The sequence below is a fragment of the Citrobacter sp. Marseille-Q5395 genome, from assembly GCF_947057495.1.
Lineage (GTDB): Bacteria > Pseudomonadota > Gammaproteobacteria > Enterobacterales > Enterobacteriaceae > Citrobacter > Citrobacter murliniae.
The window spans coordinates 57672-115342 of the sequence record NZ_CAMSEL010000019.1 but is presented as its reverse complement, the minus strand read 5'-3'; the positions used below and the strand labels follow the sequence as shown (position 1 = coordinate 115342).

The 57671-nt window shown below is 51.8% G+C and carries 57 protein-coding genes (2 of these 57 cut by a window edge); 17 read left to right on the top strand and 40 right to left on the bottom strand.

Going from position 1 to position 57671, the window contains the following annotated elements; translation table 11 throughout:
* The 5 genes in view from arnA to arnF are tightly spaced (each overlapping or abutting the next) and all read left to right on the top strand, a layout consistent with a single transcriptional unit that may run on beyond the window.
* Positions 1 to 1158, top strand: the 3' portion of a protein-coding gene (gene arnA / locus OH663_RS20160) for a bifunctional UDP-4-amino-4-deoxy-L-arabinose formyltransferase/UDP-glucuronic acid oxidase ArnA (protein WP_200010185.1). The gene continues 825 nt to the left of window position 1, outside the view; the window shows 1158 of its 1983 coding nt (coding positions 826-1983); its start codon lies beyond the left edge, outside the window; its stop codon occupies positions 1156 to 1158.
* Positions 1155 to 2054: a 4-deoxy-4-formamido-L-arabinose-phosphoundecaprenol deformylase gene (arnD, locus tag OH663_RS20155; protein WP_200010186.1), complete on the top strand. Its 900-nt coding sequence runs from the start codon at positions 1155 to 1157 to the stop codon at positions 2052 to 2054. Before arnA ends, arnD begins: the two co-directional genes overlap by 4 nt.
* Positions 2051 to 3709: a lipid IV(A) 4-amino-4-deoxy-L-arabinosyltransferase gene (gene arnT, locus OH663_RS20150; protein WP_200010188.1), complete on the top strand. Its 1659-nt coding sequence runs from the start codon at positions 2051 to 2053 to the stop codon at positions 3707 to 3709. Before arnD ends, arnT begins: the two co-directional genes overlap by 4 nt.
* Positions 3706 to 4041 carry a 4-amino-4-deoxy-L-arabinose-phosphoundecaprenol flippase subunit ArnE gene (gene arnE, locus OH663_RS20145; protein WP_200010190.1) on the top strand — a complete coding sequence of 112 codons (336 nt, stop codon included), beginning with the start codon at positions 3706 to 3708 and terminating at the stop codon, positions 4039 to 4041. The genes arnT and arnE overlap by 4 nt, the downstream gene beginning before the upstream one ends.
* Positions 4041 to 4427 carry a 4-amino-4-deoxy-L-arabinose-phosphoundecaprenol flippase subunit ArnF gene (arnF, locus tag OH663_RS20140; RefSeq protein WP_200010192.1) on the top strand — a complete coding sequence of 129 codons (387 nt, stop codon included), beginning with the start codon at positions 4041 to 4043 and terminating at the stop codon, positions 4425 to 4427. The genes arnE and arnF overlap by 1 nt, the downstream gene beginning before the upstream one ends.
* 2 nt (positions 4428 to 4429) lie before the next feature.
* On the opposite strand, the gene pmrD is transcribed toward arnF, so the two are convergent.
* The 9 genes from pmrD to OH663_RS20095 form a co-directional block, all read right to left on the bottom strand.
* Positions 4430 to 4693 carry a signal transduction protein PmrD gene (pmrD, locus tag OH663_RS20135; protein WP_048220993.1) on the bottom strand — a complete coding sequence of 88 codons (264 nt, stop codon included), beginning with the start codon at positions 4691 to 4693 and terminating at the stop codon, positions 4430 to 4432.
* A gap of 106 nt (positions 4694 to 4799) precedes the next feature.
* A complete protein-coding gene (menE, locus tag OH663_RS20130; protein ID WP_200010194.1) occupies positions 4800 to 6167 on the bottom strand; it encodes an o-succinylbenzoate--CoA ligase in 1368 nt (455 codons plus the stop codon).
* Complete coding sequence (menC, locus tag OH663_RS20125) at positions 6164 to 7126, bottom strand: o-succinylbenzoate synthase (protein WP_200010196.1); 963 nt, start codon at positions 7124 to 7126, stop codon at positions 6164 to 6166. Before menC ends, menE begins: the two co-directional genes overlap by 4 nt.
* Positions 7126 to 7983: a 1,4-dihydroxy-2-naphthoyl-CoA synthase gene (menB, locus tag OH663_RS20120; RefSeq protein WP_045445537.1), complete on the bottom strand. Its 858-nt coding sequence runs from the start codon at positions 7981 to 7983 to the stop codon at positions 7126 to 7128. Before menB ends, menC begins: the two co-directional genes overlap by 1 nt.
* Before the next feature lie 14 nt (positions 7984 to 7997).
* On the bottom strand, positions 7998 to 8756 hold the full coding sequence (gene menH, locus OH663_RS20115; protein WP_045445541.1) for a 2-succinyl-6-hydroxy-2,4-cyclohexadiene-1-carboxylate synthase: 759 nt from the start codon (positions 8754 to 8756) through the stop codon (positions 7998 to 8000).
* On the bottom strand, positions 8753 to 10423 hold the full coding sequence (menD, locus tag OH663_RS20110) for a 2-succinyl-5-enolpyruvyl-6-hydroxy-3-cyclohexene-1-carboxylic-acid synthase (protein WP_200010203.1): 1671 nt from the start codon (positions 10421 to 10423) through the stop codon (positions 8753 to 8755). Before menD ends, menH begins: the two co-directional genes overlap by 4 nt.
* 87 nt (positions 10424 to 10510) lie before the next feature.
* Entirely contained in the window at positions 10511 to 11809 is a 1299-nt protein-coding gene (gene menF / locus OH663_RS20105; protein WP_200010205.1) for an isochorismate synthase MenF, read from the bottom strand.
* Positions 11810 to 11913: 104 nt separating this feature from the next.
* Positions 11914 to 12219 (bottom strand): stress response protein ElaB, encoded by a 306-nt coding sequence (gene elaB / locus OH663_RS20100; protein ID WP_045445550.1) that lies wholly within the window; start codon positions 12217 to 12219, stop codon positions 11914 to 11916.
* A 53-nt stretch (positions 12220 to 12272) separates the two neighbouring features.
* On the bottom strand, positions 12273 to 12725 hold the full coding sequence (locus tag OH663_RS20095; RefSeq protein WP_045445553.1) for a GNAT family N-acetyltransferase: 453 nt from the start codon (positions 12723 to 12725) through the stop codon (positions 12273 to 12275).
* A 68-nt stretch (positions 12726 to 12793) separates the two neighbouring features.
* Here OH663_RS20095 and rbn point away from each other — a divergent pair, with 68 nt between their 5' ends.
* Complete coding sequence (gene rbn, locus OH663_RS20090) at positions 12794 to 13711, top strand: ribonuclease BN (RefSeq protein WP_200010207.1); 918 nt, start codon at positions 12794 to 12796, stop codon at positions 13709 to 13711.
* Between the two features lie 63 nt (positions 13712 to 13774).
* A complete protein-coding gene (locus OH663_RS20085; RefSeq protein WP_045445556.1) occupies positions 13775 to 14779 on the top strand; it encodes a chemotaxis protein in 1005 nt (334 codons plus the stop codon).
* 55 nt (positions 14780 to 14834) lie between these two features.
* On the opposite strand, the gene nuoN is transcribed toward OH663_RS20085, so the two are convergent.
* From nuoN to lrhA, 14 genes are all read right to left on the bottom strand, one after another.
* Entirely contained in the window at positions 14835 to 16292 is a 1458-nt protein-coding gene (gene nuoN, locus OH663_RS20080) for an NADH-quinone oxidoreductase subunit NuoN (protein WP_045445559.1), read from the bottom strand.
* A gap of 6 nt (positions 16293 to 16298) precedes the next feature.
* Complete coding sequence (gene nuoM, locus OH663_RS20075) at positions 16299 to 17828, bottom strand: NADH-quinone oxidoreductase subunit M (RefSeq protein WP_045445562.1); 1530 nt, start codon at positions 17826 to 17828, stop codon at positions 16299 to 16301.
* A 123-nt stretch (positions 17829 to 17951) separates the two neighbouring features.
* A complete protein-coding gene (gene nuoL / locus OH663_RS20070; RefSeq protein ID WP_045445564.1) occupies positions 17952 to 19793 on the bottom strand; it encodes an NADH-quinone oxidoreductase subunit L in 1842 nt (613 codons plus the stop codon).
* Positions 19790 to 20092 carry an NADH-quinone oxidoreductase subunit NuoK gene (gene nuoK / locus OH663_RS20065; RefSeq protein ID WP_000612644.1) on the bottom strand — a complete coding sequence of 101 codons (303 nt, stop codon included), beginning with the start codon at positions 20090 to 20092 and terminating at the stop codon, positions 19790 to 19792. Before nuoK ends, nuoL begins: the two co-directional genes overlap by 4 nt.
* The gene (gene nuoJ, locus OH663_RS20060; RefSeq protein WP_045445570.1) at positions 20089 to 20643 is read right to left on the bottom strand and encodes an NADH-quinone oxidoreductase subunit J; all 555 of its coding nucleotides are present in this window, start codon (positions 20641 to 20643) and stop codon (positions 20089 to 20091) included. Before nuoJ ends, nuoK begins: the two co-directional genes overlap by 4 nt.
* Before the next feature lie 11 nt (positions 20644 to 20654).
* The gene (gene nuoI / locus OH663_RS20055) at positions 20655 to 21197 is read right to left on the bottom strand and encodes an NADH-quinone oxidoreductase subunit NuoI (protein WP_005129470.1); all 543 of its coding nucleotides are present in this window, start codon (positions 21195 to 21197) and stop codon (positions 20655 to 20657) included.
* 14 nt (positions 21198 to 21211) lie between these two features.
* Positions 21212 to 22189: an NADH-quinone oxidoreductase subunit NuoH gene (nuoH, locus tag OH663_RS20050; protein ID WP_003028063.1), complete on the bottom strand. Its 978-nt coding sequence runs from the start codon at positions 22187 to 22189 to the stop codon at positions 21212 to 21214.
* Positions 22186 to 24912, bottom strand: coding sequence for an NADH-quinone oxidoreductase subunit NuoG (gene nuoG / locus OH663_RS20045; RefSeq protein ID WP_200010209.1), 2727 nt, complete (start codon positions 24910 to 24912; stop codon positions 22186 to 22188). Before nuoG ends, nuoH begins: the two co-directional genes overlap by 4 nt.
* Before the next feature lie 204 nt (positions 24913 to 25116).
* Entirely contained in the window at positions 25117 to 26454 is a 1338-nt protein-coding gene (gene nuoF, locus OH663_RS20040; protein ID WP_003839356.1) for an NADH-quinone oxidoreductase subunit NuoF, read from the bottom strand.
* Entirely contained in the window at positions 26451 to 26951 is a 501-nt protein-coding gene (gene nuoE, locus OH663_RS20035) for an NADH-quinone oxidoreductase subunit NuoE (RefSeq protein WP_003028069.1), read from the bottom strand. Before nuoE ends, nuoF begins: the two co-directional genes overlap by 4 nt.
* 2 nt (positions 26952 to 26953) lie before the next feature.
* Positions 26954 to 28756, bottom strand: a complete 1803-nt coding sequence (gene nuoC / locus OH663_RS20030; RefSeq protein ID WP_075261760.1) for an NADH-quinone oxidoreductase subunit C/D — start codon at positions 28754 to 28756, stop codon at positions 26954 to 26956.
* Positions 28757 to 28841: 85 nt separating this feature from the next.
* Positions 28842 to 29504 carry an NADH-quinone oxidoreductase subunit NuoB gene (gene nuoB, locus OH663_RS20025; RefSeq protein WP_003028075.1) on the bottom strand — a complete coding sequence of 221 codons (663 nt, stop codon included), beginning with the start codon at positions 29502 to 29504 and terminating at the stop codon, positions 28842 to 28844.
* A 15-nt stretch (positions 29505 to 29519) separates the two neighbouring features.
* Complete coding sequence (nuoA, locus tag OH663_RS20020) at positions 29520 to 29963, bottom strand: NADH-quinone oxidoreductase subunit NuoA (RefSeq protein WP_003028077.1); 444 nt, start codon at positions 29961 to 29963, stop codon at positions 29520 to 29522.
* A gap of 626 nt (positions 29964 to 30589) precedes the next feature.
* Positions 30590 to 31528: a transcriptional regulator LrhA gene (gene lrhA, locus OH663_RS20015; RefSeq protein ID WP_045445582.1), complete on the bottom strand. Its 939-nt coding sequence runs from the start codon at positions 31526 to 31528 to the stop codon at positions 30590 to 30592.
* A gap of 927 nt (positions 31529 to 32455) precedes the next feature.
* Here lrhA and alaA point away from each other — a divergent pair.
* Together alaA and yfbR are read left to right on the top strand one after the other, a co-directional pair.
* A complete protein-coding gene (gene alaA / locus OH663_RS20010; RefSeq protein ID WP_003028082.1) occupies positions 32456 to 33673 on the top strand; it encodes an alanine transaminase AlaA in 1218 nt (405 codons plus the stop codon).
* 84 nt (positions 33674 to 33757) lie between these two features.
* On the top strand, positions 33758 to 34357 hold the full coding sequence (gene yfbR / locus OH663_RS20005; protein WP_045445585.1) for a 5'-deoxynucleotidase: 600 nt from the start codon (positions 33758 to 33760) through the stop codon (positions 34355 to 34357).
* A gap of 89 nt (positions 34358 to 34446) precedes the next feature.
* Here the strand turns inward: yfbR and OH663_RS20000 are convergent, their stop codons facing one another.
* The 4 genes from OH663_RS20000 to yfbV form a co-directional block, all read right to left on the bottom strand.
* Positions 34447 to 36279 (bottom strand): SLC13 family permease, encoded by a 1833-nt coding sequence (locus tag OH663_RS20000; protein ID WP_045445588.1) that lies wholly within the window; start codon positions 36277 to 36279, stop codon positions 34447 to 34449.
* A 77-nt stretch (positions 36280 to 36356) separates the two neighbouring features.
* The gene (locus OH663_RS19995) at positions 36357 to 37034 is read right to left on the bottom strand and encodes a sugar phosphatase (RefSeq protein WP_075261759.1); all 678 of its coding nucleotides are present in this window, start codon (positions 37032 to 37034) and stop codon (positions 36357 to 36359) included.
* Positions 37027 to 37521, bottom strand: coding sequence for a YfbU family protein (locus OH663_RS19990; RefSeq protein ID WP_045445594.1), 495 nt, complete (start codon positions 37519 to 37521; stop codon positions 37027 to 37029). The genes OH663_RS19995 and OH663_RS19990 overlap by 8 nt, the downstream gene beginning before the upstream one ends.
* 82 nt (positions 37522 to 37603) lie before the next feature.
* Entirely contained in the window at positions 37604 to 38059 is a 456-nt protein-coding gene (gene yfbV, locus OH663_RS19985; protein WP_045445597.1) for a terminus macrodomain insulation protein YfbV, read from the bottom strand.
* A 339-nt stretch (positions 38060 to 38398) separates the two neighbouring features.
* Here yfbV and ackA point away from each other — a divergent pair, with 339 nt between their 5' ends.
* The 3 genes from ackA to yfcC all read left to right on the top strand — a co-directional run bounded on the left by ackA (position 38399) and on the right by yfcC (position 43559).
* Positions 38399 to 39601: an acetate kinase gene (gene ackA, locus OH663_RS19980; protein ID WP_045445600.1), complete on the top strand. Its 1203-nt coding sequence runs from the start codon at positions 38399 to 38401 to the stop codon at positions 39599 to 39601.
* 76 nt (positions 39602 to 39677) lie between these two features.
* A complete protein-coding gene (gene pta, locus OH663_RS19975) occupies positions 39678 to 41822 on the top strand; it encodes a phosphate acetyltransferase (protein ID WP_045445603.1) in 2145 nt (714 codons plus the stop codon).
* Between the two features lie 216 nt (positions 41823 to 42038).
* Positions 42039 to 43559 carry a putative basic amino acid antiporter YfcC gene (gene yfcC / locus OH663_RS19970; RefSeq protein ID WP_045445605.1) on the top strand — a complete coding sequence of 507 codons (1521 nt, stop codon included), beginning with the start codon at positions 42039 to 42041 and terminating at the stop codon, positions 43557 to 43559.
* Positions 43560 to 43597: 38 nt separating this feature from the next.
* Here yfcC and OH663_RS19965 read toward each other — a convergent pair whose 3' ends face one another.
* The 5 genes from OH663_RS19965 to OH663_RS19945 form a co-directional block, all read right to left on the bottom strand.
* Positions 43598 to 44551 (bottom strand): transketolase family protein, encoded by a 954-nt coding sequence (locus OH663_RS19965; protein ID WP_045445608.1) that lies wholly within the window; start codon positions 44549 to 44551, stop codon positions 43598 to 43600.
* Entirely contained in the window at positions 44544 to 45374 is an 831-nt protein-coding gene (locus OH663_RS19960; protein ID WP_045445611.1) for a transketolase, read from the bottom strand. Before OH663_RS19960 ends, OH663_RS19965 begins: the two co-directional genes overlap by 8 nt.
* Positions 45371 to 46762 carry a PTS ascorbate transporter subunit IIC gene (locus OH663_RS19955; RefSeq protein WP_048220983.1) on the bottom strand — a complete coding sequence of 464 codons (1392 nt, stop codon included), beginning with the start codon at positions 46760 to 46762 and terminating at the stop codon, positions 45371 to 45373. Before OH663_RS19955 ends, OH663_RS19960 begins: the two co-directional genes overlap by 4 nt.
* Before the next feature lie 72 nt (positions 46763 to 46834).
* Positions 46835 to 47107, bottom strand: a complete 273-nt coding sequence (locus tag OH663_RS19950) for a PTS sugar transporter subunit IIB (RefSeq protein ID WP_045445618.1) — start codon at positions 47105 to 47107, stop codon at positions 46835 to 46837.
* 77 nt (positions 47108 to 47184) lie between these two features.
* Entirely contained in the window at positions 47185 to 47628 is a 444-nt protein-coding gene (locus OH663_RS19945) for a PTS sugar transporter subunit IIA (protein ID WP_045445621.1), read from the bottom strand.
* 249 nt (positions 47629 to 47877) lie between these two features.
* Here OH663_RS19945 and OH663_RS19940 point away from each other — a divergent pair, with 249 nt between their 5' ends.
* Positions 47878 to 48897, top strand: a complete 1020-nt coding sequence (locus OH663_RS19940) for a LacI family DNA-binding transcriptional regulator (protein WP_045445624.1) — start codon at positions 47878 to 47880, stop codon at positions 48895 to 48897.
* Between the two features lie 4 nt (positions 48898 to 48901).
* On the opposite strand, the gene yfcD is transcribed toward OH663_RS19940, so the two are convergent.
* Genes yfcD through yfcF form a run of 3 tightly spaced genes read right to left on the bottom strand, consistent with a single transcriptional unit; the run spans position 48902 to position 50782 of the window.
* Complete coding sequence (yfcD, locus tag OH663_RS19935; RefSeq protein WP_045445627.1) at positions 48902 to 49474, bottom strand: NUDIX hydrolase YfcD; 573 nt, start codon at positions 49472 to 49474, stop codon at positions 48902 to 48904.
* A gap of 56 nt (positions 49475 to 49530) precedes the next feature.
* The gene (yfcE, locus tag OH663_RS19930) at positions 49531 to 50082 is read right to left on the bottom strand and encodes a phosphodiesterase (RefSeq protein WP_045445630.1); all 552 of its coding nucleotides are present in this window, start codon (positions 50080 to 50082) and stop codon (positions 49531 to 49533) included.
* 55 nt (positions 50083 to 50137) lie between these two features.
* The gene (yfcF, locus tag OH663_RS19925) at positions 50138 to 50782 is read right to left on the bottom strand and encodes a glutathione transferase (protein ID WP_048220981.1); all 645 of its coding nucleotides are present in this window, start codon (positions 50780 to 50782) and stop codon (positions 50138 to 50140) included.
* 130 nt (positions 50783 to 50912) lie between these two features.
* On the opposite strand from yfcF, the gene yfcG reads away from it, so the two are divergent.
* The 4 genes from yfcG (at position 50913) to OH663_RS19905 (ending at position 53479) form a co-directional block, all read left to right on the top strand.
* On the top strand, positions 50913 to 51539 hold the full coding sequence (gene yfcG, locus OH663_RS19920; RefSeq protein ID WP_045445636.1) for a GSH-dependent disulfide bond oxidoreductase: 627 nt from the start codon (positions 50913 to 50915) through the stop codon (positions 51537 to 51539).
* A gap of 64 nt (positions 51540 to 51603) precedes the next feature.
* A complete protein-coding gene (folX, locus tag OH663_RS19915) occupies positions 51604 to 51966 on the top strand; it encodes a dihydroneopterin triphosphate 2'-epimerase (RefSeq protein WP_045445639.1) in 363 nt (120 codons plus the stop codon).
* 19 nt (positions 51967 to 51985) lie between these two features.
* Positions 51986 to 52879, top strand: a complete 894-nt coding sequence (locus OH663_RS19910) for a TIGR01777 family oxidoreductase (RefSeq protein WP_048220979.1) — start codon at positions 51986 to 51988, stop codon at positions 52877 to 52879.
* 84 nt (positions 52880 to 52963) lie between these two features.
* On the top strand, positions 52964 to 53479 hold the full coding sequence (locus OH663_RS19905; RefSeq protein ID WP_200010375.1) for a GNAT family N-acetyltransferase: 516 nt from the start codon (positions 52964 to 52966) through the stop codon (positions 53477 to 53479).
* Positions 53480 to 53525: 46 nt separating this feature from the next.
* Here the strand turns inward: OH663_RS19905 and hisP are convergent, their stop codons facing one another.
* From hisP to argT, 5 genes are all read right to left on the bottom strand, one after another.
* Positions 53526 to 54299, bottom strand: a complete 774-nt coding sequence (gene hisP, locus OH663_RS19900) for a histidine ABC transporter ATP-binding protein HisP (protein ID WP_003028114.1) — start codon at positions 54297 to 54299, stop codon at positions 53526 to 53528.
* Positions 54300 to 54312: 13 nt separating this feature from the next.
* Complete coding sequence (hisM, locus tag OH663_RS19895) at positions 54313 to 55020, bottom strand: histidine ABC transporter permease HisM (protein WP_045445661.1); 708 nt, start codon at positions 55018 to 55020, stop codon at positions 54313 to 54315.
* Positions 55017 to 55703, bottom strand: coding sequence for a histidine ABC transporter permease HisQ (locus tag OH663_RS19890; protein ID WP_045445664.1), 687 nt, complete (start codon positions 55701 to 55703; stop codon positions 55017 to 55019). The genes hisM and OH663_RS19890 overlap by 4 nt, the downstream gene beginning before the upstream one ends.
* Before the next feature lie 187 nt (positions 55704 to 55890).
* Complete coding sequence (gene hisJ, locus OH663_RS19885; protein ID WP_045445667.1) at positions 55891 to 56673, bottom strand: histidine ABC transporter substrate-binding protein HisJ; 783 nt, start codon at positions 56671 to 56673, stop codon at positions 55891 to 55893.
* 246 nt (positions 56674 to 56919) lie between these two features.
* A protein-coding gene (argT, locus tag OH663_RS19880; protein WP_045445670.1) for a lysine/arginine/ornithine ABC transporter substrate-binding protein ArgT crosses the window boundary here: on the bottom strand, positions 56920 to 57671 show its 3' portion. The gene runs 31 nt beyond the window's last position; the window shows 752 of its 783 coding nt (coding positions 32-783); the start codon falls outside the window, past its right edge; its stop codon occupies positions 56920 to 56922.

The window sequence follows — 57671 nt, the reverse complement described above, 5'->3', positions numbered from 1 at the left end:
ATCATCACCGGGCAAGCTGGCGATGGTATCACTATGCAGGGATCGCAGTTGGCGCAAGTGCTGGGTCTGGTTGCGGGGTCTCATCTGAACAGCCAGCCGCTTTCCACCCGCAAACGTCGTACTCGTGTTTTGATCCTCGGCGTTAATGGTTTCATTGGTAATCATCTGACAGAACGCCTGCTGCGCGAAGATAACTATGAAGTCTATGGGCTCGATATTGGCAGCGATGCGATTGGGCGTTTTCTGCAACACCCGCGGTTCCATTTTGTGGAAGGCGATATCAGTATTCATTCCGAATGGATTGAATATCATGTGAAAAAATGCGACGTCGTGCTGCCGCTGGTGGCGATTGCCACGCCGATTGAATACACCCGTAATCCGCTGCGCGTCTTTGAACTTGATTTTGAAGAGAACCTGAGGATCATTCGCTACTGCGTGAAATATCAAAAGCGCATCATTTTCCCCTCCACCTCAGAAGTTTACGGGATGTGTAGCGATAAGGTCTTTGATGAAGACAGCTCAAACCTTACCGTTGGCCCGGTCAATAAACCACGCTGGATCTACTCAGTGTCCAAACAGCTTCTGGATCGCGTCATTTGGGCGTATGGCGAAAAAGAGGGATTACGCTTCACGCTGTTCCGTCCGTTTAACTGGATGGGACCACGTCTGGACAGCCTCAACGCTGCACGTATCGGTAGCTCACGCGCCATTACTCAGCTGATCCTGAATCTGGTGGAAGGGTCACCGATTAAGCTGATTGAAGGCGGTAAACAGAAGCGCTGCTTTACTGATATTCGCGATGGTATCGAAGCTCTGTTCCGTATCATTGAAAACGACGGCGGACGCTGCGACGGCGAGATTATCAATATTGGTAATCCGGATAATGAAGCCAGTATTCAGGAACTGGCGGAAATGCTGCTGGCCTGCTTCGAAAGACATCCGTTGCGCCAACACTTTCCACCATTTGCCGGTTTTCGTGACGTCGAAAGCAGCAGCTACTATGGTAAAGGTTATCAGGACGTTGAACACCGGAAACCCAATATTCGCAATGCCAAGCGCTGCCTGAACTGGGAGCCCTCCATCGAAATGCTGGAGACTGTGGAAGAAACCCTGGATTTCTTCTTGCGCAGTGTGGATATCACGGAACAGAGATCATGAAACAGGTAGGCTTGCGTATTGATGTCGATACCTTCAGGGGGACGCGCGAAGGCGTACCCCGCCTGCTGGAGACATTGAACCGACATAACGTTCGGGCAAGTTTTTTCTTCAGCGTTGGGCCTGACAACATGGGACGCCATCTCTGGCGTCTGGTAAAGCCGCAGTTTCTATGGAAGATGCTGCGCTCAAACGCTGCCTCCCTCTACGGATGGGATATTTTGCTGGCAGGTACCGCGTGGCCTGGAAAAGAGATCGGCCAGGCCAATGCGGCAATTATTCAGCAAACGGCTCTGGTTCACGAAACCGGGTTACATGCCTGGGATCACCACGCCTGGCAAGCTCGCAGCGGGAACTGGAATGACAAACAGCTAATCGATGATATTTCCCAGGGTATCACCGCTCTCGAAGCCATTACCGGACAGCCTGTCACCTGTTCTGCCGTTGCCGGCTGGCGTGCCGATGCACGCGTTGTCCACGCAAAAGAAGCGTTCAAGCTGCGTTATAACAGCGACTGTCGGGGAACATCGTTATTCCGCCCGGTGCTTGAGACAGGCAAAACAGGCACGCCGCAAATTCCCGTTACCTTACCGACATGGGATGAAGTGGTTGGCGGGGAAGTGCAAGCTGTCGATTTCAATTCCTGGATCCTCTCCCACATGCTGATGAACAGAGGAACATCTGTGTACACAATTCATGCGGAAGTCGAAGGTATCGCCTTTCATCAGGATTTTAACACTCTACTGATTCGCGCAATTGATGCGGGGATTACGTTTTGTCCACTTGGCGATCTGCTGCCGGACGACATTAACACGTTGCCATCAGGACAAATCATACGTGGCAAAATACCCGGCAGAGAGGGATGGCTCGGCTGCCAGCAACCAGTGAGCGCGACATGATGAGATCCATACGCAACATAATGGCATTTATCGCCTTTATTGCGCTGTATTACGTTTTACCCATCAATAGCCGCATGCTCTGGCAGCCTGACGAGACGCGCTATGCTGAAATCAGTCGGGAAATGCTGAACGCGGGCGACTGGATAGTCCCGCACTTTTTAGGGCTACGCTATTTTGAAAAACCCATTGCCGGATACTGGCTAAACAGCATCGGGCAATGGCTCTTTGGTGCCACCAACTTTGGCGTCAGGGCAGGTGCAATTTTTGCTACACTGCTGACCGCACTGCTGGTAGCCGGATTTGCAATGCGGTTATGGCAGGATAAACGCACAGCCTTACTCTCTTCAGTCATTTTCTTAACGTTTTTCTCCGTTTACAGCATCGGAACCTACGCGGTTCTTGATCCTATCATCGCACTCTGGCTGATGGCGGGCATGTTCTGTTTTTGGGAAGGCATGCAGGCCACCAGTAAAAAACGCAAAATCATCGCTTTTTTACTGCTAGGGTTAACCTGCGGTATGGGAGTAATGACCAAAGGTTTTCTCGCACTCGCCGTCCCGGTACTCAGCGTACTGCCATGGGTCTGGGTGCAAAAACGCTGGAAAACATTTTTTATCTACGGCTGGCTGGCAATTTTAGGCTGTATAGCGATTGTTCTGCCGTGGGCGATGGCCATTGCACAACGCGAACCTGACTTCTGGCATTACTTTTTCTGGGTCGAACATATTCAACGGTTTGCGCAGGCGGATGCCCAGCATAAAGCGCCGTTCTGGTATTACCTGCCTGTGTTTATCGCAGGCTGCCTGCCCTGGCTTGGCCTGCTGCCTGGCGCACTGCGTACGGGCTGGCGTGAACGTGATTTTCCGTGCAGTGCCTTGTACCTGCTGAGCTGGATAATCATGCCGATACTGTTTTTCAGTATCGCCAAAGGAAAATTGCCGACCTATATTCTTTCCTGCTTCGCACCGCTTGCGATCCTCACTGCGCGTTTCGGCCTGCAGGCAGCACAAAAGGGTTCCATTGCCTTACGCGTTAATGGCTGGATTAACATCCTGTTTGGCGTGCTCGGCATTGTCGCAACTTTTATCGCTTCCACGTTGGGGCCGTTAAAGTCGCCTGTCTGGACGCATATTGAAACCTATAAGGTTTTTTGTGTGTGGGGCATTTTTATTAGCTGGACTTTTTTTGGCTGGTATACGCTGAACAGTACCGAGAAAAACTGGAAATTCGCAGCGCTTTGTCCACTGGGACTGGCGCTGTTGTTTGGCTTTTCAATACCCGATCGGGTCATGGAATCTAAGCAGCCTCAGTTTTTTGTTGAGATGACCAAAGAGTCGCTGGAGTCGAGTCGTTATATTCTCTCCGATAACGTAGGTGTCGCTGCGGGCCTGGCCTGGAGTCTGAAACGCGACGACATCATCATGTACGGACAAGCGGGCGAGTTAAAATACGGACTCAACTACCCGGATGCCAGAGGCCGCTTTGTCAGCCGGGATGACTTTGCAAACTGGTTAGCACAACATCGTCAGGAAGGAAACATTACCCTCGTGTTGTCAATTTCGAAAGGTGAAGATATTAATCAACTTGCCATTCCGCCTGCTGACTATATCGATAATCAGGGACGCCTGGTTTTGATTCAGTATCGACCAAAATGATCTGGATAATCCTGGTTCTTGCCAGCCTGCTCAGCGTCTGCGGACAACTATGCCAGAAGCAGGCCACTCGCCCGGTACCCGTCCACGCGCGAAAACGTCATATTATGCGGTGGGTTGTCCTGGCTCTGGCCTGTCTGGGTCTGGCTATGCTGCTCTGGATGGTAGTATTGCAGAACATTCCCGTCGGCATCGCCTATCCGATGCTGAGTCTCAACTTTGTATGGGTCACACTGGCTGCATGGAAAATCTGGCGCGAACCTGTCACAAGGCGTCACTGGCTGGGGGTTGGGCTGCTCATCACCGGCATCTTTATTCTTGGGAGCGCGGTGTAATGGGCATATTTTGGGGTTTGTGCAGCGTTTTCATTACTTCTGCCGCTCAACTAAGTCTGGGTTATGCGATGGATAGTCTGCCGCCGATACAATATCCGCAGGCGTTTATATCCGCTTTATTGTCCACCAGCATCGGGGCGCTAGCCCTGTATGCCGGTCTGTTGGGGTATTTACTGTCAGTTATCTGCTGGCATAAAGCCCTGCACCAGCTGGCTCTGAGCAAAGCATATGCCCTGCTCAGCCTCAGCTATGTGCTGGTATGGGTAGCATCGATGATTTTACCCGGCTGGCAGGGGACTTTCTCATTGAAGACGTTTGCTGGAGTGTTGTGCATCATGGCAGGGCTGATGATGATTTTTCTGCCTTCTCCCGGACAGGCTTCCTGAGGTTATTTGCCCTCAGACAGATGCAACAGACGCTGCCAGTCGTCACAGTGGTATTGTCTGGCATCTATTATTTTAATCACCCGTGATGTATCAAGATTAATACAATACAAAGCATCTTTCAGCGGTGAAAGAAGATCGCCGACATTAACCCGCTCAGAGGTTTGCGCCTCAGCCAGCATCTTCAGTGAGCCGCCGCTATCGCAAATTACGATATAAATTTTCCCTGTCTTTTTGAGACAGCAAGACTTCTTCACATGCCATTCCATAGCGCACCTGTTTGTTAATAAATATCATAACAAGTTACGCTTTAGCAGATAAACAAAACAACAATGGGTATGGAATGGCAAAATGAGATGTAAAATGAATGCGGCCTTAATCTTTATCGTTGGCACGAACCCAGTCAAGCAACGCACGGCGAGAAACTTTAATACCACCGGTTTTCAGCTCTGGCGGTAATGTCAGCCAACGCACCGGCTGCTGAAAACGCGCCAACTTATCGTTAATCCATTCGGCAAGGTCAATTTTTCCAGCGTCAGCGTCATATTCAACGACTGCTACCGGGCGATGCCCAAACTCTCTGTCTTCTACCGGAACAATAAAGGCTTGCAGAACCTGCGGATGCGACGTAATCACGCGCTCCACCTCTTCTGGCTGGATACCTTCCCCACCGCTAAAGAACAGATTATCCAGGCGGCCGACAATGGTTAACTTACCGTCATTTAATACCCCACGGTCGCGGGTGGCAAACCAGCCTTCAGCATTAACCAGTGGGTTAAGTTTCCCGTTACGCCAGTACCCTTGTGCCATACTGGCGGCTCGCAGCCAGACTTCATCATTAACAATTCTGACTTCTCTGCCCGGCAAAGGGGAGCCTACATCGCCCAGACCATCCGCTTCTTTTGCGCAAACCGTAGAGGCAAATTCCGTCAGCCCGTAACCGCACCAACAACGAATCCCGTGCTCGCGCGCCTGTTCAGTCAGTTCAACGGGGATTGCCGCACCTCCCAGCAATACGGCTTTCAGCGTTACCGGTGTTTTATTCACCAGCAAACGCCAGAGCTGTGTGGGCACGAGCGAAGCATGGGTACAGCCAATCAACATCTGTTCCAGCGGCTGCTTGTCACGCACGGTTATTCGCGCGCCCGCAAACAGCCAGCGCCACAGAATACCCTGACCAGATACATGAAATAACGGCAGTGAGAGCAGCCAGTCATCTTTTGTACCAAACGGGATAAGCGACAGCACGCCCTGTGCGCTAGCCAGATGAGCCTCGCAGGTATGGACAGCCGCCTTAGGTAACCCGGTTGAACCGGAGGTTAACGTCATCGAGCTCAAACGCTGGGGCAGCCAGGCGACAGCATACTCGCCAGACTGTTCGCGCATTCGCAGTGGCGTCAGCGCTGAAAATGTATCGTCGCCTTCCAGATTCAGCGCAAAATACAGCGTTAAATCAGGTACCAATGTCTCCAGCAATGACCGAGGCAGTTGTGGATTCACAGGTAAAACCCGGGCTCCGCACTGCAACAATGCCAGCCAGGCCATCAGAGACCGGGGATGATTCCAGGCTCGCAACAGTACGCCATCGCCCTCTTCCACGCCCTGAGCGGCAAACCCTGTAGCCAGAGCGTCTACCCGGGTGCAAAGATCTCGCCAGCTTAGCACCTCATCATTGAGGCGTAAGGCTGGCGCATCTCCCCGAACCTGCCGCCAGTGACGCCACGGCCAGTCAGGGAAGCTCATAACAGCCGTTCCAAAGAATCAACGTCGACACACGGCAACATGCTGCCCGGCCAGCTGCGTACCTGCTGGCATTGCATCAGACTAAGCGTATCCAGACCAGGAATGGTCTGTGGCGTCAGCCAGGCGGCAATCCGGGCCAGTTGAGTTAAGCCCAGGCTCGACTCAATAGACGAACTGATTACTGCCGTAAGCCCCAGCGCGTGCGCCGCCTCAACCTGTTCGCGAACCTTATCCAGACTGCCGGTGAGCATTGGTTTGATGACGACCGCACTCACACCCTCTTCAGCTATAAAGGTAAAGTCTGCTTCACGCAGGCTTTCATCCCAGGCGATGCTAATCCCGGTTTCGCGAGCAAACGCGCGCGAATCGTCGCGGGTTTTACACGGCTCTTCGAGAAAAGCAATGCGCGCGCGATACTCCGGATTAACGTATTTCGCGAACTGCTGCGCTTTAAGCGGCGTCCAGGCACGGTTAGCATCAAGACGCAGATGTAACGTGGGGATCGCCTCAAGCAACAGGTTGACGACCATGCCGTCGCGTACCGCTTCATACAGACCGACTTTCACCTTCGCGACCTTCTCGCCCGGCATGTCTGCCAGTTGCAAAACCAGATCGTCAGGATCGCCCGTACACAACGGCGCAGCGCGATAGTCCGCCGCATCAGGCAATGCCCCCTCAAGTTCAGCCAGCGCACAGCTTGCGCCAAAGGCCACTGAAGGCATCGACGGTAAGGTTGAATCCCCCTGTAACCAGCCGTTTACCCAGCTCAGCAGCGCAGTTTGCGCCTCTTCCCAGGTTTCCTGGCTGAAGCCCGGCAGTGGGGAGATCTCTCCCCACCCTTCGTGCTCGCCGTCACGAAGACAAACGTACAGCCCGTCACGCGTTTTTAACCGCCTGTCGCGCAGAATCACCCCCGCGTCCATGGGGATCTGCCAGCGGTATACCTGCGCGCTACGCATTACGGATTCCGTTTGAATTTGCTGAAGTCAGGCTGACGTTTCTGGTTAAAGGCGTTACGGCCTTCCTGTCCTTCTTCCGTCATGTAGAACAGCATGGTGGCGTTACCAGCCAGTTCCTGCAGACCCGCCTGACCATCACAATCAGCGTTCAGCGCAGCTTTCAGGCAACGCAGCGCCATCGGGCTGTTTTGCAGCATTTCGCGACACCAGCGTACGGTCTCTTTTTCCAGATCCGCCAGCGGAACCACGGTATTGACCAGGCCCATATCCAGCGCCTGTTTCGCATCGTACTGACGACAAAGGAACCAGATTTCACGCGCTTTTTTCTGGCCGACAATGCGCGCCATGTAAGAGGCACCCCAACCACCGTCGAATGAACCGACTTTTGGTCCAGTCTGACCGAAGATGGCGTTTTCTGCTGCAATAGTCAGGTCACACATCATGTGCAGCACGTGGCCACCGCCAATGGAATAACCCGCAACCATCGCCACAACAGGCTTCGGACAGGTACGAATCTGACGCTGGAAGTCCAGCACGTTCAGGTGATGCACACCGGAGTCATCCTGGTATCCGCCGTAGTCACCGCGCACTTTCTGATCGCCGCCCGCGCAGAACGCTTTGTCGCCAGCACCCGTCAGGATAATCACGCCAATGTTATCGTCATAACGTGCATCCGCCAGCGCCTGAATCATCTCTTTAACGGTAACAGGGCGAAATGCGTTGCGTACCTGCGGACGATTAATGGTGATTTTTGCGATACCGTCGGTGGATTTTTCGTAGCGAATGTCGGTGTAGCCTTCAGAGCAATCGAGCCATTCTACCGGTGCGTAAAGCATTGTTTCATCAGGATAGATCATAAAATGTCCTTTAGTCAGCGACGCAGAATCTGAGCCAGACAGTCCACCACGCCTGCGGGATTATCCCGATGCGCGTTGTGTCCGGCGTTACGAATCACATGGTTCGGTACAGACATTTCCGTCGCCAAAGCGCGGAATTTATCGTCACGTTCACCACATAAATAATAAAACGGAAATGTGCGCGTAGTGAGTTGCGCACGTAAATCAGGTTGGACGGCAAGCGAGGTAGCCTCCAGCATTGCAGCCAACGTAACACCATTATTATGGCTGCGCAGCGCCACGAGCGCCTGTCGTTGTACAGGGCTTAACGAGGCGAAAACTGGCTGTTGATACCAGTCATTAAACACATCACGCAACGGTTCCCGGCGAAAACGTGCGGCCCAGCGGCCATCTGAGAGACGACGCTGAATCCGCTCATCTTCGCGTTGTAGCCCAGGATGTCCACCTTCAACAACCAATCCGCAAAGCCCCGGCATCCCCTGGCAGGCCGCCATCATCGCGACTCTGCCGCCAAGAGAATATCCCACCAACCAGTAGTTAAGTATGTTGTAACTAAATAAAGTATTACGCAGCAATTCACTGACGTCATCAAAGCCCCTCACGCGAATGTCAGCAGAACCGCCGTGTCCTGGCAGATCGATGTACAATCGCGAGTAGTTTTGAAACGTCTCGCCGACGGTTTGCCATTCCTGACAATCACCCGAGAATCCGTGCAGGAAAACCAGCCAGGGATAACCCGCCTGGCCCTCATTCGCCTGCGCGTGCAGGATCATAGATGGCTCACCTGTGCCAGCAGTTGCTGCAGAGTTTGCGCCCCGTCAGTTTCATTCACTACCAGCTCAATCACCGTTGCTGCAGGGGTTCGCCAGGCATTCGCCAGCGCGCTTTCCAGCTGCTCCCAGCTTTCCGGTCGGTGATATTTCAGGTTGAACATGGCTGCCGCGTGATCAAAGTGGACGTTCTGCGGCATCAGATAGAAGCGTTCGCGTTCGCTTTGTGGCGTTGGCAGTAGTGAGAAAATCTGACCGCCGTTATTATTCACCACAATCAATACGAACGGAGCAGAGACCTTGCGTAATAACGCCAGTGCATTCAGGTCATACAGCGCGGATAAATCGCCGACAATAGCCAGCGTCGATTTCGCGCTGGCGCGTTGTACGCCCGCGGCTGTAGACAACAAACCGTCGATACCGCTCGCCCCACGATTGCTGTAAACCGGATAACCGACAGGAAGCTGCGACAGTGCGTCTATCAGACGCACCACCAGACTATTACCCACAAACAGCTGTCCCTGTTCAGGCAGATAATCCCGAATGCGGTGCGCCAGTTGTGCTTCTCCGAAGGTATCACGACGTGCCACCACCGCTTGCCAGGATTGTTCTGCGAGACGTGGAATCTCTACGCACCAGGGCTGACGCTTCTCAGCCGAATGCAGTTCCAGCCAGTCACTTATCTTCGCGACTAACCGGCGTCCACGATGATGAGCCGGATCCAGACGTCCTTCGATATTATCGACAATCCAGTATTCCTGCGGATCGCAACTGGCCTGCCACTGCAGCAGACGTTTCCCGGTCAGGCTACTGCCGAGCTGCACCACAATCTGCGCCTGCTGTAACTCAGCCACCGCTTTTGCATTACCCAGCCACAGATCGGCACATGGCAACGGTTGCCCGGTTTGCGACAATACATCGCCAATCAGCGGCCAGCCTAACGTCTGCGCCCAGAGTGCAACTTTCTTGCCCTCTTCCGCACTCATGCGACCGGCAATCACCACGCCACGTTTTTGTCGCCAGAAAAACCAGTCACGCTGCTTATCACTTTCCAGCCGACGTGATTCGCTCAGCCACGGTTTGTCATCCTGCCACCAGTCACCAAGGCGCTGTTGCCACTCAACACCAGTTTCGTCCATATCGCCATACAGCGGTTCTGCAAACGGGCAATTTATGTGTACTGCGCCGCTATGCAGTGAGGCTAATGCGTTATCAATGGTGGAAACCAGCCAGCTTGCCGGAATATCCTGCGTTGGACGTGGTAAAGAGAGCGTATGCGATGGATGTGAGGCAAACATACCCGCCTGGCGAATCGCCTGATTCGCCCCGCAATCAATCAGTTCTGGCGGCCTGTCCGCCGTAAGTAAAATCAGTTTTTCACCGGTCAGACCAGCTTCGATCAGCGCCGGATACAAATTCGCCACTGCCGTGCCGGAGGTCACAATCACTGCAACAGGTTGTCTGCTGACCTTTGCCAGCCCTAAAGCCAGATGCCCAAGCCCACGCTCGTCAAAATGCGTATGGTGTATAAAAGCAGAGTTTTCCGCTGCAGCCAGAGTCAACGGCGTCGAACGTGAGCCAGGCGCAATGCAAACATGCCTGACGCCGTGGCGAGTGAGTGCTTCCAGAATGACCGCCGCCCAGCGTCGGTTAAATGCGCTTACTGACATGAGATTGTCCGGTATCAATATTGCGACACAGTATAAAGAATCGAATAAATGGATTTTTGATATGAGTCGGGAATATACACGAAATCATTATCCTTCCATCTGTAATAAAGTACGTAACCCTGCCGCTTTATTGTCTATTTCCTGCCATTCCTGCTCTGGATCTGAGCCACGCACGATCCCCGCCCCGGCATACAGGCGTACCACGTTTGCGTTAATTTTCGCAGAACGTAACGATACGCAGAACTCGCTTTGGCGCAGAGAGAGATATCCCGCAGATCCGGCATACCATTCGCGTTCAAAAGGTTCATGATGCTGGATAAACTCGCGCGCCAGCTCGCGCGGAATACCTGCCACGGCGGCCGTCGGCTGTAGCTGCATCAGGCAAAGCGCGTCATCTGGCTGATTCAATGCCGTCCAGATACAACGCCGCAAATGCTGCACTTTGCGTAATCTAAGCACCTGCGGGGGAAGCACGTCGAGCGTTTGCGTGCAGTTCTGTAACCGCTGGCAGATATCTTCCACCACCAACATATTCTCACGCTGGTTTTTATCATCTTTCATTAGCCATTCACCAAGCTGCCAGGCCCGGTGATCGTCAGGATGATTAGCGACAGTTCCGGCCAGCGCTTCGGTGCGCAAAGCGGTGTCACGCCGCCGCCACAGGCGTTCGGGAGACGAACCAAGAAAAGCGCATTCGGCGGAGAATGCCATAAAGAAATGGTAGCAGTTGAGGTTTAAACGACGGCTTGAAGCCATTACCGCTGCGGCATGCACCGGATGAGAGAACTGTAAATCGGTGGCCCTCGCCAGCACCACTTTATCGAGATCTTCTCTGGCGATGGTTTGCGTGGCAAGTTCAATCAGGCGTGTCCAGCCAGCTTTATCAGGCCAGTGCTGTTCACCGGTCAAATTCAGGCGCAATGTGGGAAGTGGCTTAACACTGGCAAGTGCTGAGAGAAATGCGCCAGCACGCGCAGCATCTTCGCGCAGAGAAACATCACTATAAAGATGTAACCGTAAAGTCGCCATTCCTGCGCAGCGTCGCCACTCCAGACGGGGTAACAGTAAATTACCGCGTTGAGGCTCGAACGCATTCAATCCCCAGATCCGTAGTTCTGGATTATCTTCATGCTGGCGTAAAAACTGCTGGGCAGATTCGAGAGAAGAGAATGTGGCGGTAGCTCCCAGCACAGCAGCTTCTTCATCGCCGTTACGCTGCTGCCAGTAAAACTGCGGCCAGACGGGTTGGCTGGCCAGCCATCCTAAAGCGTCAAATGCATCGTTCAGCGGGAAAGGTATATCGTAAATACGAATTCCAGGTGCTGCTGGTATCTCTTGCGACAAATGGCGCATCAGACTTTCCAGCGCAGTAGTGATTGAATGCACGCGGACCTCTCCCTGTTAAAAACCTCTCATTATACGGGGTACTGAACAGAAAAAGCAGTACCCCCGTTTAGGGAGTACTTACTATTGCGAAGAGGGTGCTGAATTTATCGCCGTGCCAACAATAAACCCATCACTAAACCGACCGTTGCGCCGACGCCAATCCCACGCCAGGGCTTTTCATGTACATAGTCATCAGCCCGGCAAACTGCCTGCTTCGCGCGATAATAATAGCTGTCAGAGGCATGGCTTACGCGATTTCTCACATCCTCCAGCGCCTGCTCAGCGCGCGCTTTTAACTCAAGATACTTCTGGTCAGCAGGATCACCCGATGAACGCAGCACTTCTTCCAGCGTTTCACTGAGTAGTTCCAGGTCGTCGTCAATACGTGATTCATCAGAACGAAAAGACATTATATTCTCCCTTTCTATTTACGTATCCACTAACTATAGACAACAGTGGCTATTTACGCCTCACGCGCCATGCCTATGTGTGGGATACCATCTTCGTCATAGATATCCGTTACCGGCATAAAACCAAAGCGTGCGTAAAAGGATTGCAGATGTGCCTGTGCGCCGAGATATAACGCCTTGTGCGGCCAGTGCTGCGAGCACGATGCCAACGTCTGCGCCATCAGCTGTTGACCCAGTTTTTCACCACGTAACGCTTCGCTTACGATCACTCGACCAATCACTACCGGCTCCAGATCCTCGTCACTTTTCAGAATCCTCGCATACGCTACCAGTTGACCGTTATACCACCCCAGAATGTGACGGTTTTCACCCACCAGATCATCGCCGTCCACATCCTGATACGGACACTGTTGCTCAACGACAAACACCGCGCAGCGAAGCTGAAGAATGGCATACAGTTGCTGGACGTTCAGTTCTGTATGGTGGAGATCTTGCCAGTGAATCATTGTCTGCCCCTTTGTTGTGATAACCTGAACACCCTGCCTCAATGATGGCGAAAAGTGTAACGCAAAAGATGGAATTACTATTTTTAGGCACGTCTGCGGGTGTTCCCACTCGCTCACGCAATGTAACGGCAATACTACTGAATCTGCAACATCCCACGCAGGCGGGGCTATGGCTTTTCGATTGCGGCGAAGGGACGCAGCACCAGATGCTTAGTACACCGTTTAATCCGGGAAAGCTCGAGCGAATTTTTATCAGCCATCTGCATGGCGATCACCTCTTTGGCTTACCCGGGCTATTGTGTAGCCGTTCGATGGCCGGAAACGTTCAGCCACTGACACTCTACGGTCCGAAAGGATTACGGGAGTTTACCGAGACCGCATTACGCCTTAGCGGCTCCTGGACCGATTATCCGCTGGAGATTGTGGAAGTTACCGCGGGTGAAATTCTGGATGATGGCTTGCGGAAAGTTACCGCGTTCGCACTGGAACACCCTGTGGAGTGTTACGGCTATCGGGTCGAAGAACATGATAAACCCGGCGCGCTTGACGCTAAAGCACTAAAGGCTGCGGGCGTGAAACCGGGTCCCTGGTTTCAGGAACTGAAAGCCGGAAAGAGCATCGTGCTGGAAGATGGCCGCTCGATTAACGGTGCAGATTTTCTCGCGCCGGCAATACCGGGCAAGTCTGTTGCTATTTTCGGCGATACCGCACCGTGTGCTACCGCCATCGAGCTGGCAAAAGGTGTGGATGTCATGATTCATGAAACCACGCTGGATTCGTCGATGGAGGAAAAAGCCAACAGCCGTGGACACAGCTCTACCCGACAAGCCGCTCAGTTGGCTCTGGAGGCCGGAGTGAGCCGTTTGATAATAACCCACGTCAGCTCACGCTACGATGAAAAAGGCTGCCAGCGTTTGCTCGAAGAGTGCAGGACCCTGTTTCCGGCGACCGAACTGGCTCACGATTTCGCCATTTTCACGGTTTAGTGCTCTATTTTTTCGCCTCAGTGCCGATAACAGAGAAAAGCTGGCTTTCACACTGAGGACAGGATGAACAATTTTCAAAAAGACATCGACGACAGGACAAACCTAACCCTGTCTAACCGCTTTGAACTGTTGCTGTTTCGTCTGGGCACATCACTGGATGAGCAGAAATCGGAGCTGTTTGGCATCAACGTATTCAAGCTGCGTGAAATCGTCCCGATGCCCACGTTTACGCGTCCGGCTGGCATGAAAGCCCCGCTGTTAGGTATGGTGAATATCCGTGATCAGGTGATCCCGGTAATTGACCTGCCAGCCGTTGCCGGATGTAAACCAGAAACCGGTCTTAATATCCTGTTGATTACTGAATACGCCCGCAGCGTGCAGGCATTTGCGGTGGAATCCGTGGAAAACATTATGCGCCTGGACTGGCAGCAGGTACATACTGCGGAGAAAGCTGTTAACGGTCGCTATATCACCAGTATCGCCTGTCTGGACGACAATAAAGAGACCAACAACCTGGCGCTGGTACTCGACGTTGAACAAATCCTGTATGACATCGTGCCGTCAAATCACGATCTGCGTGCCACCAATCTTAAAACCAGTAAGTTCAATATCACACCGGGTGCGGTAGCGATTGTTGCAGAAGACTCAAAAGTCGCCCGCGCGATGCTTGAGAAAGGGCTTAATGCCATGGAAATCCCCCATCTGATGCATGTGACGGGCAAAGACGCGTGGGAAAAAATACAGCAACTGTCTCAGGAGGCCCTGGCGGAAGGTAAACCCATCAGCGAGAAAATCGCCCTGGTGCTCACCGATCTGGAAATGCCGGAGATGGACGGTTTTACACTCACCCGCAAGATTAAAACCGATGAGCGTCTGAAAAAGATCCCGGTAGTGATCCACTCTTCACTCTCCGGTAGTGCAAATGAAGATCACGTTCGCAGAGTAAAGGCAGATGGCTACGTGGCAAAATTTGAGATTAACGAGCTGTCTTCTGTGATTCAGGAAGTGATGGAGCGCGCGGCGAAAGACGTCAGCGGACCGCTGGTAAGTCGTCAGCTTTCAGCCTGATATTTGCTGCATAAAAAAACCCGCCGAGGCGGGTTTTTTCGTTTCAACTTTTCGCTTACATCAGCGGTGCTGCCAACTGCACGATGCTGATCAACGGTTGCGGGTAGACACCGAGGATCAGAACCAGCAGAGCAGAGATCAGTACCACGATACCACCAGCACTGTACTGCCAGTTAGACGGTGCATCACGGTTAAGCTGCTGCGGTGCGCTCAGGTACAGGCTCACGGCAACGCGCAAGTAGTAGTACAAACCAATCGCGGACCCGACGACTACTGCGGCAACCAACCACCACAGGTTGGCCTGCACACCAACTGCCAGTACGTAGAATTTACCGATAAAGCCCAGCGTCATCGGGATCCCCGCCAGAGACAACATCATCACCGTCATCACTGCCGCAAGGATCGGACGATGCCAGAACAACCCACGGTAGGAGAACAGAGAATCGGCATCCGGGCCGCGGTACGGGCTGGACATCAGGCTGACCACACCAAACGCACCCAGGCTGCTGAACAGATAACCAGCCAGGTAAACGCCGACCGCTTCCATCGACATCTCACCGCTTTGCAGAGCAATCAGCGCCACCAGCAGATAACCGAGGTGAGAGATAGAAGAATAACCCAGCAGACGTTTGATGTTGGTCTGGCTCAGCGCCATCAGGTTACCGAAGATAATGGAAGCAAAGGCGATGACACCCAGCACGATACGTACCGCTTCGCTGTCACCCACCGGCGCGTACAGGAACAAACGCATTACCACGCCGAAGATAGCGATTTTGCTCGCCGTCGCCAGGAAGGTGGATACCGGAGCAGGAGCGCCCTGGTATACGTCTGGCGTCCACAGATGGAACGGCACCAGCGAGAGTTTAAAGCCCAGACCAACGATCATCAGACCAAAACCGGCCAGCAGCAGCGGTTCGTTCAGCATACCATCGCCGAGACTCTTACCGAGCGCAACAAACGACAGGTTGCCTGACTGCGCGTACACCAACGCCATACCAAACAGCAGGAATGAAGAGGCTGCGGCAGACAGGATGGTGTATTTGATACTGGCTTCCAGCGAACGCTTCTGACGGAACGCATAGCCAACCAGACCAAACAGCGGCAGAGAGATCAGTTCGATACCGAGGAACAGCGCCGCCAGATGGTTGGCGTTCGCCAGCAGAATGCCACCCAGCGCGGCGATCAACACCAGCAGGTAGAACTCTTCCCGGTTATCGTCATAGCCTTCCAGCCACGGGTAGGCAAAGGTACAGGTGGCAAGGCTCGCCAGCAGCACCAGCCCGGTGTAGAGCATAGCGAAACCGTCAACCCGCATCAGCGGGGTGACATCCATTGCGCCCGCCTGGCCAACAAACCAGAGCGAAACCAGCGCGGCGTTAAGCCCAATGACCGACAGCGTGGCATTGAGGAAGTGATTGCGTCGCCACGCAATGGAGAGCATCACAACCACCACCGTCAAGCCGACGATCAGCAGCGGTAGCAGCGCAATCAGGTGTTGTGGAGTTATTGTCATGGCGATTTACGGCCTTGTAGTAGTAACGGAATTAACAAACCACTGCTGGATGTTGCTCATCGCAGAATGCGAGGTATCCAGAATCGGCTGCGGATAGAAGCCAAGCAGTACCAGAAGCACGACCAGCAACAGGATGATAAACAGCTCACGCAGCGACATCCCAGGCAGTTCAACACTGGCAATCTGGCTTTTCGCCTTACCGAAGTAAGCGCGATGCAGCATCGCCAGCGAGTAAACAGAGGCAAATACCAGACCAAAGGTCGAGATCACCGTAATGACCGGAACCACCTGGTAGCTGCCGAACAGAATCATGAATTCGCCAACGAAGTTACCGGTGCCTGGCATACCCAGCGTACATACCGCGAAGAACATCGACAGCGCTGGCAGCCATTTCATTTTGCCCCACAGACCGCCCATCATACGCATATCACGCGTATGCAGACGTTCGTACAACTGACCACACAGAATGAACAGACCGGCTGCGGACAGGCCGTGAGCGATCATCTGGATCACCGCGCCCTGGTAAGCCAGTTGGCTGCCGGTGTAGATAGCAATCAGCACGAAGCCCATGTGCGATACAGAGGTGTAGGCAATCAGACGTTTGATGTCGTACTGGTTAAAGGCCATCCACGCGCCGTAGAAAATACCGATAACGCCCAGCCACATGGCGATAGGTGCGAACTCCGCCGACGCGTTCGGGAACAGCGGCAGGGAGAAACGCAGCAGACCGTATGCCGCTGTTTTCAGCAAAATCCCCGCCAGGTCAACGGAACCTGCGGTCGGTGCCTGGGAGTGCGCGTCCGGCAACCAGCCGTGCAGCGGAACCACCGGCATTTTCACCGCGAAGGCGATGAAGAAGCCCAGCATCAGCAGATATTCCACGCCGTGGGACATCGGGGTATTCAGCAACTCTTCATAGTTGAAGGTCCAGACACCGGTTGCTTTGTAGTGCACAAATACCAGAGCCAGGATGGCGATCAACATGACCAGGCCACTCGCCTGGGTATAGATGAAGAACTTAGTGGCCGCCGTGATACGCGTTTTACCGTCAGAAGCTTTATGCCCCCACAGCGCGATCAGGAAGTACATCGGCACCAGCATCATTTCCCAGAAGAAGAAGAACAGGAACATGTCGATGGCAAGGAACACGCCAATTACGCCGCCGAGGATCCACATCAGGTTCAGGTGGAAGAAGCCCTGGTATTTTTCGATTTCATTCCAGGAACACAGTACCGCCAGAACGCCGAGCAGACCGGTCAGCACTACCATCAGCAGCGACAGACCGTCGATAGCCAGATGAATAGAGATGCCAAAGCGCGGGATCCACGGCACGACGAACTCAGACTGCCACTGCGGAATGCCAGCAGATTGCGTCAGTGAATAGCCGCCCTGCAACCACAGTTGCAGGCCAAGCGCCAGCGTCAATCCCATGGTAACCAGCGCGATCCAGCGCGGCACCTTCACGCCAAAGCGTTCGGTCTGCCAGCACAGGAAGCCACCGATAAAGGGAATTAATATTAGCCAGGGTAGTAACATGGCGATCTTTATTCCTTGTTAAAGTCCCAACAGGACCTGATTTTCAACGAATTCTCACGACAGAAAATTCACTTCGGATTGCGGTTTTAACGCCACCGGGCAAAACAACCGCAATCCTCAAACTCAACGCAGTACCATCAACAGTGCCAGCACGACAACCGCGCCAATGCTCATGGATGCAACATACCAGCGCAAATAGCCATTTTCGCTCAACAGCAGGCCTTTACCTGCGAAGCGAGACAGGATCGCCGGAATGTTCATCATCGAGTTCATTGGATCGCGTTTCAGCAACCAGGCTATGCCCAGGAACGGCTTGACGAATACTTTGTCATACAGCCAGTCAAAGCCCCAGGCGTTATACCACCAGGTTCCCAGCAGGCGACCCGGCGCACTGTTGGCAATTGAGGTCACCAGAGTACGTTTACCCAACCACAGCCAGGCTGCAATCAGGATGCCCGCAATCGCTACGATGCCGGAGGTAATTTCCAGCGTCATCACGCGACCATGCTCAAGCTCAGTTGTTGCCGGGAGCACGCCATGCAGCGGAGGCACAATCAACGCGCCAACGAAGGTGGACAGGATCATAAGTACAATCAGCGGCAGGTGGTGGGTAATCCCCTTCCCTGCGTGAGCGTGAATTTGTTCTTTCCCGTGGAACACGATGAAAATCATACGGAAGGTGTACAGAGAGGTCATAAACGCGCCGACCAGACCTGCAACCATCAGATTGATATGACCGTTCGCCATCGCACCGGCAAGAATCTCATCCTTACTGAAGAAGCCCGCAGTAATCAGCGGCAGAGCCGACAGCGCTGCGCCACCGACCAGGAAGCAGAGATACACCAGCGGAATAGACTTACGCAGGCCGCCCATCTTGAAGATGTTCTGTTCGTGGTGGCAGGCAAGGATAACCGAGCCGGATGCCAGGAACAGCAGTGCTTTAAAGAAGGCGTGCGTCATCAGATGGAAAATCGCCGCATCCCACGCCTGAACACCAAGCGCCAGGAACATGTAGCCAATCTGGCTCATGGTGGAATAGGCGAGAACGCGTTTGATGTCGGTCTGCACCAGCGCCGCGAAACCTGCCAGCACCAGCGTGATAGCTCCGATAATCCCAACCAGGTGCAGGATTTCCGGCGTCATCAGGAACAGGCCGTGGGTACGCGCAATCAGGTAAACACCCGCGGTAACCATCGTTGCGGCGTGGATCAACGCGGAAACAGGCGTCGGGCCAGCCATCGCGTCAGCAAGCCAGGTCTGCAACGGCAACTGCGCCGATTTACCTACCGCACCGCCCAGCAGCATCAGCGTTGCCCACATCAGCATGTTATTGCCATCTGCAAAGTGCGCAGGCGCCAGTTCAACCATTTCGCGGAAGTTCAGCGTGCCCAGCTCGTTGTAGAGGATGAACAGCGCGAACGCCAGGAACACGTCACCGACACGGGTCACCACGAAGGCTTTCATTGCCGCAGCGCCATTCTTCGGATCGGTGTAGTAGAAACCGATCAGCAGATAGGAGCACAGGCCCACGCCTTCCCAACCGAGGTACATCAACAACAGGTTATCAGCCAGTACCAGAACAACCATACTGGCGATAAACAGGTTGGTGTAGGCGAAGAAACGAGAGTATCCCTCTTCACCGCGCATATACCAGGAAGCAAACATGTGGATCAGGAACCCCACGCCGGTCACAACAGAAAGCATGGTCAGTGACAGGCCGTCCAGCACCAGGTTGAAACCGATGTTAAAGTTGCCAACAGACATCCACGTCCACAGCGGAACGCTAAATGCCTGTTTACCGTTGGCGAAGAAATCCACGCCAACAAACGCAGTCACCAGCGCTGCCAGGCCAATCGACCCAACCCCTACGGTAGCGGACAGATTTTCTGACCAACGACCACGAGAAAACGCCAGTAATACAAAGCCAATAAATGGCAGAAGAATGGTTAAGGCAAGCATGTTCATCCACGCATCTCACTTACTGAATCGATGTTCAGGTTCTGGCGACGGCGATGAAGTTGCAGTAACAGCGCAAGTCCGATGCTCGCTTCAGCAGCCGCGAGACTGATGGCGAGGATATACATCACCTGACCATCGGTCTGGCCCCAGTAGCTACCCGCGACCACAAAGGCCAGCGCAGAAGCGTTAATCATGATTTCCAACCCGATCAGCATAAACAGCAGATTGCGGCGGATAACCAGACCGGTTAAGCCCAGCACGAATAAAATCGCAGCGAGGATCAATCCATGTTGTAAGGGGATCATGCGTGCTCCTCCGTTTTTCTTTTCGCGCGATCGTCGGTGCGGTTGCTCAGCACTTCACCCATACGCTCTTCGCGACCGACGTGGAAGGCCACAACCAGACCAGCCAACAGCAGCATCGAAGCCAACTCAACCGCCAGAACATAAGGTCCGAACAGGGAAATACCGACTGCTTTCGCGCTGATTGGCGTACCGTCGATGCCCTGATCATTAACACCCAGAATGGCGTAAACGATGACCACCAGCATGATGGCCGACAGAATTGCCGGACCAATCCATACTTGTGGTTTCAGCCACTGACGTTCCTGTTCAATTTCAGAACCGCCGAGGTTCAGCATCATTACCACGAACACGAACAGCACCATGATGGCGCCCGCATAAACGATAATTTCCAGCGCACCCGCAAAGTAAGCACCTAACGAGAAGAACACCCCAGAAATCGCCAGCAGCGAAATAATCAGATACAGCAGTGCGTGTACCGGATTGGTATGGGTGATCACCCGCAAGGTTGCGAGAATGGCTATCAGGCCACAGATATAAAAAGCGAACTCCATTGCCCCTCTCCTTACGGTAACAGGCTCTTGACGTCGATAGGCTTGGCTTCGTTCTCAGCTTCGCCTTTATCTTTGCCGTCGATTGCCATACCTGCCATCCGGTAGAAGTTATATTCCGGGTATTTGCCCGGACCGGAGATCAGCAGATCCTCTTTCTCGTAAACCAGGTCCTGGCGCTTGTACTCACCCAGTTCAAAGTCTGGGGTAAGCTGAATTGCCGTTGTCGGACAGGCTTCTTCGCACAGGCCACAGAAAATGCAGCGTGAGAAGTTAATGCGGAAAAACTCCGGATACCAGCGGCCATCTTTGGTCTCCGCTTTTTGCAGAGAGATACAACCTACCGGACAGGCTACCGCACACAGGTTACAGGCAACGCAACGTTCTTCACCGTCAGGATCGCGCGTCAGCACGATACGTCCGCGAAAACGGGGTGGTAGATAGACCGGCTCTTCCGGGTACATCTGCGTTTCGCGTTTCGCGAACGCATGCAGGCCGATCATCCAGATACTGCGTACCTGGGTGCCGAAGCCTACTAACAATTCTTTTAAGGTCATGGTCTTTGTGTCCCTTATTGCGCCTGCCAGAGAATGACAGCCGCCGTTACCAGCAAGTTGACGAGCGTCAGCGGCAGGCAGACTTTCCAGCCGAAGGACATTACCTGGTCATAACGAGGACGCGGTAACGACGCACGAATCAAAATGAACATCATCATGAAGAACGCGGTTTTCAGCGCGAACCAGACGAATGGCGGTAAGAACGGGCCATGCCAGCCACCGAAGAACAAGGTAACCATCAGCGCAGAAATGGTGACGATACCAATGTACTCACCCACAAAGAACAGACCGAATTTCATACCGGAGTATTCAATGTGGTAACCATCGGCCAGTTCCTGCTCGGCTTCCGGCTGGTCAAACGGATGACGGTGACACACCGCCACACCCGCGATGGCAAAGGTGACAAAACCAAAGAACTGCGGAATAACGTTCCAGATATCAGCCTGGTTATTGACGATGTCGGTCATATTGAATGAACCGGCTTGCGCCACCACGCCCATCAGGGAAAGTCCGAGAAACACTTCGTAACTGAGCGTCTGCGCAGAAGCACGCATCGCACCCAGCAGCGAGTATTTGTTGTTGCTTGACCAACCGGCGAACAGCACCGCGTAAACGGCCAGACCCGCCATCATCAGGAAGAACAGGATCCCGATGTTCAGATCAGCAACCACCCAGTTCGGGCTGACTGGCACAATTGCAAAAGCCAGCAACAGAGAGGTGAAGGCGATCATCGGTGCCAGAGTAAAGATGACGCGATCCGAGAATTTCGGGATCCAGTCTTCTTTAAAGAACATTTTGATCATGTCCGCGACCAGCTGGAGCGAACCGCCCCAGCCAACACGGTTCGGTCCGTAACGATTCTGGAACAGACCCAGCAGACGACGTTCACCAAAGCTCATGAATGCCCCGCAGGTGACCACCACCAGCAGGATCACTACCGCTTTGAGAATGCTCAGCAGGATCTCAATCAGATCGGGTGTAATCCAACTCATTGTTGTGCCTCCTGCAGATCCTCAAGACGCGCGCCTGCCAGTACCGGTGCGATGCCAGGCATACCCATCGGCAAACCAACCTGCCCTGCCGATAATCCTTCAGAGATTTCAACCGGCAGTGTCACCGTATTGCCATCGTAGCTAAAGGAAACTCGCGTACCGACATTTACGCCCAACTTCGCGGCATCCGCCGGGTTGAGTTTGATGTACGGCTGCGGCATGCGCGTCTGGAAGACCGGTGCGCGCTGGGACATTTCGTCGCTGCCAAACAGATGATAGTAAGGTGCAATACGCCACTGACCATCCTGTGCCTGGAAGCTCGCCGGAACGGTAGTGAAGTAGTCCAGACCGCCTTCTGACGCTTCAATCAGACGCACACCCGGATCGCCATGACGCAGTTTACCGCCCACTTCATCCTGGAACTTGTTCCACGCTTGCGGGGAGTTCCAGCCTGGAGCCCAGGCAAACGGAATCTGTGAACGCGGCGCATCCGGCTGGTTGTTCCCTTCCATTGAGAAAGCGAACATGGTGTCTTTATCCTGCGGCTGACGCGGTTCGTGTACGCTGATGTTGGCGCGCATTGCGGTACGACCGCTGTAACGGTGCGGCTCACGTGCCAGTTTCTGTCCACGGATGCGGAAGCTCGCGTCCGGCGCAGCATCTTTAATGCCTGCCAGCTGCGGCAATGCGGCAACGGCAGCGTCAATAACGTGATCGAGTTGCGTCCAGTCCACTTCGCGGTTTTGCACAGTGCTGTGCAACGAATGCAGCCAACGCCAGCTCTCCAGCATAATCGTTTTGCTGTCGTAGTAGGACGGGTCATACACCTGGAAGAAGCGCTGTGCGCGACCTTCGTTGTTGATGACCGTACCATCGCTCTCAGCAAAGCTTGCGGCAGAAAGCACCAGGTGAGCATTTTCCATGATCGCCGTACGTTGATGGTCAACAACCATCACCAGAGGCGCTTTCGCCAGTGCGGCGTTAACGCGAGTCGCACTTGCATGACGATGCAGGTCGTTTTCCAGCACCACCACCGCGTCAGCACGACCGGTTTCCAGCTCAGTCAGCGCATCCTCAAGAGATCCGCCGCCAATCATGCCCAGACCCATACTGTTCACTGAGCGAGCAATCATGGTAATGCCTACGTCAGCGCCGCGACCTTTCAGCGCCTTCGCCACGTTAGCCGCCGCCTGAATCACTTCTGCGCTACCGGCGTTAGTACCGGAGATAATCAGCGGTTTCTTAGCACCAGCCAGAGCCTGAACGATGACGTCGATTTTGTTCTGCAGGTCACGGTCGATGCCCTCAACCGCTGGCGCGTTGTTATCCAACGCATGAGCGATAGCAAAACCTAACCGCGCCTGATCTTCAACCGGCGCACGGTAAGTCCATGCTGCGATATCATCCAGACGAGTGCTGTCAACGTTGGTCACGAACAGCGGATGCTTGGCTCGCTGACCGATATTAAGGATTGCCGCAATCTGCCAGTCAGCGACTTTTTGCGCCGCAGCCATCTCACGGGCTTTGCCTTTCACAGCCTGACGAACCGCCAGCGCAACACGCGCGCCGGTCTGGGTAACATCTTCGCCCAGTACCAGTACCGCATCATACGATTCGATATCGCGCAGTGCAGGCGTATGAATACCACCGTCACGCAGCACGCTCAGTGCCAGTTGCAGACGTTCCAGTTCGCCCTGAGCAATACCGGTATAAAAGTTTTCCACACCCACCAGTTCACGCAGCGCGAAGTTGCTCTCGACGCTGGCTCGTGGGGAACCGATGCCGATGACTTTCTTCGACTGACGCAGAATATCTGCCGCGCCCTGCATCGCCTGCTCGGCATTAAGGGTTATCAGATCATCGCCGCGACGCTGTACCGGCTGACGCGGACGGTCTTTCAGGTTCACGTAACCATAGCCAAAACGACCACGGTCGCAGAGGAAGTAGTGGTTAACGGTACCGTTGTAGCGGTTTTCGATTCTACGCAGTTCCCCGTAGCGCTCACCCGGGCTGGTGTTACAGCCAATGGAGCATTGCTGGCAGATGCTTGGCGCAAACTGCATGTCCCATTTACGGTTATAACGCTCGGAGTGCGTTTTATCAGTGAATACGCCGGTCGGGCAGATCTCTACCAGGTTGCCGGAGAATTCGCTTTCAAGCGTACCGTCTTCCGGGCGACCAAAGTAGACGTTGTCATGTGCGCCATATACGCCCAGATCCGCGCCATCTGCATAATCTTTGTAGTAGCGTACGCAGCGGTAGCAGGCAATGCAGCGGTTCATTTCGTGAGAGATGAATGGCCCCAGATCCTGGTTGCGGTGAGTACGCTTAGTGAAGCGGTAGCGACGGAAGCTATGACCTGTCATTACGGTCATATCCTGAAGGTGGCAGTTCCCCCCCTCTTCGCAGACCGGACAGTCATGTGGGTGGTTAGTCATCAACCATTCCACCACGCTCTCACGGAACTGTTTCGCTTCTTCGTCGTCAATAGAAATAAAGGTGCCTTCGGTGGCCGGTGTCATACAAGACATCACCAGGCGACCACGCGTGTCTTCCGCGTTTTGGTATTGCTTCACCGCACACTGGCGGCAAGCACCGACGCTTCCCAGCGCCGGGTGCCAGCAAAAGTACGGAATATCAAGGCCGAGAGACAGACAAGCTTCCAGCAGGTTGTCCGCTCCGTTGACCTCATATTCTTTGCCGTCTACATGAATCGTAGCCATAGTCAGCATGCTTCCAGTTGGCCTAAATAACCTTCATCCTTCACACTCTGGCTGTATTGGCTGCCATCGCTCCCCCAGTCATTTAGTTCACTAAACTCCTGGGACTCGCTCTGTTGCTGCCTTGCCACAGCGCGAAGGTCTCGGTTATTTTTTAGGCATTAATCGAAATTTTTTCTCAGGTATCGCAAAACGCCAATACCGCTATTACCAGCGCTCTTTAAGCAGGTTCGGCTGAATACCACCAATTGCATGGGTATTGCTGAAGGTCTGCTTGATGCCAGCTTCGAATTCTTCGCGGAAATATTTAATGGCGCTCTGCAGCGGTTCGACCGCACCCGGTGCGTGTGCACAGAAGGTTTTACCCGGACCGAGGAAACGACACAATTGCTCAAGTGTCTCGATATCCCCAGGCTGGCCTTCACCACGCTCCAGCGCACGCAGAATTTTCACACTCCACGGCAGACCGTCACGACACGGCGTACACCAGCCGCAGGATTCACGGGCAAAGAACTCTTCCAGGTTACGCACCAGCGGTACCATGCCAATCTCGTGATCGACAGCCATTGCCAGCGCGGTACCCAGACGACTCCCCGCTTTACCGATACTTTCGAATTCCATCGGCAGGTCAAGGTGTGCTTCGGTCAGGAAGTCGGTTCCCGCGCCGCCCGGCTGCCAGGCTTTAAACTTCAGGCCATCACGCATGCCACCAGCGTAGTCTTCAAGGATTTCTCGCGCGGTGGTGCCGAAGGGCAGTTCCCACAGTCCCGGGTTTTTCACGCGACCGGAGAACCCCATCAGCTTGGTGCCAGCGTCTTTGCTCTTCGAAATGTTCTGGTACCACTCCACGCCGTTGGCGAGAATTGCCGGCACGTTACATAAGGTTTCGACGTTGTTAACGCAGGTCGGCTTACCCCATGCGCCAGAGCTTGCCGGGAACGGCGGCTTCGAGCGCGGATTAGCACGGCGACCTTCGAGGGAGTTAATCAGTGCGGTTTCTTCACCACAGATGTAACGCCCTGCCCCGGTATGCACGAACAGTTCGAAGTCGAATCCGGTGCCCATGATGTTCTTGCCAAGCAGACCCGCTTCGGTTGCTTCGGCAATCGCACGGCGCAGATGCACAGCCGCTTCAATATATTCACCGCGCAGGAAGATGTAACCACGGTACGCTTTCAGCGCAAACGCAGAGATCAACATACCTTCCACCAACAGGTGCGGCAGTTGTTCCATCAGCAAACGGTCTTTATAGGTACCCGGCTCCATTTCATCCGCGTTACACAGCAGGTAACGGATGTTCATGGATTCGTCTTTCGGCATCAGACTCCACTTAAGACCTGTGGAAAAGCCCGCGCCGCCGCGCCCTTTCAGGCCAGCGTCTTTTACCTGGTTGACGATTTCATCCGGTGACAGCCCGGTCAGGGCTTTACGCGCACCTTCGTAGCCGTTTTTGCTACGGTATTCGTCCAGCCATACTGGCTGTTTGTCATCACGCAGACGCCAGGTCAGCGGATGTGTTTCGGGAGTACGGATAATGTCTTTCATTTATACCGCTCCAGCAGTTCGGGGATGCCTTCCGGGGTCAAGTGAGCGTGAGTGTCCTCATCGATCATCATGTTTGGCCCTTTATCGCAGTTCCCCAGGCAACAGGTTGGCAGCAGCGTAAAGCGACCGTCAAAGGTCGTCTGCCCCGGCTTGATGTTGAGTTTTTTCTCAAGCGCGGCCTGGATCCCCTGATAGCCGTTGATATGGCACACCACGCTGTCGCAATAGCGGATCACATGGCGGCCAACTGGCTGGCGGAAGATCTGGCTGTAGAATGTCGCAACACCTTCAACGTCGCTTGCCGGGATACCCAGCACGTCAGCGATCGCATAGATCGCCCCATCCGGCACCCAGCCACGCTGCTTCTGAACAATTTTCAGCGCTTCAATGGACGCCGCACGCGGGTCTTCGTAGTGGTGCTTCTCGTGCTCAATCGCTTCACGCTCAGCCGCACTCAGCTCAAAAGCCTCGGTTTGTGGTTGTTGATTCTCGTGCATAATTAGCGGTCCACATCTGACATAACAAAATCGATACTACCCAGATGGACGATCAGGTCGGACACCAGGCTGCCACGTACCGCTACCGGGATCTGCTGCAGATGCGCAAAGCTCGGCGTACGGATACGAGTACGGTAACTCATGGTGCTGCCATCGCTGGTCAGGTAGTAACTGTTGATACCCTTGGTCGCTTCAACCATCTGGAAGGACTCGTTCGCCGGCATGACCGGACCCCACGATACTTGCAGGAAGTGGGTGATCAGGGTTTCGATATGTTGAAGCGTGCGCTCTTTCGGTGGCGGCGTGGTCAGCGGGTGATCCGCTTTGAACGGGCCTTCCGGCATGTTGTTGAGGCACTGCTCAAGGATGCGCAGACTCTGACGCAGTTCTTCAACTTTCAGCATTACGCGGGTATAGCAGTCGGATACACCACCACCAACCGGCACTTCAAAGTCAAAGTTTTCGTAGCCAGAGTACGGACGTGATTTACGCACGTCGAAATCAACACCTGTCGCACGCAACGCGGCACCGGTACAACCCCAGTCCAGCGCTTCTTTCTTGCCGTAAGCGGCAACGCCCTGCGAACGACCTTTCAGGATGGTGTTACGCAGCGCCGCTTTCTCGTAAGAATCCAGACGCTTCGGCATCCAGTCCAGGAAATCACGCAGCAGTTTGTCCCAACCGCGCGGCAGATCGTGCGCAACACCGCCAATACGGAACCAGGCCGGGTGCATACGGAAACCCGTGATCGCTTCCACCACGTCATAGATTTTTTGACGGTCGGTAAAGGCGAAGAATACCGGAGTCATTGCGCCGACGTCCTGAATAAACGTCGAGATATACAACAGGTGGCTATTGATACGGAACAGTTCGGAAAGCATTACGCGGATCACGTTGACACGATCCGGTACGGTAATGCCCGCCAGTTTTTCTACCGCCAGCACATAAGGCATTTCGTTGACGCAGCCGCCGAGATATTCGATACGGTCAGTGTACGGAATGTAGCTGTGCCAGGACTGACGTTCACCCATCTTTTCAGCACCACGATGGTGGTAACCGATGTCAGGCACACAGTCGACAATTTCTTCGCCATCAAGCTGTAGAACAATACGGAATGCACCGTGAGAAGACGGGTGGTTAGGACCGAGGTTGAGGAACATAAAGTCCTCATTTTCGGTACTACGCTTCATGCCCCACTCTTCAGGTTTGAAGGTCAGTGATTCCATTTCCAGATCCTGCTTGGCTTTGGTCAGCTCAAACGGATCGAATTCAGTGGCACGCGCCGGGTAATCTTTACGCAGCGGATGTCCCTGCCAGGTATGAGGCATCAGCAGGCGAGTCAGGTGCGGGTGGCCTTCGATATCGATGCCAAACATTTCCCAGGTTTCGCGCTCATACCAGTTAGCGTTCGGGAACAGTTTGGTGAAAGTCGGTACGCGTAGATCGTTTTCAGACAATGCCACCTTGAGCATGATATCGCGATTGCGTTCAATGGAGATCAGGTGATAGAAAACGGAAAAATCCGCGGCAGGTAACCCTTCGCGGTGCGTACGCAGACGTTCGTCCATGCCGTGTAAGTCAAACAGCATGACGTAAGGTTTCGGCAGTCTCTTTAAGAAATCGCCAACTTCCAGTAATTGTTCACGCTTGACCCAAACAACGGGTACCCCGGTGCGAGTCGCCTGAACGGTAAAGGCATCCGGCCCAAAACGGTTGCGCAGTTCGCCAATGACCGGGTCATCGAGATGATCCCGTGTCTGCCATGCAGCTTCTTGCGCGGTTAAGTCGGTCATATTGTTCACCATTGCAAATGGTCCGTGGTGGTCGGCAGTGCTTCGCGCTATTTATGTAGTAATAAGCGAAGGAAGTGCTGCTGCCGACAGGCGCATATTAAATCTCGTCTGGTGTACGAAGATTCGTTACAGCAATACGTTCGCCGCGCTTACGCTCGCGCTCTGACTGCATATTGGCGCGATAAACGCCCTGATCGCCAACCACCCAGGAGAGCGGACGGCGTTCTTTGCCAATGGAGTCTTGCAGCAGCATTAGCGCCTGCATATACGCTTCCGGGCGCGGCGGACATCCCGGGATGTACACATCTACCGGAATAAATTTATCAACGCCCTGCACGACAGAGTAGATATCGTACATACCGCCGGAGTTAGCGCATGCGCCCATGGAAATAACCCATTTTGGTTCCAGCATCTGATCGTAGAGGCGCTGAATAACCGGGGCCATTTTGGTAAAGCAAGTTCCGGCCACAACCATCAGGTCAGCCTGACGCGGAGAAGCACGCAGTACTTCCGCACCAAAGCGGGCCACATCATGCACGGCGGTAAACGAGGTCACCATCTCAACGTAGCAGCAGGAAAGGCCAAAGTTGTATGGCCAAATTGAGTTTTTACGGCCCCAGTTAACCATGTCATGCAGTTTGCCCATGAACACGTTTTTGTTAACTTCTTGCTCCAGGGGGTCGGTTACGATCTCCTGTTTTTGCAGGGGGTAACGGTCGTTCTCACCGTTAGGATCTATGCGGGTGAGCGTATAATCCATCTTAATGCCTCGCGGTTAGCGTTGACGATTAGCGATACTGTTCGTTTCCGGGTTCATACGCTCGCGGCGTGAACGCGCGGGCGTCCAGTCCAGCGCGCCAATACGCACCAGATAAACCAGACCTGCCAGTAACACAAAAATAAAAATTGCAGCTTCCACAAAGCCAATCCAGCCGCTTTCACGGATAGAAGTTGACCATGCGAACAGATACAGCGCTTCAACGTCGAAGATAACGAAGAACATGGCTACCAGATAAAACTTGGCAGACAGGCGCAGGCGGGCGGTGCCGACCGAGTCGATACCTGATTCAAACGGCACGTTTTTAGATCTCGCGCGCGCGCGACCACCTAAAAACCAGCCGCCAACAAGCATCAGGCAGCACAGGCCAATGGCAACAATAAGAAAGATAGCGAATGCCCAGTGATGAGCGATGATTTCAGTGGATGTTGACATACTCATTGCTTACTCATCAAAAGTAGCGCCAAATTCTCTGCTCTTTTCGGCAGATGAACGCCACATCGATTCATGGGGAGGAATAAAAAAAACCTTACAATCACTGTAGAAAATCATTTAAACAGCCAATTGATGGGGTTTTTTACTCCTTTCTATAACCTTTTGTCAACTTTAACAAAAGTTCCCTCACATTATTTTACACCAATCCAATTTCATTAACATAAAGTGCTGTTTAGACTAATTTCGATCGTTTCATTAGTCATTTTCAATGTTGTTGAATCGTGTCCGTAGTGAAGTAAAAAAGATAATACTGCTCTATTTTGACAGGATTTCACTCAGATGCCTCCCCCTAAATGGGAGTATTTTCTTGATCTGTGACACGCTTTTGTTAATTCACCATAAAAAACAGCAACAATTTCTCTAGTTTTTTAACATAGAAACAGATGACACTCCTGTTGTTTGTTTTTCATTCAATTTTAAGGCAAGTTTTTTACCGGCTGATTTTGTTAAGTTTTAGTATACAAAATGGTATCAAGCGCCATTATTTGTATAAAAAAAGAGCCGCTGGATGTTTTTTCACCATTAGCGGCTCTTTTTTACACTTACATTTTATAACGATTATTTGTGACACATTACTCAAAGTCACCTTCAACGATCAGAGAATCATCTCCCCCTTCGGGAGTAAACTGGTTGTATTGCCAGGGGTTTTGATATGTCTGCATCGACTTAAAGATAACCTGAGCCAATTCATTTTTCGTGGTGGGATCGCAGCACAACAGGTATTCCGTTTCAGGTAACGGCGGTAGCCCGTCCACAGCCCCGAGAACGCGCAGGTCCGGACTCATCATTTCTACCGGACGAGCAGTGACGCCCAGTCCCGCTTTCACCGCAGCACGAACCGCTGGTAATGTTGATGCTACATAGGCCAGACGCCACGGGATCTGTGCGGCATTCAGTGTCTCCAGTACGATATCCCGAAACGGACTAGGATCGTCGAGCAGAACCAGAGGAACTGGTTCGCCTTTTTGCAGGATATACTCAGCCGCGCAATACCAGTGTGTCGGTGAGGTGCGCAGATTCAGGCACTCAAAATCACCTGGACGGTTGGTGGTGACCACCAGATCCACTTCCTGCGACTTCAACATATCCACCATGTAAGCGTTACGCTTCACTCTCACATCAAGAGCAAGCTTCGGATATACCGAGCTTATTCGATTGAGCAGGAAAGGCAGTATTGTATCGGCCGATTCATCGGAAGCGCCGATAGTTAACACTCCCTGAAGATTGTTAAACATTAATGATGAGCAGGCCTCATCATTAAAACGCAGTATTTTTCTGGCGTAACCCAAAAGCTGAATACCATGTTCAGTCAGCAGTTTGTTGCGACCATGGCGCGCGAACAACTCTTTCCCCACTAGTTGTTCAAGGCGTTGCATTTGCTGACTCACCGCAGACTGTGTGCGACATACCGCAGCAGCCGCAGCCGCGAAGGTATTCAGGTCGGCAACAGCAACGAAGGTTCTCAGCAGATCGAGGTCGAGGTTAATTATCGGACGATTTGCATTTATCATAATTTTTCACTTACTCGCGGGTCATACCGGGTTAATGCTGTGCATTCAGAAACAAACAATTCCATTTGTAATGTGCTTCCCTCGCAGTTTCACTTAGTGTAACCAAGTGAAAATAAGGATGTATTTGGTGTACAAACGAAACAATTCTCTTTCTGCGCTTTATAATATCCGGGACTCTAATCGGAATATAGTAACGAGAAACAGTCAATTTTTTAGCTTTTGAATGATTCTGACTAATGGGGAAACATGTAAATTTTGTAAATATTGAAAATAGTTAGCAAACATTAATTTACACATTAAAAGCCAAATTTTCAGTATGTTAGAAACAATCAACCAACATGAGAATTATCGCAAAACACGTACCGCACACCATTTCATGAGACTTATCTTAACCTAAAACCACTATATTTATAAGTGTTATCGTGAATAATTCGAAGCAAAATGGTGTTATCTTGAACTTGCGCTTTTACTATTATTAACGCATTCAATAAATGCTGTTTAAATATTAAATAATAATTAATTAAGACTGACACTATTCATTAATTATACTTAACAATAGATTCACACCCTGCCGTTGGCGGATCATACCGATAACAGTCGGACAGCATCAGGACTCAGTATTTTCGAATTACGCCATTTGAGTGATGAGACGATTGCAGACCGCCTAGGCCCATCTAACTATTTTTAACCAGACAAATCACCACCACCAAAGGATAACTACAAAATAAAAACCCATTAAATACATTATTAATAGAATTAAGCACTATAATTAATATATTAATTAGTCGTTAACAGTGAATTATAACTTCATGCCGGATCGAAATCTTCTACTAAAGACCCTTCAAAACTCACCGTCGTGGGAGTACATTGTTCTGTGCTGACTTCCACGGCAGGGAGTGGCATTCACAGCTAAAAAGGTCAAGATTCATGTCCCCCATTGAAAAATCCAGCAAATTAGAAAATGTCTGTTATGACATTCGTGGCCCGGTTCTGAAGGAAGCAAAGCGCCTGGAAGAAGAAGGCAATAAAGTTCTGAAACTGAATATCGGCAACCCCGCGCCATTCGGATTTGAAGCGCCAGATGAGATTCTGGTTGATGTGATCCGCAATTTACCAACAGCGCAGGGATATTGCGACTCCAAAGGCCTTTATTCCGCCCGTAAAGCGATCATGCAACATTACCAGGCTCGTGGGATGCGCGATGTTACCGTCGAAGACATCTATATTGGTAACGGCGTTTCCGAGTTGATAGTCCAGGCGATGCAGGCGTTGTTGAACAGTGGGGACGAAATGCTGGTACCTGCGCCCGATTATCCGCTGTGGACAGCTGCGGTATCGCTCTCCGGCGGTAACGCCGTGCACTACCTGTGCGATGAGTCTTCAGACTGGTTCCCGGATCTGGATGATATTCGCGCCAAAATCACCCCACGCACGCGTGGGATCGTCATCATCAACCCGAACAACCCCACCGGTGCCGTTTATTCCAAAGAACTGCTGATGGAGATTGTTGAGATTGCACGCCAGAACAATCTTATTATCTTTGCCGACGAAATTTACGACAAGATCCTCTATGATGACGCCGAGCACCATTCGATCGCCGCAATGGCTCCGGACCTGCTGACCATCACCTTTAACGGCCTGTCAAAAACCTACCGTGTTGCTGGTTTCCGCCAGGGCTGGATGGTGCTGAATGGACCGAAGAAACATGCCAAAGGGTATATCGAAGGTCTTGAAATGCTGGCATCTATGCGTTTGTGCGCCAACGTTCCTGCACAGCATGCCATCCAGACCGCACTGGGAGGCTACCAAAGCATTAGCGAATTCATCATGCCGGGCGGACGCCTGTATGAACAGCGCAATCGTGCCTGGGAATTGCTGAACGATATTCCCGGCGTCTCCTGCGTCAAACCGCGCGGCGCACTGTATATGTTCCCAAAAATTGATGCGAAGCGGTTCAATATTCATGACGACCAGAAGATGGTGCTCGATTTCCTGCTCCAGGAAAAAGTCCTGCTGGTACAGGGAACCGCATTCAACTGGCCGTGGCCGGACCACTTCCGTATCGTAACGCTGCCGCGTATTGACGATATCGAAATGTCGCTGAGTAAATTCGAACGTTTCCTGTCAGGCTATCGTCAGTTGTAATAACGTTGAGCGCCGCCGGAATTTGCATCCGGCGGCACTCTCTGCGCACAATACCTTTACTGAAGTCACTGAGTAAGGGTCGTTATGAAGCAGAGCCATTTTTTTGCCCACCTCTCCCGTCTGAAGCTCATTAATCGCTGGCCATTGATGCGCAACGTGCGCACCGAAAATGTGTCTGAGCATAGCCTGCAGGTTGCGATGGTTGCTCATGCGCTGGCCGCTATCAAGAATCGTAAATTTGGTGGTCAGGTTAATGCCGAACGCATTGCCCTGCTGGCGATGTACCACGATGCTTCCGAAGTGCTGACCGGTGATCTCCCTACCCCGGTTAAATACTTCAACTCGCAAATTGCTCAGGAATATAAAGCCATTGAGAAAATTGCCCAGCAGAAGCTGGTCGATATGGTCCCAGATGAGCTGCGTGATATTTTTGCGCCATTAATTGATGAACACGCTTACAGCGATGAAGAGAAATCTATTGTTAAACAGGCCGATGCCCTTTGCGCTTATCTGAAGTGTCTGGAGGAACTCTCGGCCGGTAACAACGAATTTTTGCTGGCGAAAACACGACTGGAAAAAACGCTGGAGTCACGTCGTAGCGAAGAGATGGATTATTTTATGGATATGTTCGTGCCAAGTTTCCACTTATCTCTTGACGAGATTAGTCAGGATTCTCCGCTATAAGACGCGTTACCAGATAGAGTAAGGCCTGACCGGCTTACAGGAAGGCGTTGTTGGCCCGGTAGCGCAACGCCACCGGGCCATACCATCCGTCAAAACGGGAACAGCATCGGGATCATTACTACGCACACCGCCATGACAATAACCGTAAATGGCACACCAATCTTCACGAAGTCGCTGAAAGTGTAGTTTCCCGGTCCCAGCACCAGCGTGTTGACCGGTGAGGAGACCGGCGTCATAAAGGCCGCGGATGCCGCCATCGCAACCCCCATCGCAAAAGGATACGGCGAAACCCCCATAGACTTCGCTGCCGCCAGCGCAATTGGTGCCATCAGAACTGCCGTCGCGGTATTTGAGATAAATAATCCAATGGTTGCACACAGTACGAACAGGCAACCCAGCATCATGTACGGGCCATACCCTCCACCGACGTCCATCAACCCTTTCACCACCAGATCGACACCGCCTGTTTTTTGCAGGGCCAGCGCAAAAGGCATCATCCCGACAATCAAGATAATACTCGGCCAGTGAATCGCTTTATACGCGCTCTCAGCATCAATACAACGGAATTTGCCCATCAGCAGGCACGCGATGAGAGCGGCAACCGTGTTAGGTATTTCATCGGTCAGCATCAGAGCGACCATAAGAACCAGGCAAAAAATCGCATGCGGTGCCTGACTGTGTGCCGGGGAAGCTTCACTCACTTCCACTGGCATATTCAGCACCACAAAGTCACGCCCCTTTTTCCCCATCAAGGCAATGACTTTCCAGTTTCCCACTACCAGAATAATATCCCCCATCAGCAGCGGCTCATCCACAACCGCCCCGGCAAGCGCAGTACCATCACGCTTTAATCCAACAACATTCAGCCCATAACGGGTACGAAATCCTATTTCCCGTACCGTTTTACCAATTAACTCCGATTCCGGGATCAGTGAAATCTCAGCCATGCCAACATCAAGCGCCTGTTCGGAGAAATATTCACCACGCAGCACCATTGGCTCCAGCAGTTGTTCGCTACAAAATTCACGCAAATCCACATCGGCAGCGGACATGTCTATCAACAAAACATCACGCGCCCGAAACTCAGAAACCCCGTTAACGTCCACGATAACGCGACGAAAGCGACGCCAGCGTTCAACGCCAATCACATTCGCCCCGTAACGTTCACGTAATTTAAGGTCATCCAGGCGCTGGCCAATCATCGGCGATCCAGGACGAATAGCCAGCCGACGGGCACGCCCGGTGAGGCGATATTCTTTAATGAGATCGCGAAAGGTCCGGCGTTTCCATCCGTCACCCTGCTGCCCGGCAACGTCCCCTTTGAGCATAAAACGCATCAACAGCATATAAATAATGCCGAGTACGAGAACAACCAGCCCCAGAGGCGTAACGCTGAAGAAACTGAAGCCGTTAAGCCCTTCACGCAGCAACTCACTGTTAACGACCAGGTTAGGTGGTGTTGCCACCAACGTCATCATCCCGCTGATCAATCCGGCAAAGCTCAGCGGCATCATCAGGCGTGAGGGGGATATTTGCATGCGCATGGATACGCTTAAGACAACCGGAATAAAAATGGCGACCACGCCGGTAGAGCTCATAAATGCCCCGAGACCGGCAACGGTTATCATCAACAGCACCAGCATTTTGACTTCGCTACTGCCGGCGACCTTAACCAACCAGGCCCCCATCACCGTCGCCACCCCGGTACGCACCAGGCCGTCGCCAATAATAAATAAGGCCGCTATCAAAATAACGTTAGGATCGCTAAAACCGGAAAAAGCTTCTGTGATGCTCAGTGTTCCACTCAGAACAAAGGCAATAATAACCAGCAAAGCGACCGCGTCCATACGCACTCTGCCAGTTGCAAACAAAACGACGGCGATAGCCAACAATGAGAGAACCCATACCAATTCACCGTTCACAACATATCCTTGTTAAATGAGAGGGATAGACCGATTCTGCCATAAAAAAGCCCCAACAATCTGGGGCTAAATCACGATCAGGTATTTCTTACAACGCTCACATTTCCGTTAGGTTGTTTGGTCACGGAAATATGTTCCAGACTGGTCAGCGAAAAGTCGACCTCATCCAGACGCGGTGTGTCTGCGGGGGCATTCACGGCAATAACATGACACCCTGCCGCCAGACCAGAGAGCACACCAGCTGGCGCATCCTCTACAACAGCACACTCTCGCGGTGCAAGGCCGAGCAGTTGCGCTCCCAAAAGATATGCATCTGGCTCCGGCTTACCTCTTTTTACCCGTTCGGCAGTGACAAACACTTCAGGGGCCGGCAGACCCGCGACACGATGACGTGCCCGCGCCACCGGCATTGATCCGGAGGTCACTATCGCCCACGGGATCCCCGCTTTATTGAGGTGATTCAGTAAATCAACCGCCCCGGGTAGTGCGATGATCCCGTCAGTCTCAGTCGCCTCTATTTGCTCCAGGCGCGTAAACTCCGCTGCGATCTCCGCTTCGGATTTCCCGACCATAAAGTGCCGCAGAGAGGTTATCGCCTGCTTGCCATGAATAAAGCCCAGCACTTCGTCGTGATCAAGGCCAAAACGATCGGCCCAGTTACACCATGCACGTTCTACTGCTGGTAAGGAATCGACAAGCGTTCCATCCAGATCAAACAGAAAGCCTTTGCACTGCACGCTCGCCCCCTCAGGCATTAATGATTTGGTTAATTTCGTTCGCGCTCAGGTGATACTGACGCGGGCAAGAGTGCCAGACATTCAGCATGCGCTGATATTTTTCCCACATTGGCGTCTGGGCGTTGAAGCCATGCGTACCCGCATCAAAATGGGTATAACGCCCTTCTACATTGACCATAAAACGAACGTATCCCAGGAAGCGCGCTTCCGTTGCGGCATCAAAGCCGAGGAACGTGACGCGACGTTCGTCAATAGTCTGCGCGTCTTTAAGGTTAGTCCAGGAGACGTGTAATGCATGATACATCTCCATAATATCGATAATTGTGCGACAGGTTTCTTCCGTCAGCTCGCCAAACTCACGATCAAGCTCGCGCATCTGCAAACCGTAACCGCGTTCAATAATCGTCTGCAAACGACGATAGCGTTCGGCATTACCAGGATCGAGCATAGTCATCATTTTGTACTGGTTGGACAAAATAAGACGTTGAGCGTTGGTCATTTCCATTTGGGACTCCTGTATCACTACTGCTGCAATGAAAAAAAGAAGGCATCTTGTGCCTTCTTTTATATGCGTAATCCGGGGTCAATTACAAATCATCAAGAAAAGTTTTATCCAGTTGTTTGAAGGCGCGCTTAAGCGTGTCAGCTAGCGCCTGATAATCCGGCTTTCCTTCCACCGGTGCCAGCGCTTGTCCGGCCTCTTGTAATTTTCCCCGAACCTCATAGAACCAGTTGAGTATGGATGGTGGCAACGGCGTGACAGAACGTTTACCTAACCACCACATACCCTGCATCGGCAGGCTAAGCGCAAACAATGCGGTCGCCACAGCCGGTCCCAACTGCCCCCCCAGCGCAATTTGCCAGCATAAGGTAAATACGGCGATAGGCGGCATAAAACGGGTAGCATAACGCGTCATGCGAATCACGCGGTTCTCAACAAATACTGGCGCAAGGCGCTTTTCCATCGGCCACGTCTTTGCGTAGTGCTGCCCCCGGCGAAACAAACTGAAAAAATTTACGGAGCGATTATCCGGTGTCGACATGGCGGTTACCTCAACTTCACATATAAAATTTAAAAAATTTGTGCAAAACAACAACTACAGAGGACATCGTTCAAAACATTTTGTCTTCGATACCCACAATCAGGTATCCTGTGTCGGCCTGTAAGGCCTTTAGTCCAAAATCATTGAGTCGTCAAACTGGCATACAGTATGCCATTGGCTGAAAATTACGCAAAATGACATAGACTCAAAGGTATTTATTCCATCGTGCCCAAAAAGACAATGGCGCATGATGTTAATCATAAACGTCGGTGTCATCATGCGCTACGCTCTATGACTCCCTGACGTTTTTTTAGCCACGTATCATAAATAGGTACTTCCATGTCGAGTAAGTTAGTACTGGTTCTGAACTGCGGTAGCTCCTCACTGAAATTTGCCATCATCGATGCAGTAAACGGTGAAGAATACCTTTCTGGTTTAGCCGAATGTTTCCATCTCCCAGAAGCACGTATCAAGTGGAAAATGGACGGCGGTAAACAAGAAGCGGCTTTAGGTGCAGGCGCCGCTCACAGTGAAGCGCTGAACTTCATCGTTAACACTATTCTGGCACAAAAACCGGAATTGTCTGCGCAACTGACCGCAATTGGTCACCGTATCGTACACGGCGGCGAGAAGTATACCAGCTCCGTGGTTATCGACGATTCCGTTATCCAGGGCATCAAAGATTCTGCCTCTTTCGCACCGCTGCATAACCCGGCTCACCTGATCGGTATTGCTGAAGCGCTGAAATCCTTCCCGAATCTGAAAGATAAAAACGTGGCTGTGTTTGACACTGCGTTCCATCAGACTATGCCGGAAGAATCTTACCTCTACGCCCTGCCGTACAGCCTGTACAAAGAACACGGCGTTCGTCGTTACGGCGCGCACGGTACCAGCCACTTCTTCGTAACTCAGGAAGCGGCAAAAATGCTGAACAAACCGGTTGATGAACTGAACATCATCACTTGCCACCTGGGCAACGGCGGTTCTGTTTCTGCTATCCGTAACGGTAAATGTGTTGATACCTCCATGGGTCTGACCCCGCTGGAAGGTCTGGTGATGGGTACACGTTCCGGTGACATCGACCCGGCGATCATCTTCCACCTGCACGACACGCTGGGCATGAGCGTTGACGCTATCAACAAAATGCTGACTAAAGAGTCCGGCCTGCTGGGCCTGACCGAAGTCACCAGCGACTGCCGTTATGTTGAAGACAACTACACCACCAAAGAAGACGCTAAACGTGCAATGGACGTTTACTGCCACCGTCTGGCGAAATACATCGGTTCTTACACTGCGCTGATGGATGGTCGTCTGGATGCAGTTGTCTTCACCGGTGGTATCGGTGAGAACGCAGCGATGGTTCGCGAACTGTCTCTGGGCAAACTGGGCGTTCTGGGCTTTGAAGTTGACCACGAACGTAACCTGGCCGCACGTTTCGGCAAATCTGGTTTCATCAACAAAGAAGGTACCCGTCCTGCGGTGGTTATCCCAACCAACGAAGAACTGGTTATCGCGCAAGACGCGAGCCGTCTGACTGCCTGATTTCACACCGCCAGCCTAGCTGGCGGTGCTGTTTTGTAACCCGCCACATGTCGGCGGTAACGAAAGAGGATAAACCGTGTCCCGTATTATTATGCTGATCCCTACCGGAACCAGCGTCGGCCTGACCAGCGTCAGCCTTGGCGTTATCCGCGCAATGGAACGCAAAGGCGTTCGTCTGAGCGTCTTTAAGCCGATTGCTCAACCGCGTGCCGGTGGCGATGCGCCAGACCAGACCACCGCTATCGTACGTGCTAACTCTTCTTTGCCAGCTGCTGAGCCGCTGAAGATGAGCCACGTTGAATCTCTGCTCTCCAGCAATCAGAAAGATGTGCTGATGGAAGAGATCATCGCGAATTACCACGCGAACACCAAAGATGCAGAAGTCGTACTGGTTGAAGGCCTGGTCCCAACCCGTAAACATCAGTTCGCACAATCTCTGAACTACGAAATCGCGAAAACGCTGAATGCGGAAATCGTATTCGTTATGTCTCAGGGTACTGACACCCCGGAACAGCTGAACGAGCGTATTGAACTGACTCGCAGCAGCTTCGGCGGCGCAAAAAATACCAACATCACCGGCGTTATCGTTAACAAACTGAACGCACCGGTTGATGAGCAAGGCCGTACTCGCCCGGATCTGTCCGAGATTTTCGACGACTCTTCCAGAGCGAAAGTGATCAAAGTTGATCCGGCTAAACTGCAAGAGTCCAGCCCGCTGCCGGTTCTGGGCGCGGTGCCATGGAGCTTTGACCTGATCGCTACTCGTGCAATCGATATGGCGCGTCACCTGAACGCTACCATCGTTAACGAAGGCGATATCAACACCCGTCGCGTGAAGTCTGTGACTTTCTGCGCACGCAGCATTCCACACATGCTTGAGCACTTCCGTGCTGGTTCTCTGCTGGTGACTTCTGCCGATCGCCCTGATGTGCTGGTTGCAGCATGCCTGGCGGCAATGAACGGCGTTGAAATCGGTGCCCTGCTGCTGACTGGCGGTTACGAGATGGACGCACGCATCACCAAACTTTGCGAACGTGCATTCGAAACCGGTTTGCCGGTATTTATGGTGAACACCAACACCTGGCAGACCTCTCTGAGCCTGCAGAGCTTCAACCTGGAAGTTCCGGTTGACGATCACGAGCGCATTGAGAAAGTTCAGGAATACGTTGCTAACTATATCAACGCTGACTGGGTTGAATCCCTGACCGCGACCTCTGAGCGCAGCCGTCGTCTGTCTCCGCCAGCGTTCCGCTATCAGTTAACCGAACTGGCTCGTAAAGCCGGTAAACGCGTTGTTCTGCCGGAAGGCGACGAACCGCGTACCGTTAAAGCGGCAGCCATCTGTGCTGAACGTGGTATCGCAACTTGCGTACTGTTGGGTAACCCGGATGAAATCACCCGTGTTGCAGCCTCTCAGGGCGTTGAGCTGGGTGCTGGCGTAGAAATCGTTGACCCGGATGTGGTTCGCGAAAGCTACGTTGCTCGTCTGGTCGAACTGCGTAAAAACAAAGGGATGACCGAAACCGTTGCCCGCGAACAGCTGGAAGACAACGTGGTTCTCGGTACCCTGATGCTGGAACAGGACGATGTTGACGGTCTGGTTTCTGGTGCTGTTCACACCACAGCGAACACCATTCGCCCACCGCTGCAGCTGATCAAAACTGCACCGGGTAGCTCTCTGGTATCTTCTGTGTTCTTCATGCTGCTGCCGGATCAGGTATACGTTTACGGCGACTGCGCGATCAACCCGGATCCGACTGCAGAGCAGCTGGCAGAAATCGCAATTCAGTCTGCAGATTCCGCAGCTGCTTTCGGTATCGAACCGCGCGTAGCGATGCTTTCCTACTCCACCGGTACTTCTGGTGCAGGTAGCGATGTTGAGAAGGTACGTGAAGCAACTCGTCTGGCGCAGGAAAAACGTCCAGACCTGATGATCGATGGCCCGCTGCAGTACGATGCCGCTGTTATGGCTGACGTTGCGAAATCCAAAGCGCCGAACTCTCCGGTTGCGGGTCGCGCTACCGTGTTCATCTTCCCGGATCTGAACACCGGTAACACCACCTACAAAGCGGTACAGCGTTCTGCCGACCTGATCTCCATCGGGCCGATGCTGCAGGGTATGCGCAAGCCGGTGAACGACCTGTCTCGTGGCGCGCTGGTAGACGATATCGTCTACACCATCGCACTGACCGCGATCCAGTCTTCTCAGCAGCAGCAGTAATCTGCTTTGTACGCCAGATGGGGACGTGAACGCGTCCAGTCTGGCCTACAGATAGTGGTTCTTTAAACCGGAAATAGCTGATATTTCCGGTTTTTTTATGCCTGTTATTCCAATTAGTAATTTCTGAAATATTTGCTTAACTGCGCTGCATCAATGAATAACTATTCTCCTGTTTGCATACTTAGCCTCTTTGCTTTGCAACAGGGATAGCTCTTCATGTCTGCAGTAACAGAATCACAACCCGCTAAGAAATGGGCAATGCCCGATACGCTGGTGATCATATTTTTCGTTGCCATTTTAACCAGCCTGGCGACCTGGGTTGTACCCGTCGGCATGTTCGACAGCCAGGAGGTGCAGTACCAGGTTGATGGGCAGACCAAAACCCGGAAAGTGGTCGATCCCCACTCGTTTCGTATACTGACCAACGATGCGGGTGAAGAGCAGTACCATCGGGTTAAGTTTTTCACCACCGGCGATGAAAGTCCCGGACTGATGAACTTTCCGTTTGAAGGTTTAACCTCCGGCTCAAAATTTGGCACTGCCGTTGGCATCATTATGTTTATGCTGGTAATTGGCGGCGCATTTGGCATTGTTATGCGTACAGGAACCATTGATAACGGCATCCTGGCGCTTATCCGTCATACGCGGGGTAACGAGGTCTTGTTTATCCCGGTGCTGTTTATTCTCTTCTCATTAGGTGGTGCTGTATTTGGCATGGGAGAAGAGGCTGTCGCTTTTGCCATTATCATTGCACCGCTCATGGTACGCCTGGGTTACGACAGTATCACCACTGTGCTCGTTACCTACATCGCCACCCAAATTGGCTTTGCCAGCTCGTGGATGAATCCGTTCTGTGTGGTTGTCGCGCAAGGCATTGCGGGTGTACCGGTGCTCTCCGGCTCTGGCCTGCGTATCGTGGTATGGGTCGTTGCGACCCTGATTGGTCTCACTTTCACCCTCGCCTACGCATCACGCATCAAAAAGAATCCTCTACTTTCACGCGTTCATGAATCCGATCGTTTCTTCCGCGAGCAGCAGGATGACGTCGTGGAGCGGCGTTTCACTCTGGGCGACTGGCTGGTATTGTTAGTACTTACCGGCGTGATGATTTGGGTTGTCTGGGGCGTGATTGTCAACGCATGGTTCATTCCTGAAATCGCCAGCCAGTTCTTCACCATGGGTCTGGTGATAGGCATTATTGGCGTTATCTTCCGGCTCAATGGTATGACGGTCAACATTATGGCCTCGTCGTTTACCGAAGGTGCGCGGATGATGATTGCCCCTGCCCTGCTGGTTGGTTTTGCCAAGGGTATTTTACTGCTTGTGGGCAATGGAGAGGCGGGGGATGCCAGTGTGTTAAATACTCTCCTGCACAGTATTGCCAACGGTATCAGCGGTCTGGACAATGCTATCGCTGCATGGTTTATGCTGCTATTTCAGGCAGTATTTAACTTCTTTGTCACCTCCGGCTCAGGCCAGGCGGCGCTGACTATGCCGTTATTGGCGCCTCTCGGTGATTTAGTCGGTGTAAACCGCCAGGTTACCGTTCTCGCTTTCCAGTTTGGTGATGGTTTCAGCCATATTATCTATCCAACATCCGCGTCACTTATGGCGACATTGGGCGTTTGCCGGGTGGACTTCCGCAACTGGTTGAAGGTGGGAGCAACGCTGCTGGGGCTGCTGTTTATTATGTCCAGCGTGGTGGTGATAGGCGCGCAGATAATGGGATATCATTAAAAATAAGCCCCTTGTCACCTATGACAAGGGGCGTTCCTTCACATTAATGATTTCGCTGCCTCAACAATCGCCGCGGCGGTGAGTCCATATTCTTCCTGTAAAAAATCCTGTGTCCCAACCTGACCATAACGTTCTTTGACACCAACCCGACGCATCGGTACCGGGCACGTTTCCACCAACACTTCAGCCACTGCTGACCCCAGTCCATTATGAATACTGTGGTTTTCACAGGTCACAATTCGTCCCGTTTTCTCGGCATAGTTCTTCACCAACATCCTATCGATAGGCTTCAGAGTAAACATATCGATGACTGCCGCATTTACCCCTATGTGTTCCAGTTGTCGTGCGGCTTCCAGCGCTTCTGCAACCATAATCCCGTTGGCTATTAGCGTGACATCTTCGCCTTCGCGCAGAACATTCCCTTTGCCGATCGTAAATGTCGATCCTGGCGCGTAGATACTCGACGCCTGCTTACGGATTGTGCGTACCCAGTAGAAGCCCTCAAGCTCCAGAAGCTGGCGTAAGATATCGTCGAACATCACCGCATCCGTCACTTCCAGTACCACCGAATGCGCCAGGCCGCGCACAATCCCCATATCTTCAAAGGACATGTGCGTACCTCCGTTGTGACAAGCGGTAACCCCGGCATCTGAAGCGATCACCTTCACGTTATTACGCTGATAGTCCAGTGACATAAACAGCTGATCGAAACAACGACGGCTGGCAAATGCAGTGAAAGTGTGCACAAACGGTTTACGCCCCGTTAATGCCAGTCCAGCGGCAGTACCAATCACATTGGCTTCCATGATGCCGCAGTTAATAACGTGCTGCGGGTAATCCCGCGCCACACTGTCCATTGCCATCGAACTCATCAGATCGGCTTCAAGAGCAATAATCGGGCTTCCTGCTGCCACTTCTTTCGCCACGAATCCGGCATATACCTTACGCATCTCTACGTTATCTTTTTGCCCTGCGGGCGCGAGCTTAATCATGCGTGGCCTCCAGATGATGAACGGTTTCATTCAACGCCTGTCTCATTTCTTCCGTCAGACGCAGGTGATGGGAATTGCTGAGATGTTCCAGATATGGCACACCCTGTCCTTTGATACTGTCGAGAATAACAATCCGAGGTCGAGTCTCTTCATTCAGACGCGACTGCACTGCGGTCAGCAGGCCTGCAATATCATCCCCTTTCACCGTGATCGCCTCAAAACCAAAGGCCGTGAATTTGTCCTCCAGGCTAAACGGGCGAATGATGTCATCCAGTTCGCCATCTAACTGTTGTTTATTCCAGTCAACAAACACCGTCAGGTTATTCAGCTTATGGTGCGCAATAAACTGAAACGCCTCCCAGCACTGACCTTCGTTCAGTTCGCCATCGCCAACAATGCAAAATACCCGATTCGGACGCTTTGCCAGCTTATGGGATAACGCCATCCCAGCGGCGATAGATATGCCCTGTCCTAACGAGCCAGTGGTAGCGTCTACACCACGCGTTTTAAGCCTGTCCGGATGGCTGGGCAAACGAGTACCGTTTTGGTTCAGCGTGCTCAATTCTTCAATCGGGAAATACCCCTTGATCGCAAGAGTACTGTACAGTGCCGGCCCCGCATGACCTTTGGATAAGACGAAATAGTCACGTTCCGGCCAGTCCGGATCGGCGGGGTCGATTTTCATCACTGCACCATACAGGACGGCCAACGTTTCCACGACCGACATACTGCCGCCGAAATGGCCAAACCCCAGATGCGTCAGCGATTTCAGCGTGGCGATGCGGATCTCTTTCGCCAGTTGTGTAACTTCATTCACATTCATGATTTGGCTCCATTATTTTCCGGCGCATTACCCGCTGCCGTTCTGTTTTTAGCGAACACGTTCCAGGCAACCAGTAACGCAAAGAGCGCAACAACCAGACCAGTGATAGCGAGAGGGGACAAATAGCGAGCAAGGTTGCCAAGGACAATGCCTACCACACCAAAGTCAGCATCTGAAAAGGTCGTGTTGGCAAAGCCGATTGCACCCAGTACAGGTAGAAGAAGTACGGGCAGGAAAGTGATTAGCAGGCCATTAGCAAAAGCACCAATCATTGCCCCACGACGCCCACCGGTGGCGTTACCAAATACCCCCGCAGTTGCCCCAGTGAAAAAGTGTGGCACCACGCCCGGCAAAATTAACACCAGCTTCATCTGCCCAAGCAAGAACAGCCCCACCAGACCACCGAGAAAGCTGAACAGAAAACCAATTAATACAGCGTTAGGGGCGTAGGGATAGACTACCGGACAGTCAAGTGCAGGGCGGGCATTAGGCACCAGTTTTTCAGAAAAACCGGTAAAGGCCGGCACGATCTCCGCCAGAATCAGGCGCACCCCTTGCAGAATGATAAACACCCCTGCAGCAAAGGTAATTGCCATGATGATGGCGTAAACCAAATAGTTCTGCCCACCACTGAAGGTACTTTCAACGTATTCCCGCCCGGCGCTAATTGCCATAATCAGGTAGATGATCATCATGGTCAGAGAAATAGAGATAGAGCTGTCACGCAGGAAGCTTAAATTCTTCGGCAGATTCATCTCTTCTGTTGAGCGAGAGCCTTTACCGCACACGCTTCCAATCCAGCCTGAGAGCACATATCCCAACGTGCCGAAGTGACCGAAAGCAATTTCATCGTTGCCTGTGATACGGCGCATATAACGCTGCGCCAGTGCAGGGAAAAAGGCCATGACCAGCCCGAGAATCAGTGATCCCGTAAAGACCAGCCCCGCCCCGTCAAATCCTGCCACAGTCAGGATTACGCCGATCATACAGGCCATATAAAAGGTGTGATGCCCGGTCAAAAAGATATATTTCAATCGAGTAAAACGGGCGACAATAATATTGGCTACCATCCCAAATGCCATAATAAGCGCCGTCGAGGCACCGTATTTTTCTAGCGCAATAGAGACAATCGCTTCGTTATTGGGAATAATACCCTGGATATTAAAAGCGTGCTCAAACATCCCGCCCAATGGATTTAATGAACCAACCAACACGGTAGCCCCACCACCAAGCACAATAAATCCAAGAATAGTTTTAATAGTACCTTTAACAACATCAGAAAAAGCCTTTTTCTGCGCAACCAGGCCAATTAAGGCAATTAATCCTACCAGCACAGAGGGTACTTTTAGTATATCAACAACAAAATTTAGCGTTTCAAGGATAAACATATCCACCTCGCTTTATGCACATGGGCAGTCAAACTGCCGAAATGCAGTCTGAGTGATTACGCACATATACAGTTATTGTTTATCGAACCATGCGCATAGCTGCGCTTCGAGTTCATTGATATCGATAATATTATTAATCACTACCAGTTGTGCTTCTGGTACGCTGGCGCTGGCAGCAATATCTTTAGCCATGACGAACAGGTCGGCGGCCCCTGGCGTGGCGGAGGAGAGATCGGAGTGTTCGACTTCCGCCTCAATATTGAGTTTTTTGAGGACTTTTTTAATATTCATTTCAACCATAAAACTGCTGCCCAGGCCAGAGCCACAAATAGCCATGATTTTCATTGTTATCACCTTTTTAGTAGAGTACACCCGCATCACGCTCACGCGTAATGTTTCATAACATTCAATCTGGACTTAAATCAGAAGCGTGAAATAATTTTTTTAATTTCCTCCCGTGTTGTAGCACTATGTAATTGCGCAAGTTCTTTATCACTTGAAAATAACTCAGCAAGGGCAGAAATCATGGCAATATGGCTGTGTTTATCTGGAGCGGCCAGCATAATAATAATATCAACTGGATCAAACTCTCCTGCACCAAATGAAACACCTTGCTTTAATTTCAGCAGCGACAAACCTAAGTCTTTCGCTCCTTCTTCTGGCCTGGCATGGGGCATCGCAAGACCCGGAGCCAGCACATAATAAGGGCCTAACTTATGGTGCTGCGCGACAATGGCAGTGAGGTAATCAGACGTAATGACTCCCGCATTCAGCAAGGGTCTGGCACAAAGCTCCAGAGCCTGCGGCCAATCCTCTACGCTTTCGCACAGCATAATGGTTCTATCCGTTAACCAGGTACTCAGCACTTTTCCTCCTTAGCATTCGCTCAATATGGACAAACTTTATTCAACCACTGAAACCATATCTGCGATCGTAGTCACAAAGATAGCGCTATCAAAAGATATCGTTCGGTTATGTGATAGCGCTATCAAAATACGATTACTGAGTGAAATCACAGCAAAAAAAATGATTTAAGGCGTATACTGCCCTTTACGCGAAGCAAAGAATGACAATAAAAAAACAGCTCAACTGGTTGTAATTAAGCAGGAATTTGTATGTCTCTAACTCGAAAACGGCGTAGTACAGGAAAAGTGACCATCGCCGATGTTGCTCAGCTTGCTGGTGTTGGCACTATGACCGTCTCCCGTGCATTACGCACCCCTGAACAGGTATCCGATAAACTCAGAGAAAAAATTGAAGCGGCGGTGCATGAGCTCGGGTATATGCCTAATCTTGCGGCAAGTGCGCTGGCATCAGCTTCATCACGCACAATTGCCATGGTGGTGCCTAATCTGGCTGAGGCAGGTTGTTCAGAAATGTTCGCGGGGTTGCAGGAAATTTTACAGCCAGCCGGATACCAGATAATGCTGGCAGAGTCCCGCAATCGTCTTGAGCAGGAAGAAAAACTACTGGAAACACTGCTTGCCTCAAATATTGCAGCCGCAATATTGCTTAGCGTCGAACACAACGACACCGTGCGGCACTGGCTGAAAAATGCGTCTATTCCGGTTATGGAAATCGGTGCCATTCGTAGCGACCCCATCGATATGAATATCGGCATTGATAACGTCGCGGCTATGTTTGAACTGACTGAGATGCTGATACAGCGTGGCTACCAGAACATTGGCCTGTTATGTGCCAATCAGGAGCAGTGGATTTTTCAGCAACATTTACAAGGCTGGTATAAAGCGATGTTGCGTCATCATATGTCACCAAATCGGGTGATTAATGCCGCATTACCCCCGGTTTTTTCTACCGGAACGTCACAACTTCCCGAATTTATTCTCGCCTGGCCGGAACTGGACGCGCTGGTCTGTGTGTCAGATGAACTGGCCTGCGGCGTATTGTACGAATGTCAGCGGCGACGTATTAAAGTTCCTGATGATCTTGCTGTCGTGGGGTTCGGCAATAGCGATGTGAGCAAAGTCTGCCAACCGCCACTGACAACAATGGCTGTACCACATCGTAAGATTGGTCTTGAGGCCGGGCGCGCATTGCTGGCGAGAATTCAGGATGGAAACTGGAGCGATCAAAAACAGATCGCCTCCAGTTTATGCATGCGAGATAGCTGTTGAGGTTCTACTCCGCCTCTTCCTGCTTTTCTTGTTGGGTCTCTGACGACTTAGTCGCGGACTCATTCTTGGCGTTGCGGGTCATCCACAACGCCAGCGCCTTCAGTGAATCCGGCGTGAATTCGTCGCAGCGCGCCGTAATTTCTTCCGGTGTCAGCCAGCAAACCTCGCTAACCTCTTCTTCCTGCAACGCGAACGGCCCATGAGATACACAACTAAACAACGCCCCCCAAACCCGACAATTTTTATCTTCAAAATAAAACTGCCCGTGGTCGGCAAACGGTACGCCCGCGATGCCTAACTCTTCTTCTGCCTCGCGACGGGCCGATTCGAGAAGTTGCTCATCTGCCTGAACGACGCCACCTGCTGTGGCATCCAACATGCCAGGCAAAAAGTCTTTTGTCTCGGTGCGGCGCTGAACCAAAATTTTACCCATACCATCATGCACAACGATATACGTTGCACGATGACGTAAGCGTTCCGCCCGCATCTGTTCCCGGCTGGATTGTGCGATGACTTCGTTGTCTTCATTCACAATATCCACCCATTCCGTACTTGCCAAACGACGCTGTTCCACCATCAGGAAACCTTCTTTTTTCTAGCGCTCTTACGGCGCGTTTACGTTTGTGGGGTAAATTACGGATTAATCTCGACCTGCGCAATGATACTTTGATCATTGAGTGCCATTACTCTGAGAACATTATCATCCAGAATCCCGTAGCTTGCCGTAAAACCCCCTTTCGGGATGCTGACCGAACCAGGGTTAAAGTGATAAATCTCCCCACGCTGTTCTGCAACCGGCAAATGAGTATGCCCATAAACCAGCACATCTCCGGCACTCAGGGGCGGAAGATTTTCCGGGCCAAAAAGATGTCCGTGCGTCAAAAAGAGGCGCTGATTATCTGTCAGAATTTGCTGCCACGGCGCAGTTATCGGAAATTGCAGGAGCATCTGATCCACTTCGCTGTCACAGTTGCCGCGCACCGCAATAATACGCGATGCCTGCTCATTCAAACGCTCGGCAACCTGCGCCGGCGCATAGCCTTCCGGCAACGCATTACGCGGCCCGTGGTTTAAAACATCACCCAATATCACCAGCCATTGCGCACCGCTTTGGGTAAACCTCTCAAGTACGCGCTCCGTGGCTGGCAACGAACCATGAATGTCCGATGCGAACATCAGTTTCATCACTCACTCCTCGTTGAAAATTACCTTTCAATGATACTGGATTACGCCCCGATGATCAGCAGGAACGCTTCGCGGAAAGCGCGATAAAACGTTGTACCGATGCACGCTGCCACTGGAACGCTGCATATTCCGCTAACTGCTCAGGAACATCATCTCCGTTAAGGACCAGACGATTAAGCATGAGCGCTAAATCGCAATCTGCAATACACCATTCACCAAATAAATTCTGTTTCCCATGGGCCAGTAAGTTGCCCGCTGTGGCAAACAATTTTTCCGCACTCGCCTTCCCCGCTTCACTCAACGGCGGTTTTTTTACACCGGCAAAGACCACGTCCGTTGAACGCTCTTCACGAATCGGCATGAGATCGCTACGGATCCAGGCCTGAACCTGGCGGGCGCGAGCGCGTTTCTGGATATCGTGAGGGTAAATCCGCTCCCATTGCGGCGGCGCGAAGCTCTCTTCAAGAAACTCGGCAATTGCCGATGATTCACTCAGTTCAAAACCGTCGATCTCGAGAACCGGTACACGGCGCGTGAGCGCATACCCTTGCCATGAAGGCTGTAAGTGTTCGCCATGGTTGAGATCTACTGTTTTCAGCGTAAAAGGCAGCCCTTTCTCTTGTAGAGCAACATATACGGACAACACGTACGGGGAGAAAAAGTTTGCATCTGACCACAGCGTAATTGCAGGTTTGCTCATAATATCCTCAGAGATGTATTGGCTTACTTTCAAAATATAGAGTCTTTCTCACTCTGTCACTTGATGAAAACTCACGCTCGTCAGCAGGTTCTATACTTGTAGTGACCAGGTGACAAAACGGACGCTGAAAATGATCGACCTCTACTACACACCAACGCCCAACGGACATAAAATCACGCTGTTTCTGGAAGAGGCGCAGTTGAAGTACCGTTTAATTCATGTGGATATCAGCAAAGGTAATCAGTTTCATCCCGATTTTCTGGCTATTTCGCCAAATAATAAAATTCCTGCAATTGTCGATCATGCCCCGGAAGATGGCGGAAGACCGATCAGTCTGTTTGAATCTGGTGAAATTTTGCTCTACCTGGCGGAGAAGAGCGGAAAGCTGCTAAGTGGTGAATTGCGAGAACGCCATACCACGCTACAGTGGCTCTTCTGGCAGGTCAGCGGATTAGGTCCTATGCTAGGCCAAAATCACCACTTTAATCACTTCGCACCGCAGACGATCCCTTACGCCATTGAACGATATCAGGTTGAGACCCACCGATTGTATAACGTGATGAATAAGCGTCTGGAAACTTCACCCTGGCTGGGTGGCGATCATTATAGTATTGCGGATATTGCTTGCTGGCCCTGGATTAACGCCCACCAGCGTCAACGTATCGATCTCGATACTTATCCGGCAGTCAATAACTGGTACGAGCGTATCCGTACGCGTCCCGCCACGGAACGCGCGATGCAGCAAACTGCTCAGTGAGAAGAAGTAACGCGATTAGGTTCTCGTGTATCATGCAGAGGTTCATACATGGAGGAAACCTGCAATGTCACAACCTGACGCTATTATTCGTATAAAAAACCTTCGTCTGCGCACCTTTATTGGCATCAAAGAAGAGGAGATCCTCAACCGGCAGGATATCGTCATCAACATAGCCATCCACTATCCGGCAGACATAGCCCGTACCAGTGAAGATATCAACGATGCGTTGAATTACCGCACGATCACCAAGAGCATAATTCAACATGTGGAAAGTAACCGCTTCTCATTATTAGAAAAATTAACTCAAGATGTGCTCGATATCGCACGCGAACATCACTGGGTCACTTATGCTGAAGTAGAGATCGATAAACTTCACGCATTGCGTTATGCCGACTCCGTTTCCATGACGCTGAGCTGGCAGCGCTAATCGTTACCCGGGAGGCGACATGCAGATTCTGATTACTGGCGGTACTGGCCTGATTGGACGCCATCTGATCCCCCGTCTGCTGGAATTGGGGCATCAGATAACCGTAGTGACACGTACCCCCGATAAGGCCCGCCAGATCCTGGATTCACGGGTCACGATTTGGAAAGGGCTTGAGGACCAACACAACCTCAATGGAATTGAAGCTGTCATTAACCTTGCCGGTGAACCTATCGCGGATAAGCGCTGGACTGCTGAGCAAAAAGAGCGACTGTGCCAGAGCCGCTGGGGTATTACACAGAAACTGGTCGATCTAATCAGGGCCAGCGACACACCACCAGCGGTATTGATATCGGGTTCCGCGGCAGGATATTACGGTGACCTTGGCGAGGTAGTCGTCACAGAAGAAGAGCCACCGCATAACGAGTTTACCCATAAGTTGTGCGCTCAATGGGAAAACATTGCCAGCAGTGCGCAAAGCGACAGAACACGCGTGTGTTTGCTACGTACAGGGGTTGTGCTGGCTCCTGCTGGCGGGATCCTGGCAAAAATGGTTCCACCATTTCGTCTTGGCCTGGGCGGTCCTATCGGTAACGGACGCCAATATCTTGCCTGGATCCATATTGACGATATGGTGAACGGTATTATCTGGCTGCTGGATAACGATCTGCACGGCCCCTTCAATATGGTTTCACCATACCCGGTACGTAACGAGCAGTTCGCCCACGCGCTGGGTCATGCCCTGAACCGACCTGCTATCGTGCGCGTCCCTGCGACGGCCATGCGGTTACTGATGGGGGAATCATCGGTGCTGGTCCTCGGCGGGCAGCGAGCGTTACCCAAACGCCTGGAAGCCGCTGGTTTTGCATTTCGCTGGTATGATTTGGAAGAAGCGCTGGCGGATGTCCTTCGATAATCTCTGCTGACTGTTCACTGTCGCTATTGTGGTGGTAAGGTTATAAAACTGACTACCTCAATGGCGACATTTAATAGCGACTTTATGGCGATAATAACGACTCCCCGACTTATCCTCTCTGCATATCAACTCTCTGACTGGTCATTTTTCCTCAGGCTGCGTGAAAGCCCGGAAATAATGCGTTATATGGCTGACATCTCCACGGCAAAAGAAACACGCTTACTGTTTGCCAGACGCCTTTCCGCTAAGCATTCCTTCGTTATCCGTGAACATAATAACAATACGCCGTTGGGCGATATTGGCTTACAAATTAGTCATCTTTATCCTCAGGAAGCAGATATCGGCTACGCCGTCGTCCCACAGGCACAGGGAAAAGGTATCGCCAGCGAGGCAGTCCGTGCTGTGTGCGATTACGCCTTTCAGCAGGCAGGAGTCACCGCGATAAACGCATATGTGTTAGCCGAGAATACGGGGTCAGTACGCATTTTGGAAAAGACAGGTTTTGTACTCACCCAGGTACTCGAGCAAGCATACGAAGTGAATGGCATACGGTATGACGACTGTGTCTATCGTCTGGAGTGTCCAGCACGGGGTTTATAAGCCCGGAAGTGAGGTGCCCCCGGGCATTTTGGACGGTACAGCAGTACTACTTCAATGACCCTTTCAGGAACTGCTGCAAACGTGGACTCTGCGGGTTGCCGAATACCTGCTCCGGATCGCCTTCTTCTTCGATTTTCCCCTGATGCAGGAAAATAACGTGCGTGGAGACATGCCGGGCAAATCCCATTTCATGGGTGACGACCACCATGGTTTTTCCCTCTTCGGCCAGTTGCTGCATAATGCGCAGCACTTCACCGACCAACTCCGGATCAAGGGCTGAAGTCGGCTCATCAAATAGCAGCACTTCCGGCTCCATTGCCAGCGCGCGAGCAATAGATACACGCTGCTGTTGTCCACCGGACAGATGTACCGGATATTTACCCTGGGCGCGTTCATCAATACCGACTTTGGCCAGATACTTCACCGCGCGATCGCGAGCTTCCTGTTTGCTTAAACCTAACACCTGAATCGGCGCTTCCATGACGTTTTCCAGCACCGTCATATGGCTCCACAGGTTGAAGTGCTGGAAGACCATAGTCAGTCGCGTACGTAACAGACGAAGTTGGTTTTTATCCGCCACCTTGAGTTGACCGTCTTTGTCGCGTACCAGGCCAATATTCTGACCACTGACCACAATCGACCCAGCGCTCGGTTTTTCGAGAAAGTTAATGCAGCGCAGGAACGTACTTTTACCGGAACCTGACGAGCCAATAATACTGATAACATCACCCGCGTTGGCCTGCAGCGATACCCCTTTCAGCACTTCATGTTCGCCGTAGTGCTTATGTAAATCGATAACGTTTAATTTATTTTCAGACATCGTGTTACTCGAATCATTTAGAGGAGACATGCTGCAACCAGCGTTTTTCCGCTTTACGGAACAGACTGATCAGGACATACGAAATCATCAAATACAGTACGGCGGCAATACCGAATGCGGTAAACGGCTGGTAAGTTGCCGAGTTGATATCGCGGGCGATTTTCAACAAATCCGGCACCGTCGCCGTAAATGCCAGCGCCGTTGAGTGCAACATTAAAATGACTTCATTGCTGTATGCTGGCAGCGCAATACGCAATGCTGAAGGCAAAATAATACAGCGATACATTTTAAATGAAGAGAAGCCATAGGCACGCGCGGCTTCAATCTCGCCATGAGGTACCGAACGGATTGCCCCGGCAAAAATCTCTGTGGTATAGGCACAGGTGTTTAGCGTTAGCGCCAGCACGGTACAATTAAGGCCACTGCGGAAAAAAGCGTTGAGGAAGTCTGTCCCTTTAACGATTTCCAGCGTGTACATTCCGGAATAAAACACCAGCAACTGAACGTAAAGCGGTGTTCCACGAAAAATATAGGTAAATAGCCAGATGGGAAACTGGATAAACTTATTGCTGGAAACACGACCAATCGCCAAAAACAGCGCCAGGATGCCCCCCATTACCACAGATGAGATCAGCAACCACAGCGTTATTGCCACGCCGGTGAAGCGATAGCCGTCGGTCCATAGCAGGGATTTCCAGTACTCCTGAATAATCTCAATCACAGGTCAGCCCTCTTCACACCCACGGAGTAGCGGCGCTCAAGGTACAGCAGCACACCGTTAGAAACAGTGGTAAACACCAGATAGATAGCGCCGCACACCACGGCAAAGTAGAACGGCTCCCAGGTGCTCTTACCCGCAAGCTGAGTGGCTTTCACCACGTCTTCAAGTCCGAGCAGAGAAACCAGTGCCGTGGCTTTAAGAATAACCTGCCAGTTATTACCAATTCCCGGCAATGCATAGCGCATCATCGCCGGAAACATAATGCGGCGGAATATCTGTGAACTGGTAAAACCGAATGCAGTTGCCGCTTCAATATGGCCTCTGGGTACAGCCATAAACGCACCGCGAAAGGTTTCGGTAAAATAGGCCCCGTAGATAAAACCGAGCGTGATAATACCCGCCACCATCGGATCGATATCAATCTGGCTGATACCAATTGCGTCGGTTATGGTGTTAAGCGCAATCTGCAACCCGTAGAATATGAGCAGCATTAAGACAAGATCGGGTACTCCACGTATTAACGTCGTGTACCCTTCGAAAATTAGCCCCATTGCCCGACTTTGCGAAAGCTTCGCTCCCGCGCCGACAAGACCTATCAGGACCGCCAGCACTACTGAGCTGAGAGCCAGCTCGAGCGTAACAATCGCGCCCTGTAAAATAACACCTGAAAAGCCATACAACATGCTGCCTGTCCTGTTGTGTGTGGTGAAGTAATGAGCCTCTTTTGATATGTTGTCTCGACACGTTTTATGCCTGATGTCGCTTCGCTTATCAGGCCTACATGCTTTCGTCGTAGGTCTGATAAGGCGCAGTCGCCATCAGGCAATAAGTCGATCAACAATCTACGGGCTTTATCAGCACCTGCGGTGATTAGCCGCCGTAAACATCAAAATCAAAGTACTTTTTCGCCAGTTTCTCGTAAGTACCGTCAGCACGCATTTCTGCAAATGCTTTATTCAGTGCTTCGCGCAGTTCGTTATCGTCTTTGCGCAGCCCCATTCCGGTACCCACGCCGAACAGTTTCTCATCTTTCACAGACGGGCCACCGAATTTGTAATCTTTACCTACAGGTTGCTTCAGGAAGCCTTCACTGGCAGCGACTTCATCCTGGAACGCGGCGTCGATTCGTCCGGCAGTCAGGTCAGAATAGATATTGTCCTGCCCCTGATAGGAGACAATTTCAATGCCTTTTGGCGCCCAGTGCTCGTTACCGAATGTTTCCTGGGTAGTGCCCTGCAGAACACCGACACGCTTGCCTTTCAGCGACTCGATTGTCGGCTGGATATCAGAATCTTTAGCAACTACCAGACGAGAATCCGCTGCATAAAGTTTGTCGGTAAAAGCAATTTCCTGCTGACGTTTTTCAGTAATGGAAAGCGAAGACATGATAGCGTCGATTTTCTTCGCTTTTAACGAAGGGATCAGCGCATCCAACGGGTTTTCCACGAAGGTACATTGTGTATTAATGCGTTTGCAGAGTTCTTTTGCCAAATCAATATCAAAACCAACCAGTTCACCCTGCGCATTTTTCGATTCAAACGGGGCATAAGTAGGATCGGTACCGATACGGACTTTTTGCGGAATGGCTGCAAATGCTGCGGTAGCACTGGAGAAAGCCAGGACCAGAGAAAGAGACAACACCAGTTTTTTCATAACTATCCTCAACAGACTGTCTTTTATAGGGGATCTTTACAGGACCAGGTGCAGTTATCGTGCCATTAATCAGGCCGACAAGGCAAAGCATTCTACCTTGCCGGCAATATTTTTTTGCATGAAAAGCGCTTAAGTATGCAATCATGCTCATTAAGACAGCGATAAAAGCACCAAAACAGTGCACTGGATTTATTATGCACCGTAATGGTTAGCCTCTATGGTGCAATCAATTCCCGTTTCAGCGTATCAGTCGCCGTAGACATTAAAGTTAAAATACTTTTTCGCCATTTTGTCGTAGGTGCCATCCTGACGCAGCTCACCCAACGCTTTATCAAAAGCAGCTTTCAGTTCCACATCATCTTTGCGTAAACCAATTCCGGTTCCGTCACCGAAATACTTTTTATCTTTTACCGAAGGACCAGCAAACACATAGTCTTTACCTGCTGGCTGTTTCAGGAAGCCTTCGCTGGCAGCAACTTCATCCTGCAATGCCGCATCGAGGCGCCCTGCTGTCAGGTCAGAATAGATAAGGTCCTGGTTCGCGTAGGCCACTACATCCACGCCTTTGCTGCGCCAGGTGTCATTGGCATAGGCTTCCTGGGTGGAGCCTTGCAGTACCCCAACGTGTTTACCTTTCAGAGAATCCAGAGTCGGCTGGATTGGGGAACCTTTCGCCGCGATCAGACGTGAGTCTGCTGCGTAGAGTTTGTCTGAGAAAGCAATCTCTTGCTGGCGTTTCTCGGTGATAGAAAGCGAGGAGATGATGGCATCAATTTTTTTCGCTTTCAGCGATGGGATTAGCGCATCAAAGTCACTGGCAACCCAGGTACATTTGATTTGCATACGCTTACACATCTCATTTCCGAGATCGATATCAAACCCGACAAAATCCCCTTTCGCATCTTTAGAGGAAAAAGGGGCGTAGGTTGTATCTGTACCAATACGAACTGTCTGCGGAAGTGCTGCGTAGCTGGCCGCAGTTGCGGAAAGTCCTACCA

Coding starts and splice junctions, on each gene's coding strand:
- menD (WP_200010203.1), bottom strand. CDS start 10,423: ATGTCAGTAAGCGCATTTAACCGACGCTGGGCGGCGGTCATTCTGGAA.
- OH663_RS19890 (WP_045445664.1), bottom strand. CDS start 55,703: ATGTTGTATGGCTTTTCAGGTGTTATTTTACAGGGCGCGATTGTTACG.
- nuoA (WP_003028077.1), bottom strand. CDS start 29,963: ATGAGTATGTCAACATCCACTGAAATCATCGCTCATCACTGGGCATTC.
- nuoK (WP_000612644.1), bottom strand. CDS start 20,092: ATGATCCCCTTACAACATGGATTGATCCTCGCTGCGATTTTATTCGTG.
- pmrD (WP_048220993.1), bottom strand. CDS start 4,693: ATGGAATGGCATGTGAAGAAGTCTTGCTGTCTCAAAAAGACAGGGAAA.
- OH663_RS20085 (WP_045445556.1), top strand. CDS start 13,775: ATGAACAATTTTCAAAAAGACATCGACGACAGGACAAACCTAACCCTG.
- nuoF (WP_003839356.1), bottom strand. CDS start 26,454: ATGAAAGACATTATCCGTACTCCCGAAACACATCCGCTGACCTGGCGT.
- OH663_RS20095 (WP_045445553.1), bottom strand. CDS start 12,725: ATGATTCACTGGCAAGATCTCCACCATACAGAACTGAACGTCCAGCAA.
- yfbV (WP_045445597.1), bottom strand. CDS start 38,059: ATGTCGACACCGGATAATCGCTCCGTAAATTTTTTCAGTTTGTTTCGC.
- yfcE (WP_045445630.1), bottom strand. CDS start 50,082: ATGAAACTGATGTTCGCATCGGACATTCATGGTTCGTTGCCAGCCACG.
- folX (WP_045445639.1), top strand. CDS start 51,604: ATGTCACAACCTGACGCTATTATTCGTATAAAAAACCTTCGTCTGCGC.
- nuoJ (WP_045445570.1), bottom strand. CDS start 20,643: ATGGAGTTCGCTTTTTATATCTGTGGCCTGATAGCCATTCTCGCAACC.
- alaA (WP_003028082.1), top strand. CDS start 32,456: ATGTCCCCCATTGAAAAATCCAGCAAATTAGAAAATGTCTGTTATGAC.
- arnD (WP_200010186.1), top strand. CDS start 1,155: ATGAAACAGGTAGGCTTGCGTATTGATGTCGATACCTTCAGGGGGACG.
- nuoI (WP_005129470.1), bottom strand. CDS start 21,197: ATGACCTTAAAAGAATTGTTAGTAGGCTTCGGCACCCAGGTACGCAGT.
- rbn (WP_200010207.1), top strand. CDS start 12,794: ATGGAATTACTATTTTTAGGCACGTCTGCGGGTGTTCCCACTCGCTCA.
- OH663_RS19955 (WP_048220983.1), bottom strand. CDS start 46,762: ATGTTTATCCTTGAAACGCTAAATTTTGTTGTTGATATACTAAAAGTA.
- nuoE (WP_003028069.1), bottom strand. CDS start 26,951: ATGCACGAGAATCAACAACCACAAACCGAGGCTTTTGAGCTGAGTGCG.
- nuoC (WP_075261760.1), bottom strand. CDS start 28,756: ATGGTGAACAATATGACCGACTTAACCGCGCAAGAAGCTGCATGGCAG.
- hisP (WP_003028114.1), bottom strand. CDS start 54,299: ATGTCTGAAAATAAATTAAACGTTATCGATTTACATAAGCACTACGGC.
- menH (WP_045445541.1), bottom strand. CDS start 8,756: ATGATCCTGCACGCGCAGGCGAATGAGGGCCAGGCGGGTTATCCCTGG.
- nuoH (WP_003028063.1), bottom strand. CDS start 22,189: ATGAGTTGGATTACACCCGATCTGATTGAGATCCTGCTGAGCATTCTC.
- nuoG (WP_200010209.1), bottom strand. CDS start 24,912: ATGGCTACGATTCATGTAGACGGCAAAGAATATGAGGTCAACGGAGCG.
- arnE (WP_200010190.1), top strand. CDS start 3,706: ATGATCTGGATAATCCTGGTTCTTGCCAGCCTGCTCAGCGTCTGCGGA.
- nuoB (WP_003028075.1), bottom strand. CDS start 29,504: ATGGATTATACGCTCACCCGCATAGATCCTAACGGTGAGAACGACCGT.
- OH663_RS19990 (WP_045445594.1), bottom strand. CDS start 37,521: ATGGAAATGACCAACGCTCAACGTCTTATTTTGTCCAACCAGTACAAA.
- menC (WP_200010196.1), bottom strand. CDS start 7,126: ATGCGTAGCGCGCAGGTATACCGCTGGCAGATCCCCATGGACGCGGGG.
- OH663_RS19960 (WP_045445611.1), bottom strand. CDS start 45,374: ATGAATGTGAATGAAGTTACACAACTGGCGAAAGAGATCCGCATCGCC.
- yfcC (WP_045445605.1), top strand. CDS start 42,039: ATGTCTGCAGTAACAGAATCACAACCCGCTAAGAAATGGGCAATGCCC.
- OH663_RS19940 (WP_045445624.1), top strand. CDS start 47,878: ATGTCTCTAACTCGAAAACGGCGTAGTACAGGAAAAGTGACCATCGCC.
- arnT (WP_200010188.1), top strand. CDS start 2,051: ATGATGAGATCCATACGCAACATAATGGCATTTATCGCCTTTATTGCG.
- OH663_RS19950 (WP_045445618.1), bottom strand. CDS start 47,107: ATGAAAATCATGGCTATTTGTGGCTCTGGCCTGGGCAGCAGTTTTATG.
- yfcD (WP_045445627.1), bottom strand. CDS start 49,474: ATGGTGGAACAGCGTCGTTTGGCAAGTACGGAATGGGTGGATATTGTG.
- hisJ (WP_045445667.1), bottom strand. CDS start 56,673: ATGAAAAAACTGGTGTTGTCTCTTTCTCTGGTCCTGGCTTTCTCCAGT.
- nuoN (WP_045445559.1), bottom strand. CDS start 16,292: ATGACAATAACTCCACAACACCTGATTGCGCTGCTACCGCTGCTGATC.
- OH663_RS19995 (WP_075261759.1), bottom strand. CDS start 37,034: ATGCCTGAGGGGGCGAGCGTGCAGTGCAAAGGCTTTCTGTTTGATCTG.
- nuoL (WP_045445564.1), bottom strand. CDS start 19,793: ATGAACATGCTTGCCTTAACCATTCTTCTGCCATTTATTGGCTTTGTA.
- yfbR (WP_045445585.1), top strand. CDS start 33,758: ATGAAGCAGAGCCATTTTTTTGCCCACCTCTCCCGTCTGAAGCTCATT.
- OH663_RS19965 (WP_045445608.1), bottom strand. CDS start 44,551: ATGATTAAGCTCGCGCCCGCAGGGCAAAAAGATAACGTAGAGATGCGT.
- menB (WP_045445537.1), bottom strand. CDS start 7,983: ATGATCTATCCTGATGAAACAATGCTTTACGCACCGGTAGAATGGCTC.
- nuoM (WP_045445562.1), bottom strand. CDS start 17,828: ATGTTACTACCCTGGCTAATATTAATTCCCTTTATCGGTGGCTTCCTG.
- menE (WP_200010194.1), bottom strand. CDS start 6,167: ATGAGCTTCCCTGACTGGCCGTGGCGTCACTGGCGGCAGGTTCGGGGA.
- ackA (WP_045445600.1), top strand. CDS start 38,399: ATGTCGAGTAAGTTAGTACTGGTTCTGAACTGCGGTAGCTCCTCACTG.
- OH663_RS19905 (WP_200010375.1), top strand. CDS start 52,964: ATGGCGATAATAACGACTCCCCGACTTATCCTCTCTGCATATCAACTC.
- arnF (WP_200010192.1), top strand. CDS start 4,041: ATGGGCATATTTTGGGGTTTGTGCAGCGTTTTCATTACTTCTGCCGCT.
- yfcG (WP_045445636.1), top strand. CDS start 50,913: ATGATCGACCTCTACTACACACCAACGCCCAACGGACATAAAATCACG.
- lrhA (WP_045445582.1), bottom strand. CDS start 31,528: ATGATAAATGCAAATCGTCCGATAATTAACCTCGACCTCGATCTGCTG.
- elaB (WP_045445550.1), bottom strand. CDS start 12,219: ATGTCTTTTCGTTCTGATGAATCACGTATTGACGACGACCTGGAACTA.
- OH663_RS19910 (WP_048220979.1), top strand. CDS start 51,986: ATGCAGATTCTGATTACTGGCGGTACTGGCCTGATTGGACGCCATCTG.
- yfcF (WP_048220981.1), bottom strand. CDS start 50,782: ATGAGCAAACCTGCAATTACGCTGTGGTCAGATGCAAACTTTTTCTCC.